This is a genomic window from Picosynechococcus sp. NKBG042902 (genome assembly GCF_963864045.1).
Lineage (GTDB): Bacteria > Cyanobacteriota > Cyanobacteriia > Cyanobacteriales > MRBY01 > MRBY01.
Genome location: NZ_CAWLTV010000065.1, coordinates 1 through 55,138 on the forward strand (window position 1 = coordinate 1; position 55,138 = coordinate 55,138).

Consider the following 55,138-nt stretch of genomic DNA (forward strand, 5'->3'; position numbering starts at 1 on the left):
AAATACCTTCCGAGCGTTTGAGCCGACCCAGGCAGAAGAAACCTACTCGATGGTGACCGCAAACCGTTTCTGGTCTCAGATTTTCGGGATTGCGTTTTCCAACAAGCGTTGGTTGCACTTCTTCATGTTATTTGTGCCTGTAACTGGCTTGTGGATGAGTTCTGTGGGAATTGTGGGTTTAGCATTGAACCTGCGTGCCTATGACTTTGTATCCCAGGAAATCCGCGCGGCGGAAGACCCCGAATTTGAAACGTTCTACACGAAGAATATTCTGTTGAACGAAGGTATGCGTGCATGGATGGCACCGCAAGACCAAATTCACGAACAATTTGTATTCCCTGAAGAAGTTCTACCCCGTGGTAACGCGCTCTAAGAACATTTTTCAAAGATTCAATTGTTTAGCCCTTACCCTCCAAGTTGGAGGGTTTTTTCTTGGAACTTTTACTTCGGAATTTTAAAGAGCGGGCTGCCATTTGCCATGGAAGCTGGGGGGAATAATTTCAGGAAATTTTAGGATACAGAGGGGTTCAGCCTCCAGGCGATCGCCACCGTAGATTCTGAGTTCACTCCGGTTAGCTGGGGCATTAAAGACAACAGTTAAGAGCCAGATTTCATCGGGATTCTGGGGATTTTGGACGGGGATGGGTTCGGAGGGGTAATGGTTGGCGCCCATATCTGCCATGGTGAAGGTTTCTGTACGGTGGTCAAAGGCGGCGATCGCATTAATGATCTCGTGACCAATATCTGATTCTCGGCGGTGGACACCCATAAAGGTTTTGGGCCAAGGCTGCCCGGTGTGGGATTCGAGGGTGATCGGAAATTCACAGGAGCGATCGCAAATTTCGTAGGCTTCGATGACCTTTGCTGTTTTCGGTGCCAGTCGGTAGCGCCAGAGGGTGCCCTTTGTATAGGTGTGAATTTTACCTTGGGGAATTTCCACAAACTGCTGGTTGCTGGCAAAATCCGGAAACCGCACCATTTCCAGCACAATTTCGCCATGATCATCAACATAGCCATTGGTAAAGTGCCACTGGAACCAAGCCTCCTGTTGGCAAAAGCTAATCGGTTGGAGGCTGTGGCGATCAATGATCACAATCGTCGTTCCCAGTTCTGGCCGCCACTGAAGGGCATCGCTAACGGTTTTTAGGCCCAATAGCGTCGGCACCAGCTGCAAGCGCACCGGCGGAATACAAAACACGAGGTAATCTCCGGCCAAGACAAAATCATGCACCAGCGGCAATCCCTTTAAGCCTGGTACAGAAAAATGAGTCTGCTGTGAAATTTCGCCCTGGGGGTGACAACGGTAAAGCTGGAATGTCGCCTTGGGGCCGAAGGTCACGCCAAAATTGTAAATTTCCCCGGTTTCAGGCTGGATTTTGTGGTGGGCCGAAAAGGTATCACTAGAGTGGGCAAAGCCAAGATCCATCTCTCCCAAGGTTTTAAGGGTCTGGGCATTGAGGCCATAGGGTTTCCCCCCTTCCCACAGGGCTAAAAGGCGATCGCCCAGGGGCAACACAGAAGTATTGGCTGAGTTTTTAGCAGGTTTCCCCCACCGCTGCCAAATTTTTCCTGGCGCGAGGGTGCCGTAGTTGGGATAGAGTAAGGTTTCTGCTGCTGCTTCCTGCTGAAAGTAGGGGGTTTCTACATAGCGATATTGGGCCTGGGCACCTGCTTCTGTAAAGTACACCCCTAGAATGCCACCATCGCCGTCAAACCAATGGCCCATGGCTTGCCCTCCCCGTGTCAAACGTCCGGGGCCATTGCGAAACAAGCTCCCCCGCAATCCTGGTGGAATTGCCCCCTCTAGAACGGGCAGAGATGTTAAATCAAACGGTCGGGCGGGGTTCGCAAAAAGTCGTGACCAAGCCGGCTGGGTCGATAGTTGTGGAGAATTTGGCGCAGCAACCATAGTCAGTTTTACCCTCAAGCAATGTTAACTATTGTAAATCGCCTTCTCCCCTTTCTTGGGGTTGCATCCTGGGGTTTGTGCATAAAATGAGGGAGATTTTAATCTTTTTTTGAAAAAATCTGAACCATGCAAACATCGAAATTTAATTTGGCGATCGCCCTTTCCCTGGCGGCGATCGCAACCTTCACCGGAGCCTGCCAAGACACCACTGCCCCCACCGATGGCAATGGCGAAACCAGTACAAATACTGGTGCTGAGGGCTTGAAGTTAGGCTCCCTGACGCCAACCACTGGCGACCTTTCCTCCATTGGGCAAAATATGCCGATCGCCGTAGAACTGGCCGTAGAAACAATTAACGCTTGCGGGGGCGTCAATGAGCAACCCGTTACCCTCATCCAAGAAGATTCCCAAACAGACCCCACCGCCGGAGGGGCAGCGATGACAAAGCTGGCGGAAGTCGATAGAGTCGCCGGGGTTGTGGGGGCCTTTGCCAGTAGTGTGTCTAGTGCCGCTGTTGATGTTGCGGTGCGGAACCAAGTGATGCTCGTTTCCCCCGGCAGTACCAGTCCTGTGTTTACAGAACGGGCCGCGAATGGCGATTTTGATGGCTATTGGGCTAGAACTGCGCCCCCCGACAGCTACCAAGCCCCTGCTTTGGCTGTTTTAGCGCAAAAACAAGGCTTTGAACGGGTTTCCACCGTGGTGATTAACAACGACTATGGCGTGGGCTTTGAGCAAGAATTTATCAAAGCCTTTGAAAACCTTGGGGGCACCATTGTCAACAAAGATAATCCGGTGCGCTATGACCCGAAAGCCGCCACCCTCGATAGTGAAGCGGCAGCCGCTTTTGCCGGGGAACCCGATGCCGTCCTTGGGGTGCTCTACGCAGAGACTGGTAGTTTATTGCTCAAAGCCGCCTATGAACAAGGCTTAAGCGAAGGGATCACTGTTCTATTAACCGATGGCGTCTACAGCGAAGACTTTACCCAACAGGTAGGTACGACCGCCGCTGGTCAGTCAATTATTGCGGGGGCTCTAGGGACGGTTCCCGGTGCGGATGGCCCAGCTTTAGAAGCTTTTACAGCTCTCTGGCGCGAAAAAACAGGTAAGGAGGTTACGGCCTATGTGCCCCATTCCTGGGATGCGGCGATCGCCATGATGTTGGCCGCCGAAGCAGCGGATGTAAATACTGGCGAAGGCATTAAAAATTACCTCCGGGAAGTTACCAGTGGGGACGGCCAAGAAGTGAGTGATCCCTGTGAGGCGATCGCCCTTGTCCGCGAAGGCCAAGCGATTAACTACCAAGGTGCCAGCGGGAACGTTGACTTTGATGAAAATGGTGACGTGGCTGGAAACTACGACGTTTGGACCGTTAATGAAGATGCCAGTCTCTCGGTGATTGATACCGTTAACCCCCTAGAAGCCCTCTAGGGTTGCCTGGGATACAACATAAAAAAGGGGGAGCATTTCCCCCAGTTCATCCCCATGAAAATCGAATGTTCGGGCTTTGATTAACAACCCAAAGAGTCAGCCGTGGCAATGCCCGTCACCGGATTAACCCCTGTGGCGGCGGCACAGAGCTTTTTCTGTTGTGGCCCATCTAACACGGCAAAACTGAAATCTGCGCCATCAATCTTGGCATTCTCAAAGGTAGATCGCAGGAGAATCGCCTCCACAAAAATCGCATCGGTCAAATCGGCCCCAGTAAACTTGGAGAGATAGGCGATGCCATTGGTAAAATCGGCCCCGTGGAGGTTGGTCGTTTCCAATAACGTGCTGTTAAAAACAGCCCCCCGGAGATCACTGCCGCTTAAATCTGCGTTGGTAAGGTTCACCTGGGAAAATTCAACCCCCTGGAGGTTTTGCCCCGCAAAATTGCTGCCGGCGAGATCTTCACTGTCGATCGCCGACCGGGATGTGGCCGCAGGACTGGCCCCGTAAGCCGGTGTCCCCCAACAAAGCCCGAAAATGACGAAACCTAAAACAACAATGCGCGCTAAAACCTTCATAACCCTCAACTCGCCTGACATTTAACAAAATTTTTCCAAAGGATATTCTAAAAGATTCTCGGAAAGGGAGGAAATCCGATAGAGTTTTTGGAAAACCTCTCTAGCACGTTTGCCTCGAATCTATGACAACTCCAAATTGGTCTGCTCTCCTCCAACAACTTATCAATGGCGAATCCCTAAGCCAAACCCAAGCCTCTCAACTCATGGAAGGTTGGCTACAAGAGGCGATTTCTCCAGCCCTATCTGGAGCTATACTTGCGGCCCTACAAACAAAGGGGGTTTCGGCTGATGAGCTGACGGGGATGGCCCAAGTGCTCAAAGCCCAATCCCGACAGCAACAGCTGTTAAACCATGGGCAACCGGTGATTGATACCTGCGGCACCGGGGGAGATGGTTCTTCTACCTTTAATATTTCGACTGCGGTGGCCTTCGTGACAGCAGCCGCTGGGGTAAAAGTTGCCAAACATGGTAATCGCTCAGCTTCGAGCAAAGTCGGCTCTGCGGATGTTTTAGAAGCCCTGGGGGTCAATCTTGGCGCTCCTACGGAAAAAGTCCATGGGGCCCTTGATGCGGTGGGCATTACGTTCCTGTTTGCCCCTGGCTGGCATCCGGCGATGAAAAGTGTGGCCCCGATCCGCCGCGAACTCAAGATTCGTACAGTGTTTAATCTGTTGGGGCCGTTGGTCAATCCCCTCCAGCCCACAGGCCAGATTATTGGTGTTTATGATTCACAGTTTATTGAACGGATGGCCCAAGCGCTCAATCAACTGGGAACCCCTAAGGCGATGGTGCTCCATGGTCGGGAAGGCTTAGATGAAGCGGGTCTTGGGGATAAAACGGATTTGGCCCTTGTAAATGATGGTGCAGTCACGACTAGCGTTTTAGATCCAGTTGCTCTGGGTTTAACGCCTGTTTCCTTGCAAGCGTTGAAGGGCGGCGATGTGCCTGTAAACCAGGAGATTTTAACGAATATTCTCCAGGGGAAAGGAACCCAGGCCCAACGGGATGCGGTGGCTTTGAATGCGGGGTTGGCGCTCCAGGTGGCGGAAGTGGTGCCCTGGGGGGATCATCTCGCGGGCGTTCAAAAAGCCCAGACGGTAATGGCTAGTGGGGCAGCTTGGGACAAACTCCAGACCTTAGTCAATTTCTTAAAATAATTTTTATGGCGATCGCCGCCCTGGAAAATCTAGCGCCAATGGTTGTGACTACCACAGTTAAATTTTCACCGGAAAACCATATACCAAGGATGAATCCCCTTTTTTTATGACTGCCCAAGCCGACATTTTGACCCGTGCTGTTCTTTTGAATTCGCAGCGGCGACCTACCCCAGAGGCCCTCACGGCACAGTTGCTTGGCCTGGAAAAAACAGCAAAACGGGAGAAGCGGACTTATCCTTTTGTTTCTCTCTTGGGTACCTGGCAGCTCACCTTTATTACGGGCACCAAAAAAGCCCAAAAACAAGCGGGAAAAGTGCTGGGTCAGGGACGCTATTTACCCCAGTGGGTCACGGTGGCGATCGCCTATGCTGCCCAGACGGAGCAAGACCCAACAACGAATTGGCAGCGGGGCAGCGTTACTAACAACGTTCACTTGGGGCCACTGCATTTATCCTTAACTGGCCCGGTGAAATTTCAGACCCAAAAACGCTTACTCGCCTTCGACTTTACGCAAATAACCGTAAGCTTGGGTGGGTTGAGGCTTTATCGAGGCCAAATCCGGGGCGGTGAAACGGCTAGGCAAGATTTCTACGAAACAACCATTGGAAAACAGGCCTTTTTCAGTTACTTTTACGTCTCCCCTGATGTGATTGCGGCCCGTGGTCGTGGTGGTGGTTTAGCCCTCTGGGTTAAAGCTGAAACGAGTTAGACAGTTACTTTTACAGCTAATTTAACGGCCCAACTTATTCGGAATTCCCTCGCAGCCCCCAGGAACCGTGGCCCGACTTTTTTCGCCGCACCAAGCACAGCAATAGTAACGTAGCTCTTCATTCATACGCTTTACGTTTGTAAAGTCAACATTTTCCACCACGGCCCCCGTATATTCGCCAGTGCGATAGTTGGGTAACTTTGCTTTAATGCGGGGACTCGCCGTTTCAAAGGGGCCATAAAAGAAAATTGTGCCTTTCACGTCCGCCAGCTGCAGATTTGCATCCACCAAAATGGCGCGAGAAAGATTTGCCCGGACTAGGTCGCAGTTTTGTAAGTTCGCCCTGACTAAATTGGCTTCACTGAGCTCTGTCCAGCGCAAATCCATGTTGGCGAGATTTGCTCCTGCCAGCATTACCCCTAAATCAATGACGCGGACGCCCCATTCTCGGTCTTCGGCATAGCTACCCGTACCATCGAGGATCGCACGCCCCAAACGACCATCCCGCTTCAGGGGGGTCAAAAATCGGGATTGGGAAAGAAATCGCAGAATTTTTGCTTTCCCACCAGCATCAACACTGCTCAAAATGGCGGCGGTTCTCCCTTCGGCGATCGCCCTTTCTTGGGGCCAGTCTTCTAAAAGTCCTTCTTCGTTCAGGGCGAGGTCAGAAATCCCTTGGAAATAGGTGTCAATGGTTTGCTGCTGGGTAATGCGGTTTTGTTGGATGGTCAAATCACGGGAGATCACGTATTGTTCCCAGGCGACATAGACGGCCAGCACAGCGATCATAATTTGGCCCAAAGCCCCTACCCAGTCCGCCCAGGAGCCAAATTCATCCCAGACAATCTGGTTGAGCCAATGGCTCACCAATCGATAGAAACCGAGAAATCTCAACAAACTGGCGATCGCCACCACAAAAGCCACTACGCCAATGAGGGTGCGACGTTCTTCGGGGGTCAAAAAAGTCCCTAGCCAATTTTTTAGGGAGGGCAAAATAATCCGTAATGAGAGCAAGAGAGTGACGAGGGTGCCGGATAATCCAAGCCAAAGCCAATGGCTTAATAACCCCAACATCGTCACGGCGATCGCCGTTGAAATGAGCCAAGGACTACCAGGATCAATTTTGCGCAGATAAAAGTGCCGTGCCGCCAAATCCGAACGGGGTGGTGGAATTTTTACCGGTTGAGATCCCGCCTGCTCCGAGGCCGTTGTTAATTCAGATTTGGGAGACTTTCCCTCAAGCTCAGTCCCCTCAGATGCTGGATTTGGTTTCCCTTGGCTCATAAACCCCTGAAAACAGAATTTTTAAGCAATTGTAGCGGATTCTTTCTCTAGCAATCCCTAGAAAAATTCCCCCTTTCGTGACAGAAAGAGGGAACACCATATCTCAAAAATAGAACCGAAATTTAGGCTTTAGAGATTATTCAAGACCACTTTAGCTGCGGCCAAGGTTTTTTCAATATCTTCATCGGTGTGGGCAAGGGAGGTAAAACCAGCCTCAAACTGAGAGGGGGCAAGATAAATTCCCTGTTCCAACATCCCACGGTGATAGCGGCTGAACTTGTGTAAGTCCGATTTCTTCGCATCTTCGTAATTACGGACAGGTTCTCCCGTGAAAAACATGCCGAACATACCACTGATGTTACCACCCGTGACTTCATGACCCGCTTCCCGGGCAATGCTCAACAAGCCATCAATTAACTTTTTCGTGATGGTTTCCAATTGCCCATACATGCCAGGACGTTGGAGTAACTCAAGGGTTTTAATACCCGCTGTCATCGCCAAGGGGTTCCCTGAGAGAGTGCCTGCCTGGTACATCGGCCCCGCCGGAGCCACCATGGACATAATGTCTTTGCGGCCACCATAGGCTCCCACAGGCAGCCCGCCACCAATCACTTTACCCAGGGTGGTGAGATCTGGGGTTACGCCAAATTTTTCTTGGGCACCACCATAGGAAATTCGGAAGCCTGTCATCACCTCATCAAAAACCAGTAAGGCGTCATGTTCCTTGGTAATTTCCCGCAATCCTTCGAGGAAACCGGCATCGGGAACCACAAACCCAGAATTACCGACCACAGGCTCTAGGATCACCCCGGCAATTTCACCGGGATTTTCTGCGAATAATTTTTTGACCGCTTCAAGGTCGTTATAAGGGGCAGTTAATGTGGCGGCAGTGGTGGTTTTGGGCACACCAGGAGAATCAGGTAAACCGAGGGTTGCCACCCCAGATCCGGCCTGCACCAGGAACATATCAGCATGGCCATGGTAGCAACCTTCAAATTTGATGATTTTTTCTCGCCCCGTGAAAGCTCGCATCAAACGTAACACCGACATGCAAGCTTCCGTACCGGAATTCACAAAGCGCACCATTTCAATGCTGGGAACTGCATTGATCACCATTTCAGCCAAGATATTTTCTTTGAGGCAAGGGGCACCAAAGCTTGTTCCTTTTTCGAGGGTTTCCCGGAGTGCTGCATTAACTTCATCATTGGCATGGCCGCAGATGGCTGGCCCCCAAGTGCCCACATAGTCAATGTACTCGTTGCCATCGACATCCCAAACGCGGGAGCCTTTGACGCGATCAAAAACAATGGGCTGTCCGCCAACGGATTTAAAGGCCCGCACCGGGGAGCTAACACCACCAGGCATCAGCTTTTGGGCGGCACTAAAAATCTCTTCGGATTTGGTTGTGTTTAAGGCTGTAGTCACCAAACGTTTCTCCTTGTCGCAAATTTTCTTAAAGCTTATTTTTGTTAAAATGAGTGGCCCTGATGGCTTTGTGGAAAGCATCCCAATGCAGGGAGCCATTATAACGGATTATCATTTTACGCAGTAACGGTCCCTAAAATGTTTTCCGCTGGAATTCTTGTCGCCTGTGGTTAGTGGGGATTTCCTAGTTTAGTTTATTGTCTTCAACTCCTGGAGTTTTACGCTTTTATGTCCGCGATCGCCGTTCACTTTATGCCCAATGATGTTACTGTCACCGCCACCGCAGGGGAACCGATGATCGAAGTAGCACGGCGGGCTGGGGTGGCGATCCCCACAGGCTGCTTGATGGGCTCATGCCATGCTTGCGAAGTGGAATTAGACGATGGTACAAATCTCTGTGCTTGCATTAGTGGCATCCCTGGCGATCGCCCTGAGATCACCATTCATCTCTTCAGTGATCCCGTTTGGTAAATTGCAGCAGTCTTAGAACAGACCTTCCAAAAAGCCTGTGTCGTAAGGGTTAGAGCTATTCTAATTCTCCCTTTAATCTGTCTGAAGCGTATCATTTTATACAGAATGTTAGTGGTAAACATTTTAAAAACCAGGGTGCCTTAGAATAACCGCAATCAGTCCTTAAACTTGCGTTGGGATTTGATTTTTTGAAAACATCTTTGCTCTGAATAAATGTCAGCAAGTCCTCAATGGTGAAAACCCCAAATCCCATCACCATGAAAACTTTAAGGCCCTTAGGTGCCAGACCGAGCTTGGTGCAGCTTCAGACCATAGATGATTTTTCGGCAACTTTCGTTGATGGCTTTTCAAAAGGTTACTTCTGCTACCATTAGCGAATTTTGCCTGTGTTATTCCATTGAGTGAATGCCTAAACAACATCTCAAACTAATGCCTAAGTCAACTTTTCAACAACGTGGATGGGCACGGGAAGACATGCGGTCTCCCCACACAACAGATAACAGTGTGGTGCTTCGTTTTGCCCGTCAGCTCTCCCGTCATTTCTCCCCTGCCTGGCTTGCCTGTATTCCCTTAGCGGCGATTATCACCGTCGTTTGGGGAACTGCAGCAATGGCACAATCCGACGCCGTCGATGCCGCAGGTCAAGTCCAAATTATCCTAGACACGATCTTCCTGTTGATTGCGTCCGTCCTTGTTATTTTCATGAATGCAGGGTTCGGAATGCTTGAAGCTGGTTTTTGTCGTCAAAAAAATGCGGTCAATATCCTCTCCAAAAACTTGATCGTCTTCGCCGTTGCCACCATTGCTTACTGGGCAGTTGGTTATGCCTTTATGTATGGCGATGGAAATACTTTTATCGGTCTGAAGGGCTTTTTCTTCAACGGTAGTAGTATTCCCTACAGTGGAGATGGTAGTGAATGGTACATCGAAGAAGTTATTGATGGTGAAACAGTTCAAATTCTTCAGTTCGTACCGGAAAGTGTCTCCTTCCTGTTCCAGGTTGCCTTCGCCGCCACCGCTGCCACCATCGTCTCTGGGGCTGTCGCTGAGAGGATTAAATTCGACGCTTTCTTGATTTTCAGCTTCCTTTTAGTGGCGATTTCCTATCCCATTACAGGTCACTGGCAGTGGGATGGCGAATGGCTGTCTGCACTCCCTTTCCTCGGTGTGGATGAAGAAGGGGCTGCTTTATTTGGTTTCCATGATTTTGCTGGTTCAACCATTGTTCACTCCGTTGGTGGTTGGGCTGCCCTTGTGGGTGCTGCAGTAGTCGGGCCTCGCCTCGGCAAATACCGTGATGGTCAAGTCCACGCCATTCCTGGTCACAACATGAGTATTGCGACCTTAGGCTGTCTAATTCTTTGGATTGGCTGGTTTGGTTTTAACCCCGGTTCTCAATTGGCAGCAGATGCTGCGGTGCCTTACATCGCAATCACTACAAACCTTTCGGCTGCAGCTGGGGGAATCACCGCAACCGCAACCTCTTGGATCAAAGATGGGAAGCCAGACCTGTCTATGATTATTAACGGTATTTTGGCTGGTCTCGTTGGGATTACAGCCGGTTGTGATGGCGTCAGTTTCTTTTCTGCTGTGATCATCGGGGCGATCGCCGGTGTACTCGTCGTCTTCTCTGTGGCCTTCTTCGATGCTATTAAAATCGATGACCCCGTTGGTGCGACCTCTGTACACCTCGTCTGCGGTATCTGGGGAACTCTTGCCGTTGGTCTGTTCAAGATGGATGATGGGGGTTTATTCACTGGCGGTGGCATCCAACAGCTGATTGCCCAAATCGTCGGTATCCTATCCATTGGTGGCTTTACCGTCGCCTTTAGCTTTATTGTTTGGTATGCCCTATCGGCAGTCCTTGGTGGAATTCGCGTCGAAAAAGACGAGGAACTCCGGGGTCTCGACATTGGTGAACACGGCATGGAAGCTTACAGTGGCTTTGTTAAAGAGTCCGATGTTATCTTCCGAGGGACTGCCACTGGTTCCGAAACCGAAGGATAAATCCTCCCAGGAAATCCTTAAAACAATCTAAAGAAATTTTTCCTAACCTTCCTTACCCAAGGGAGGTTTTTTATGTGAGTTCACATTTTGTTACGTTACCCAATCAATACTTAAGCCGCTCAAAAAGTCTGACCTAGAGAAGGAAAGTCCATGAGTATATCGACTCATTAATCCGGTCTTTCCGCTTGGTTTCCTGAGTTGATTTTCTGTGAAATTTTGGAAATTCAGAGATCTAACCTTAGGGGGAGTCCACTTAAAAACGGCTCTGCTCAACCCTGCAAATGCCCTACTCTTCTTCTGTCTAGCCCAAGCACTCCCTGAGAAAATTAGCGGCGATCGCCTATAAACATGAAGTTTTGTGACAGATCTTTTTACAAGATGTAATGTTTAAATGCCGGCAGACGTTGTATAACATTTACCTAAGATTAAGAGTCACTCGCAGTACTCCTTAGAAACCCCATAGGTTCCAAGGAACTAGCATGAACTTTATCTGGCAACTTTGAGAATCTGAGAAATTCAATGAATGTAAAGTTTCTTAAATGCCAAGGTGAAAAACAAGCAAAAATAGCTGACACTCTTAATTGGCTTTGGGGATTAAGTTTCCAACTCGAAAACAAAACCTTTTATCGACTCTAAGATTTTGTTTTCAGCAAGAGAGCCCCTCAGCACTTGCTTCACTCTTGTTAGTAAGCAAACCGCACAAAATAAATCCCACTCATCAAAATATAAGTAGGAGATAAAAACATGTTTGATATTTTTACCCGGGTTGTTTCTCAGGCTGATGCCCGAGGTGAGTTCATTTCTAGCGACAAGCTCGAAGCTCTCAAAAAAGTTGTTGCCGAAGGTACCAAGCGTTCTGATGCCGTAAGCCGCATGACCAACAATGCGTCTTCCATCGTTACCAACGCTGCTCGTCAACTCTTCGCTGACCAGCCCCAACTCATCGCTCCCGGTGGAAATGCTTACACCAACCGTCGCATGGCTGCTTGTCTTCGCGACATGGAAATCATCCTCCGTTATGTAACCTACGCAACCTTCACTGGTGATGCGTCTGTACTCAACGACCGCTGCCTCAATGGCCTCCGTGAAACCTACGTTGCGCTTGGTGTTCCCGGTGCTTCCGTTGCTGCTGGTGTACGTGCAATGGGTAAAGCTGCTGTAGCGATTGTTATGGATCCCGCTGGTGTAACTGCTGGTGACTGCAGCTCTCTCCAACAGGAAATCGAACTCTACTTCGAAACTGCTGCAAAAGCTGTTGAATAATCTTTTTTAATTCAACTCTGACATTTTTCGTTTTAAGTCTTACCCATATCGTAAGGCGCCCTTTTAAAGAAAATTATTGATAATCCATAGGGAGATAATCTGACAATGAAAACCCCTCTTACCGAAGCAGTAGCACTCGCTGATTCTCAAGGCCGTTTCCTCAGCAACACTGAGCTCCAGTACCTCTATGGTCGTCTTCGTCAAGGTGCTTTCGCCCTTGAAGCGGCTCAAACGTTGACTGCAAAAGCTGACACCCTCGTTAATGGTGCTGCTCAAGCGGTTTACAGCAAGTTCCCCTACACCACCAGCACTCCTGGCAACAACTTCGCTGCTGACCAGCGCGGTAAAGACAAGTGTGCTCGTGACATCGGTTACTACCTCCGCATGGTTACCTACTGCCTAGTTGCTGGTGGTACCGGCCCCATGGATGAGTACCTCATCGCTGGTGTTGACGAAATCAACCGTACTTTCGATCTTTCTCCCAGCTGGTATGTTGAAGCTCTCAAGCACATCAAAGCAAACCATGGTTTGACTGGCGATGCTGCTACTGAAACTAACAACTACATCGACTACGCAATTAACGCCCTCAGCTAATTTTGCTTAGTCTAGGCCCGGATGGGTAAGTGGTTTTCAGCTTAAGTGTTGGGTTCTACTTACTTCTCCGGGTCTTGCTCTATCTAAAAACATTGGTTTAACAAGGAGTATTAGGCAAATGCCAGTTACTGTCGCTGCCTCTCGCTTGGGAACCGCTGCGTTTGACCAATCACCCGTCGAACTGCGCGCTAACTATTCTCGAGATGATGCACAAACCGTCATCCGCGCCGTTTATCGCCAGGTTTTAGGCAATGACTATGTCATGTCTTCTGAGCGTTTAACAGCTGCGGAATCTTTGTTCACGAATGGGTTTATTTCCGTGCGGGATTTTGTCCGTGCCGTGGCCCAGTCTGAGCTATATAAAGAAAAGTTTTTATACAACAATTTCCAAACCCGTGTGATTGAACTGAACTTCAAGCACTTGTTGGGTCGGGCTCCCTACGATGAAGCGGAAGTGATTGAGCACCTCGATCGCTATCAAAATGAAGGGTTTGAAGCTGATATCAATTCTTACATTGATAGCGCTGAATATACGGAAAACTTCGGGGACAACATTGTGCCCTACATCCGTAGTTATGTTGTTCAAACTGGACATCGTACCGTTGGTTTTACCCGGATGTTTAGTCTGCAACGGGGTTATGCCAACAGCGATCGCGCTCAGATTGCGGGGAATGCTTCTCGCTTAGCCCAAGAGCTCGCTCGTAATACTACCTCTGCGGTGGTTGGGCCTTCTGGTGTTAACGAAGGTTGGGCTTTCCGGTCTGCGGCTGATGATTATCATCCTGGTCAATCCCTTGGTGGTTCCACTGGCTTGAGTGCAGATGACCAAGTTGTTCGGGTTGAAGTTGCTGCGTTGTCTACGCCCCGTTATCCTCGGATTCGCCGTAGCAGTCGCGTTTTCTTCGTACCGGTATCTCGTCTGTCTCAGAAGCTGCAAGAAATTCAGCGGATGGGCGGTAGAGTCGCCAGTATTTCACCTGCTGGCCAGTAAAGGTTAGAGGTCTCGTTTTCGCGTGATCTCTAAGTTGTTACCGGAGTGGGTAATTGATGAAAATCAGGGACAAAATTTGAGAGGGGGTCTAAGCTTCTCGATTTTGTGCCTGGTTTTGGCGACTTTACCTTAAGCGTTTATTGTACATAAATCTTTTACGGAGTTCCAAGAAAGAACCATGTTGAGTCAATTTGCGAATGGAACGGAAGCGGCTTCGCGTGTTTTTACCTACGAAGTGCAAGGGCTGCGCCAAACAGAAGAAACAGACAATCAAGAATACGCCTTTCGTCGCAGTGGTAGTGTTTTTATCAATGTGCCCTATGCTCGGATGAATCAAGAGATGCAACGGATTTTGCGTCTAGGCGGCAAGATTGTTTCGATTAAACCTTATACGGGTGCGACTGCTTCTGACGAGGAATAATTTTGTTGTTTCTTTCTGTCGCTGAATAAGCTTAATAACATTGTTGTTTTGAATATTTTTTCTAGACGGGGTAGCAGTGCTTTGGTTTTAGTGCTGTTGCTCCGACTTGTTGTGGGGGCTATTTCAAGGAGAATTTATGTCGGACTGGCAGATGGCTGAGGCCTGGACCCTAGAGGAGGCGATCGCCAACATCCAACAAACGGAAGATACAGGTAAACGCTATTATGCGGCTTGGTGGTTTGGCAAGTTCCGGGTGCAGGATGAGCGGGCCGTAAATGCGTTGCTAGCAGCGTTAAAAGATGAGACGGATCGGTCGCCGGATGGAGGTTATCCCCTACGTCGGAACGCAGCAAAGGCGTTGGGCAAGCTGGGCAATCCGGCAGCGGTGCAACCGTTAATTGAGAGTTTAGAAAGTCCTGATTATTATGTGCGGGAGTCGGCGGCCCAATCGTTGGAGATGTTGGGAGACCGGCAGGCAATTCCCGCGTTACAAGCGCTACTCGCAGGTGGCGTTGCGGCGGCAGTCAAGGCTGAGGGCAAACCCCATTTAGTGCAGCCCTATGAAGCGGTGATTGAGGCGTTAGGGACGATTGGTGCTACGACGGCGATCGCCGAGATTGAGCCATTTTTAGATCACGAATTCGCAAAAATCCGCTACGCAGCACTACGGGCCTTATATCAACTGACCCAAGAAGCCCATTACGCCGAACAGTTGATGGAAGCCCTGAACGGAAATCAGTTACAGTTGCGACGGTCTGCGCTGTTAGATTTGGGCGCTATCGGCTATGTTCCGGCGGGTCAGGCGATCGCCAAAGCCTATGCCGAAAATAGCTTAAAGTTAATTTCCCTCAAGGGCATTCTCGAATCCCATTTACAACGGACAGCCGCAACCCTCGATGCGGACGGTTTACAATTGCTCGAATTAATGGATAGTCTGCTCTAGGAACCTTTAAACCAAATCCCTACATTTTTTGCGATCGCTAATTTCTGAACCCATGACCGTCGACGTTTTAATTCGTGCCGTTAACAACCCCACCTCAGCCCAAGACCTGGTCAAAAATGTGGCGCAACTCGCCGCAACAAAAGATGAACAAGCCATTCCAACCCTAGTAGACGTGCTGAAATTTAATAATCCGGGGGCGGCTGTCGCGGCGGTCAATGGTTTGATCAATATTGGCGAGGCCGTTGTACCCTACCTGCTCGAAAATGTCGATGGCTATAACTACGGGGCGCGGGCATGGATGCTACGGATCTTTGCCGGGATTGGTGACCCCAGAGCCTTAGACCTGCTAATTGAGGCGGCGAATAAGGATTTTGCTTTTAGTGTGCGGCGCTCTGCGGCCAAAGGGTTAGGGAATATTCAATGGCATAAAGTGCCAGATTCTGAGCGAGAAGTGCAGCAGCAAAAGGTCTGTGACTGTCTATTCCTGGCCCTTGAAGACGGAGAATGGGTGGTTCGCTATGGGGCGATCGCCGGACTAGAGGGTTTGTCGCAAGCCATTCCAGAAGCTAAAAAAACCGTCATCAAAAACAAACTCACTGAATTTCTCACCACAGAACCAGAAGCCGCGATCCGTGCCCGAACTCAGAAGGCCATTCTGAGTCTTCTCTAAGCAAAAAAATCCCCCTGACCCAGGAGGATTTGTGGGAATGTCATTCTCCAAGCGAAACTACTTCACAAATTGGGGCATCATATCCGCCGCCGTGAAGATGCCTGTTAAACCTTGCTTTTGCAACCAAACCCCCGTTTTGAGATAACCGAAAGCGGGGCCACAAACATTGGCGGCCATGCTAGTTTCATCCCCAAGGGTAAACGTATGGGTCGCAATCTTGCCTTCAAAGGTACGGCCCGTCAATTGCACATTGGTGCTGAGGGGTTTTTTCGGATTGCGCGTATCTACCACACCGCCGACACTAACTTGATCACGGGAACAAATCCCGGCCAATTCCAGCATGAGATCATCGGCATGTTCCATATTTTCGAGGGAAATAATGCCATTGGTTTCATCCAACAGGGCTTCAACCTCTGCATCGCTCATGGCCCGCGCTTTGTCCACATCATAACCAGGCATGTGGGCAATATCTTCCCGGATGGTCGCCCGGTAAGCTTCCCAATTTGCAATGCCCACCCCGAAGGTGATTTTAACGCTGTGAACCTCTGCATAGCTTTGGGCCGCGATCGCCGCCGCCGCCGTCAACAAACCAGGCGTCGCGCCGCAACCCGTCATGTAGGTAATACCTGCATTTTTTACCTCGTCCTTGAGGGAGAGGATTTGTTCCATGGCACTGGTGCGCTTCAGGGCATCCACCAACACTCCTTGCCAACCAGAAGCAATAAATTGCCGGGTCACATCAGCCATAAACGTGTTGGGTAAATTCGGCAGAGCGAGGAAAAAACCATCCACTTGAGCATTAGCGATCAGATCGGCAATACTGGTTTGACTGAGGACGCCATATTCTGGCACATGACCCACAGAACCCTGCTGGTTGTAAGTGCTGATGCAGGCTTGGGTATCAAGGCCTTCAGGATTATAGATATAACCTTTATGGTCGGCAGCGGCGACGAGGCGCATTTCTGATTTTGGAGCTAGTAATCGGGCTGCAGCTTGACCGAGGCCCCCAAAGCCCAGGACACCCACGCGAATAATATTACTCATAGTGATTTTCGATAAACGTCAAAATTTTGTCTGTTAGTCCAGCATAGACTGTCTATTATCGGCAGAAATGGCCTTAAATCCCACGAATTTTCTTGAAGACTTCTTCCACGGCGGGTGGCAATTGGCGCATGATTTTGCCTTTTTCTCGGTCAACGCTAACCAGGGTCACTTGACCGGTGAAGTACAGTTCTTGCCCGTCTGGGGATTCAATGCGGTAGTCCCACTCCATGCGGACGCCTTTCATTTCTTGCATGCGGGTTTTGATAATCGCGGTCATCCCCATCTTCAGAAAACTATGGTAGCGGGTTGATAGGGCGATCACGGGTAGTTCACAACCCAGTTGAACCAGATCGGCGTAGTCGAGGCCAATGGATTGGAGACAGGCGATCCGGGCTTCCTCTAGCCATTTAATATAGGTGCCGTGCCAAACGACGCCAGCATAATCGGTGTGATGGGGATAAACCGTAATTGGATAGTCAAACCAGGGTTCACTGGTGGCATGTAAGGCCGGGGAACGGGCGATCGCCGTTGTGGGGAGTTCTTCTTGTTTAGGGGCAACCATAAAATATCAATCCTTCTTCCTAAGCACACAGCATCAAAAATTTTAAAGGGTCTGACCCCGTTGGAGACGTTTCATGTGGTTAAACAATCGCCAAGAATAGTCGCGGGAAAGGCCAGCGGTCATTGCCCCCCGCATCACAATATAAAAATACCAATCGTCTGGGGGAACTTCCTGGGGCGTTTTATTGACGACGACGTAGGTACGCACCGAGGGAAACCGCCGGCCCTGGCATTCAACGGTCACCTGGGTTTGGCGATAACCATTGGTGGGGACTTCCTCCCGCAGATCGAGCTTTTCACTGACTCGCCAGGGCAAATGGTAAAGAACGCCTTCCACATGACTACCTGCGTGGGGCACCACATCCAAAACACCACAGCTTTTGCGTTTGGGAGAAAGACGATTAAACGCCAGACGATAATTCTGTAAAATGCCCCGACCTACAACGAATTGGTGAGCATCCTCCTCGATGGTCCGGGCCAAATCGACGGGACACATACAAGACCCATAGGCGAAATAATAGAAAGCCCTGTCTGTGTGGGTGATGGTGCGGGGTTGGGACGCTGTGTGGGTTTGGAAAGGGGGCGCAGAAGGGTCAAAGGACATGGGCCGCTACCTCGAGGGAATAAAAGCCTGGGGTTTACGCTACAAGGATTTAGCCAGGAGGCCAAGCTAGGGGGCGATCGCCGAGGAGATGCAGATGGAGATGGAATACCGTTTGGCCCCCATCTTCACCGGTATTAATCACGACACGGTAGCCTTTATCGAGGTTTTCCTGGCGGGCAATCTTTTTAACGGTCAATAATAAATGACCCAAAAGCGCTTGATCTGTATCATCGGCCGCTGTCAGCATGGGAATTGGCTTTTTGGGAATCACCAAGATATGCACAGGGGCTTGGGGGTTGACATCACGGAAAGCCAGGGCTAGATCGTCCTCATAGACAATATCCGCCGGAATTTCTCGCCGAATAATTTTGCCAAAAATCGTATCGCTCATGGGCTATCGCCTTGTGAAAGTCTCTGGGGAGTTATTTTATCGGGTTGCTCGCCTGGGGCGCTTGAGTATTAAGTTCAGTGAAGCAAATCCCCGCTACCGCAAACAAACCGAAAAAGATATTAAGATTCTTGCTTAATGCAAAAAAGCACAGTAGGATATGGGCCTTAACCTTATCAGTTCCACTTTTTCGTTCACCATCGACCTAAATAGGGCCTCTAGGTTTGCCGGTGAAATTTGGTTCTTTTTATCCTAACCAATCTGGGGTTGCAAAAACAGAAACAGCACACCACAAGGGAAAAACACTCCCTATAATCGGGGAAACTTATAAAGGCTGGAGTATTGCTGAGCAGAGCATGGGTCACCTTTTTTTCACTGAGTTCCCATCTCCCTAGGCGAAATCTAACCCCTTGTAATCTCTACTACAGACTTATCAAAAATTCACCTTTAAGATAATGTTTGTTTGTCTCAAAGTCCTTTAGGATAATTTCAATTTTCCCCTCACCCCAGTCAACGCATATCCTCCTCTCCCTCACCGCTAAGTATTAGTGAAATTTCCATAAGTTATGGAGCGCAAAACCATATATGACGCCGATCACCTACTCAAAATTTATTCACTTCCTGCAAGAAGAACTGGCCATCCCTGGGGAATCTATTTCTGTGATGGAACGCCATCGGAGTAATACCTCTGCCCATCATCCTTTACCCATGGTGCTGTGGCAGTATGGCCTGGTGACCCTAGAGCAGTTAGACCGCATTTATGAATGGCTGGAGACAGCGTAAAAAGAATTCAAGCTGAATTGGATTGACCCAATCACAACGGATGATACGTGGTGCAGGTTCTCGCACGAGTGGGGCCTGCTTTTTAGTGAAAAAACCCTTGGGGAGATGCTGTTTCAATTTTGTAACGGCCCAGGGCAGCGGCGGTTAACTGTGGTTAAGCTAGGGGCAAATTGGGTTAAGAATTCCAAGGCCTATGCTTACTGCGCAATCGGCATCATCGCCACCCGTTGACCAAATGGCGATCGCCACCTTTAATTTGACGAAACAGTTTGACCGACAGGTGGCTGTGAGTGATGTGGAACTTCAGGTACAACCGGGGGAAGTGTACGGCTTGATTGGCCCTAATGGTGCCGGGAAAACCACATTAATTCGCATGCTGGCCACGGCAGAGGAACCCACCCTCGGCGAAATTTATATCCATGGCGATCGCCTCCTGCGGGACGACAGCAACCCTCACCTGAAGCAACGCCTCGGCTATCTCCCCGATGATTTCCCCCTCTACGATGACCTCAATGTTTGGGATTATCTAGACTACTTCGCGCGTCTTTATAATCTCCACCAACCCCGTCGTCGGCGTCGTTTAAGCGAAGTCCTAGAGCTGGTGCAACTTACCCACAAGCGAGACGATAAGATCGCCACCCTTTCCCGGGGGATGAAACAGCGCCTCAGCCTGGCCCGCACCATTATTCACGAACCGCTGTTATTGCTCCTGGATGAGCCGGTGTCGGGTTTAGATCCCATTGCGCGGATGCAGTTTCGTGAAATTATTAAGGTGCTCCAGGAAGCTGGCATGACCATCCTGATCTCCTCCCATGTCCTCAGTGATTTGGCAGAACTCTGTTCTTCTGTGGGCATTATGGAATTGGGTTATCTCGTCGAGAGTACCTCCCTAGAGGATTTGTATCAGCGGCTCTCCCGGCAATATTTAGTGGTTAGTACCCTGGATAACCTAGACGGACTCGTGGGGGAACTAAAGCAGCAGCCCCTGGTTCGGGGTTGGGAAAGCTGCGCCCCCAACCGTTTGCAAGTAGAATTTGCGGGAACTCCCGCAGAAAGCACGGCACTTTTAAAAGATCTCATCGCCGCGGGAATCCCAGTGTCTGAGTTTTATGGCAAAACGGAGGATCTAGAAAGCATTTTCCTGAAGCTGGGCCACCAACAAACAACCTAGTAGTGGTCGCTTAAATTTATGTTTGCCTACATTTTTTAATCGTTTATTGATCCCTATCTCCAAAACATCATGGTTTTTCATCAATGGCTAGACCGCATCGGTGACTGGAATCCTCAGCTTTTTCGGGAGCTAAAAGGCCGACTGTCTAAAAAAGCCCTCGGCTTAGTGGCGATCGCCTCTTTTTTCACGCAGGGAATATTTTATTTAAGTCTGAGAATCGCCCTCCCCAGTGCTGGGATTAGCACCACCAACCATTACTGCATTGGTCGCGCCCCGGCAGACTTTGATCCCAATAGCCATTTAATCCATAGCCAAAACTTTTGTGTGGCTGATGCGACGGGAAATCTAAACCTAAATTGGCCCCTGTGGTGGACTGATCTGTTTATTACCCTTAGTATGGTGGGATTTTTCGTGGCGCTGCTAGGGGGCGTTTATTTACTAATCCAAGATTTGGGCAAAGAGCAAAAGGCAGGCACATTAAACTTCGTCAAATTGAGTCCCCAGTCGGCCCAGGCGATCGCCATTGGCAAGATTTTAGGGGTTCCCAGTCTCATTTATGTCGGTCTGGCCTTGGTTTTCCCCTTACACTTTTGGGCCGGACTCAGGGGCGGCATTCCGTTGCCATTAATCCTGCTTTTCTACGGTGTGATCACAGCTAGTTACGGCTTTTTCTACAGTGGTGCGGCGCTGTATAGTTTGGTGAATCCAACCCAACCCGCCCTGAAAGCTTGGTTAGCGACGGGGGGACTTTTTTACTTGATGATGGGGAGCACGACGTTTCTCCTCCAGGAAAATAGCCACGTCGGCAATCTCATGGATGGCGTCAATTTGTTTAATCCGCTGCATATGTTGGTGTATTTGGGTCAAGCCAGTGCCGCTGCGGAACAACTGCTTACGTTTAATTACGATAGCCTCGCCGATGTTTCTTTTTTCGGGTTTATCTTTGGGAGAATGGGGCGATCGCCGCTCTGATTTATCTGTTGCTTTATGGAATGGGGATCTACTGGTTTCTCCAAGCGTTCCGCCGGAAATTTCATTATCTCAATGGCACCCTCCTTAGCAAGAAACAGAGTTATGGCTTAACGGCGTTGCTTACCATTTTTGGGCTTGGCTTTACGGTGCAATCTCCCCTGGGGGCGATCGCCAACCACAACGATTGGTTATTTAATTTTCTGCTGCTTTCCCTGGCCGGTAGTTGTTACTTATTTACGCTGATGGCGGTGCTTTCGCCGTCGTTCCAGTCCCTCCAAGATTGGAGCCGTTACCAAAAAGGAGAATGGCAAGATTGGTTCTTTGGGGAACGAAGTCCTGCCATTGGTGCAGTGATGATGAATGTTGCCATTGTCACCGGGGCGATCGCCTTGGCTGTGGCTGTGATTGTTGCTTCTCCCTACAAAATCTCCTTTGCGCTTGGGGTGGTGATGCAGGGCTTAATGGTTGTTCTGCTTTGTGTTGTGGCCCAGCGGGTACTCCTGAAAAAAGGCAAGCGGCAAGGCATCGGCGCCACGATTCTCGTCACTAGTGGGGTGATTTTGCCCTTCATTTTCCTCGGCATTAACGGCGTTAACCCAGAATTACAGGCGGCCCCTTGGTTCTGGACAATTATCCCGATGGTCGCCACTGAAAACGCCAGTTTAGCCAGCATTTTTCTCACCATTTTGGGCCAAATGGGGGCGATCGCCGTGCTGCATCGGGTTGTGGGTCGCCGGATTCAGCAGCTTAGCACCTCAGAGCTAAAGCAAACCCTGACCCCAGCAGGTTAATCCCTAAATTACCTGAAGTCTCGTCGGTCGAAAATGCTTCTCCCTTGCTAAGAACCATAATCCCAGGTATCAACCATGGATAGAATCCTCAACCCCCTCGGTGATTGGAATCCCCAACTTTTTCGGGAATTAAAAGGCCGCTTCACCCGTAAAAATGTGGCGATCGCCTTTGGTCTTGCTTGCTTTACCCAATTCTTCCTGTACCTTTTCTACCTGGGGGAATTGCCAAATGCCCTGGTTGATCAACCCTACAACCGTTACTGCACCGGCCCGGAAGATGACTACTGGCGGTTTACCTATCAATGTTTGAGGGATGGCAACGACTGGCTGATCAACTGGCAACTGTGGCATTTTGATGTGTTTGTGGCCCTGACCCTGATCGGCCTGGGGATTCTCTTAGTGGTTGGTACCCATTTAATTGGGGCCGATGTCGCGAAGGAAGAACAACGGGGCACCCTGGGTTTTGTGCGCCTCAGTCCCCAACCCGTCTCAAAAATTTTGCTCGGTAAACTGTTGGGAGTGCCTAGCCTGATTTATGTTGGTTTAGCTTTTGTCCTGCCCTGGCACCTGTGGCTCGGTTTTCAAGGTGGCATTGCTCTGGGTTGGCTAATGGTGCTTTATGGGGTGGCGATCGCCGCTAGTTTCACGGCCTTTACGGGGGCGGTTCTATGGAGTTTCGTAGGACGAGAACTCTTAGGGGGCTTTCACACCTGGCTCTACAGTGGTGGCCTCGGTCTCTATCTTTTTGGGATGACTGTAGCTTGCTTTGAGGATAATTTTCCCAGCTACACGCCTTTCGATTGGGTGCGAATCTTCTATCCGGGCAATGTCTTCTATTATCTCGTCGACCAGAATTCCCTCGCCCCGGAAACCATCGGTTACTTTTTGCCGCACAACTGGTTTCAGACCCAATGGTACGGCTCTTCCTTTTGGGTGATCGGTCTGGGTGGCCTTGGATTTATGGCGATCCATTATGTTCTCCTCGGGGTCTTGGCTTGGCAAGGGATTCGACGGCGTTTTTATGATCCCCAGGCCACGATTATCACCAAAGCCATGGGTTGTGGCGTCGCCATTAGCAGCACGATTTTCATGACGGGGTTTGTTGGGGCCGGCGATCGCCCCGAACGTCTTTTTGCCAATTTCCAAACCCTACAAGGCTTCTATTGGGTGGTAATGTTGGGGTTAATTCTTTTGTTGACACCGACCCGGCAGCGGGTACAGGATTGGGCGAGATTTCGGCATCAAAATACTTCTCACCGACGGTTTAAATGGTCTTTTTTCAGGGAGGATCGATCTCCGGCCCTAGGGGCGATCGCCTTGATGTTGCTCCTCACCACAGGCTATCAAATGGCCCTCGTCCTCCTATCCTCCATGCCCAGCCAAAAATTGTTGGTGATCACAGGTTTAGGGCTCCAGGGAAGTTGTCTTTTCCTTCTAGCAGTTTTAACCCAATGGATTTTTCTCCGCCGCCAAAAACGGGCCGTTTGGTTTGGCGTTGCCGTCATTGGGCCTAGTGTTGTCCCTTTTATTCTTTTTACGGTCTTCCATGGACGCTTTACCTTGCCCATTACCCTTGGTCTTTTTTCAGCGTTCCCCCTCGGTGCCGTTGCTCTAGCCGTGCCCAGTATGGTGATCTGGAGTGCGATCGCTCAGTGGGGCATGATTCTCGGCTGTCTTTGGGGATTGCAACAACAGATCCGACGCCTCGGACAATCTGACCTGAAAACTTTTCAGGTAACCCCTACCGAATAATCTAAAACATGTTATTCTTATATTCCTGTATGGGCACGTGGCTCAGTGGATAGAGCATCAGATTCCGGTTCTGAGGGTCGGGGGTTCGAATCCCTCCGTGCTCGTGAAAAAAAGAAAAAATGCCAGCGACTTGTCTTCCGTAAGGTACAGGTCGTTTTTCTTGAGACCCCCAGGTCTAAGGGAAATTGATATACTGAGGTTCAATCCGCTACTGTGCACCTTTTTTGCAATTTATATGGCTGAACCGATTCCGCCGATCACCTTACCACCGATTACTGATCCCGCCATTGAAGGACAATGGTTAGAAAAATCCCTGCAGCATTGGCTTGATACGGAGTTTTTACCGGAACCAGCCAACGAAAAAATTGCCAATCGCGCCCGGGAAATTTACGTGCGTCAACGTCTCGAAGGGGAAAATGACCTTGGTTCTCTCGTGATCGCCATCGTCACAGAAATGCGCTCCTTCAACTTTAAAGAATCGTTTTACGGCGAATTTGCGGTGGCCAATGCCGTGAGTGATTTGATCCTCGATAGCCTAGGCATTGACCGTTGCTGCGGTAATTAAAGCTTTGTTCGCGATCTAGGCTGGAATATCAAACAGCACCTGACTCATGTAGCGCTCGGCCCAGTCAGGGTTAAAAGCCTTTTCTAAAACACGGCGCGTTTTGTCATTGCGCTGCTGTTCTTGGCAATAGTGCCGTTGTCCCGCCAAATAAATGGCCTGCTCAGCCGGAGAAAGTTTTTCTAAACCCAAGGCCAACTGACAATGAATCGTTAGAAATTCCCGCACCCGTTCCAAAAACTGCTGTTCTTCGCTGGGATTGCTGGGACGAATAAAGAGGCAAAATTCCGAAAAAATTGCGCCCCATTCCGGGAGATCACGGGGCTGGGAAAAATTTAAGTTTCCTTGGTTTTGTTGTAGACGTGTTTGGTAAGTCGTAGACAAAGTTTTATCGGCGCTGGTCGGGGATAAATCGGCGATCGCCGCACTCACACCACGGGGATTACCGACTAAATCACAGCCAAACATTGGTAGAGCATATTCCGCGCGGGGAAACATCACACAATGGAGAATATCGAGGTTTGCCCCCACTTTGGCCATTTCCAGGTGCATTTTGCGGAAGTGCTGGCTCTGGTAGCAGGTATTTTCGATGGTGAGCCGTTCCCCTTCTAATTTCCCTTCGATGTAGCCGAGGCCCTCCGGCAGGGTAAAGGGTTCTAGATCTAAGTGTTGATGCCAGGTTTCGAGGATGACACCAGCGAGCTGTTCGATGAGGGGATAAAATTTTGGCTTGGTTGCAGGGGCAGTCATGGGCGAAAAAGAAATCTTAAAAAGTGGTTTAAAACAATGTTCTAAAGTCGCTTGGGTAACGCGAGCAGTGACCCAGACCCAGAATTTAGAACCAAAGATATACTGGAACCGCCGCAAATGCGGCACAATTGTCCCATAAATTAATGTTTGCGAGGGGTACGCCCATGTTCGGCTTAGGTTGGCCTGAAGTGTTGATTATTTTAGGGGTGGTGGTGTTGATCTTTGGCCCCAAAAAAATCCCGGAAGTGGGTAGTGCCCTAGGGAAAACCCTACGGGGCTTCAAAGAAGAAATGGAGACTCCGGAGACGGAAGAGGATTATCTTGACTCCGACCAACGTTAGGCTCAGTTATTTGGGGTTGGCGAAATTTTAAGTGCACCATGATTGAAGTTGAGCAGCTTGGCAAAACCTATGGCCAAACAGAGGCGATCGCCGATCTCAGTTTTCGGGTAGAAACAGGGGAAATTGTCGGTTTCTTGGGGCCAAACGGCGCAGGGAAAACCACGACCCTCCGCATTCTCAGTGCCTATCTACCCGCGACGACGGGAACCGCGAAAATTGCGGGCTACGATGTCCACACAGAATCCATGGCAGTGCGACGACATCTGGGCTATCTCCCGGAAAATCCGCCCCTCTATCCCAATATGACCGTGGCTGGCTATCTCAATTTTGTTGCACAGCTCAAGGGGGTCAGTGCTGGCGATCGCCCCCACAAAATCCAAGCGGCCCTCGCCCAGTGCCAATTACAAACCAAAGCCAACAACCACATCCGTAATCTGTCTAAGGGCTATCGGCAACGGGTCGGCATTGCCCAGGCGATCGTCCATGACCCCCCGGTGATCATTCTCGATGAACCCACCGTTGGTTTAGATCCCGCCCAGATGATCGAAGTGCGGCACCTAATTAAATCCTTAGGCGGCGATCGCACTATTTTGCTATCCACCCATCTCCTCTCAGAAGTCAGTCTCACCTGTGACCGGGTGGTGATGATTAACCAAGGCCACCTCGTCGCCACCGATACCCCCCACAATCTCCAGAATCATTTCCTCAATTACCACGGTTACGAACTAGAGACCGACGGCGAACTAGCGCAAATCCAACGTCTCCTTGATCCCTTACCTGGTGTCATTCATATCGAATCTTTAGCATCAATAAATCCCCGTCGTCCCCGCCTCCGGATCACCACTGCGGACAATCCCGAATGGGGTAAAGACATTGCCAGAATCCTTGTCAATGCAGGGGTCGGTCTCTATGAAATGCAGCGACTGCGCCCCAGCCTTGAGGACGTTTTTTTAGAATTATTAGACGCTGAGGCGAACGATCCGATGTCTGAACAACTCCATGCTGATGCTGAATAACATTGTGGCGATTTTTCGCCGGGAACTACAGAGCTACTTTACGGCTCCCCTCGCCTATATTTTTGCGACGTTGCTGTGGTTTTTGGGAGGATTTTTTTTCCTGACCCTCCTGATTGGCCCCCAGGGGATTGTCACCTTTGTCGCGACCCAAGAACAGATGGGCGTTGCCTTACCACCCATTGATGTGGCCACGGAATTTCTCCAGGCTTTTTGGGGCATCCTGGGCATTTTAGTGTTGTTTCTGTTGCCGTTGCTCTCTATGGGTCTCTATGCCGAAGAACGCAAACAGGGCACTTTGGAACTCTTAGCGACTTCCCCGGTGACAAACTGGGCAGTGGCAGTGGGCAAATTGTTGGGAGTCGTGACATTTTTTTCGGTACTGTTCCTGCCCATGGTGCTGTGGGAACTAATCGTCTTAGTGAATGCAGCCCCAGCTTTTCCCCTCAGTCTTTTTCTTTTAGCGCATTTGGGCTTGTTGCTCTTGGTGGCCGCTATTTTATCTTTGGGGATGTTCGTGTCGTCTCTCACAGACAGTTCCCTGATTGCGGCGGTCTTGACCTTTACCCTAGTGCTGATGTTATGGCTGTTAGATATGCTGGGCGATCGCCTGTCGGGGCCGTTGGGCAATGGCCTCAAACATCTCTCTTTACTGAAGCATTACAACAATTTCCTCGAGGGAATTTTCGATAGCAGTAGCCTGGTCTTACTCCTCAGCTATAGCATTCTGGGGGTTGTCCTCACGGCCCAATCCATTGAAGCTTTGCGCTGGGCACGGCGTTGATGGTTTCTTGATATTGTTAACAGAGCATCATGTTTCCACAGCAACGATTTTCACGATATTTCATTTGGTTAGGCTTGGCTCTGGTGGTTGCGGGCGCTGTCATCCTGGGGGCCACGGGAGAAGGCTTCGCCTATGGCTTGATTCTGGTTGGGTTATTGTTGTTGGGTTGGGGGGTCAGTCATTTTCCAGGTCTGGGAACGGGGCTGCAACGGTTCTGGCGCAAGCGATCTACCCAGATGGGGACGAATGGGGTTGTCGGGGCGATCGCCATTTTGCTCATTTTTTGTCTGACGAATTTTTTAGCTGTCCAGCTCCCCCTCCGCATTGACCTCACAGAAAACCAAATCCACACCCTCTCTAGCCAAACCCAAGGGGTGCTGCAAAATCTATCTCAACCTCTAACCCTGTGGCTCTTCCAAGAAACGGACGATGCGAATTTAAAGCCCTTTTTAGACAATTATCAACGGCTCAATCCTAATAATTTTCGCTACGTTTTTGTCGATCCAGACCGTAATCTTGACGCGGTACAGCGATTTCAGGTCGAGAGTCGCGGCGAAGTCCACCTTGAATATGGCGATAAAACCCAACTGCTGAAAGTGCTAGCTCAGGGGGAACCCCTCACAGAAAGCCAACTGACCAATAGCATTCTGCAAATCCAAGGCGATCGCCAACCCCACCTCTACGTCCTCCAAGGCCACGGCGAACCGCCCCTCGATCAAATTCCCGGAGGGCTAGGGCAAATGGCCCAACTTTTGGCCACCCAAGGTTATGCAGTCTCTCCGCTAAATTTCACCCAAACGCCTACGATTCCCCCAGATGCCGATCTGATTGCAGTCATTGGCCCCCAAACGCCATTTCTCCCAGGAGAAGTTGCCCTCTTGGAAACTGCCCTTGCGAATAACCAAAGTCTCCTCCTTCTGCTTGATCCCCAAACAGATCCCCAGTTAAATTCGCTTCTGGACAAGTGGGGCCTCAGCCTCGATCAACGGCTCATTCTCGACCAAGGGAACCGGGCAGACTTCCTCGGTTTAGGACAATCGACCCTCGTATTAAATCAATACGGTGACCATCCGATCACCACGGCCCTTGCTGGACAAAACTCTATCTATCAAGCAGTGCGCCCCATTTTCAGCGATACCACAGGGGCGATCGCCGCCACCGCAATCCTCCGTACCGATGACCAGACCTGGGCTGAAAGCCAACCCGAAATCCCGGATCCGACCTTTGACCCCCCAGGCGATCGCCCCGGCCCCCTGACCTTTGGCTGGGCCCTGGAAAAAATAGATTCCCAAGCTACAATGAAGGCAACTCGCCTTGTGGCAATTGGTAACACCACCTTTGTGACCAATGGTTGGCTAGAACAATACCTAAACAGCGACCTCTTGCTCAATACCGTGAATTGGCTGGACCAAACGGAAGAGGCGCCCCTCGCAATCCAACCAAGAACCCCCCAAGAGCGACGTCTAAATCTCCATCGTTGGCAAATTGCCACCCTTGCCTGGTTTGCCCCCATCCTATTTCCCCTTGGTGGTTTAGGCGGCGCAATCTTTTGCCTTTGGCGACGCCGTTAGAAAAATATGTGAGATGACCGATAAATTTACGTAAACTTTGAGAAAACAACATTAAAACATTATTAATTTTCGGGAATGATAGTCTAAATTACAGAAAGTGATATTATCGATTTGCATTCCCCCGTACAGACACCCACAATAGAGGAAAGAATTCATCATGGCGAACGCACCTGTATCCCCAGTGGTGCTCGTAATCTTAGATGGCTGGGGCTACCGTCAAGAAGCTAACGCAAATGCCATTGCGGCTGCCAATACACCAAATGTCGATGCCTTTTTCGCTACATACTCTTCGACATTAATCCATACATCCGGAAAAAGGGTGGGGCTGCCCGATGGCCAAATGGGGAATTCTGAAGTCGGTCACTTAAATCTTGGGGCAGGACGTGTCGTCCCCCAGGAACTGGTGCGTATTTCCGATGCCATTGAAGACGGTTCCTTCCTCCGCAATGACGTCCTCGTTAAAGTTTGTCGAGAAACCCGCCAAGCCGGAAAAAAATTACACCTTATCGGTCTTTGCTCAGATGGTGGTGTCCACTCCCATCTCAATCATCTCCTCGGTTTGTTAGACCTAGCCAAGGTTAACGGCATTGCCGATGTCCATATCCATGCCATTACCGACGGGCGCGACACCAACACCACCGAAGGGATTAATTACCTCCAACAAATCCAAGCGCACATCGATAAATTTGGGGTCGGCTCGATCTCGACGATCAGTGGCCGCTACTTTGCTATGGATCGCGATCGCCGCTGGGATCGCGTCAAGCAAGCCTATGACGTAATGACCCAAAACGGTAATCTCGACCAACGTTCTTTTGCCGAGATTCTCCAAAGCCACTACGACAACGGTGTGACCGATGAATTTATCCCGCCTGTACGCCTTAAGGAAGGTGCCATTGAACCAGGCGATGGGGTGATTTTCTACAATTTCCGACCCGACCGTGCCCGCCAACTCTCCTATGCCCTAGTAGACAAAAATTTCCAAGGGTTTGAGCGGGAATTGATTCCGGATCTCAATTTTGTCACCTTTACTCAATACGACGCCAACCTGCCTGTACAGGTCGCTTTTGCACCCCAAAACCTGACGAAAATCCTTGGGGAAGTGATTGCGGACAATGGCCTGAAGCAATTCCGCACCGCAGAAACAGAAAAATATCCCCATGTTACTTACTTCTTCAATGGTGGCTTAGAGGTTGCCTTCGAAGGAGAAGACCGAGAGTTAATTTCTAGCCCCCAGGTGGCGACCTACGACCAAAAGCCGGAAATGTCCGCTAAGGCAGTGACGGATGCGGCCTGCCAAGCCATCGAAAAAGGTATTTATAGTCTGGTGGTGATTAATTATGCCAATCCGGACATGGTCGGCCATACTGGAAAACTCGAAGCGGCGGTACAGGCCATTGAGACCGTTGATCATTGTTTAGGTCGTTTGGTGGCAACCATCGGCAAAATGGGCGGCACGACATTAATCACCGCTGATCATGGCAATGCAGAATATATGGCCGATCAAAATGGGAAGTCTTGGACAGCGCACACAACTAACCCTGTGCCCTTTATCTTGATTGAAGGGGAACGCCGTAAGATAGTTGGCCATGGTGCTGATGTGGTGTTGCGGGAAAATGGCTGTTTAGCAGATGTCGCCCCGACGATCCTCGATATTCTTGGCATTGACAAACCACAGGAAATGACGGGTCAGTCTCTCATTGCTCCGGCCCCCTATGCCGTGACCCGACGTCGATAAATCGGTTATCCTAAAGTTTCCCCGCTGAAATCAAACATTTATTCGTTCGTCATTGATCTATGTTGGAATCTATTTTGCAAATTGTGTGGATGGTCTCCGCTGTTGGCCTTATTCTGCTGGTCTTACTCCATAGCCCCAAGGGAGACGGTTTAGGGGGCATTGGCGGTCAGGCGCAGATGTTTACCAGTACAAAAAGTGCCGAAACAGCTCTCAACCGTGCCACTTGGATTTTGTGCATTACCTTTATGAGCTTGACAGTCATCCTGAGTGCGGGTTGGTTAACACCAGTCGTTGGTCAATAGGATTCTTTTGGCTAGGTTGGACGATATTTTTCGTGCTTGGCGGCGTCACCTTTGGGGGTGGCGTTTTTGGTTTGGTCTCCTTGGGGGCCTGGCGATCGCCTTAGGGATTCAGTGGAGCAGCTATGGTTTAAGCTCAGACTTACTCACGCGGTTACCCCAAGCCCAAATTCATCCTTTGCCAGAAGTGCTCCAAGGGACGCCAGACCCGATAACTGCGGCAGATTACTTTGAGGCCGTCACCCCTTCCCCCCTGGGTCATTTGATTTGGTCGGAGTTTCCAGTGAAGGTTTATGTGGCTCCCCTTGATCCGGCAGCCAGTCCAGCGGCCCAACAACGTCAACAGCAATGGCAACGGGCTACTTTTGCGGCGATCGCCCAGTGGCAAGCATACATACCGTTGTTAACTGTAGAAACAATAGAGACTGCGGATATCATCATTCAGCGCCAAGCTCCCCCAGTTCAAAGGGAGACCGACCCAGAAACAGGCGAAATTCGTTATTCCTTGGGCCGCAATGCCGAAACTCGCTACGAATTTTACATCGATGACCGAAATATCCTCCGCCACCGCATGACCATCCTGCTGAATGATCACCAAGGGGCGATCGCCACCCAAAACACCGCCTGCCATGAATTGGGCCACGCCCTTGGTATCTGGGGTCATAGTCCCAATGCTGCAGATGCGCTTTTCCCAAGACAAATGGGCACCCAAGCAAGGATCTCTGCCGCTGATATCAATACCCTCCGCAAAATCTATCAACAACCAACCCGCTTAGGTTGGCCAATGCCCCCTTTTGCCAATAAAAAACTCGCTGATCCCCACAGCCTTAAAGAAGGTCAATAATTTTCTTTTGTGAAGTATTATGAAGGCTTTTTCTGACTTTACAGTGGGCAGATGCCTATCCTATAGTTAAAGGCTAGAGAAAATTTTGAGGCAATCTACATGGCAAAAAAGAAACGTAAGACCACTGGCAAAAATGCTGTTACCCTATCCCTTACGTCCCAAGCCATCGATCGCCTTGCAGAAATGGCTCAAAAATCTGGCTTTTCCCGGTCTGCCTTTGTTGAGAATCTAATGGCGGGTACTGTCTCAATCACGGCACCGGAAGCAGAAAAGAATCTTTTGGTATCCGTTGAAAACGAGGCCGAAGACACCGCAAAAGTACAAGTAGATTTGGCTGAAACCACTGCCGCTAATACCAAACCAACGGCCCCTGATCCCGATGCAGAATTAGCAGAAAAAGTGGCTTCTCAAGCGAAGATCATTGCCGATCTAGAAGCTAAATTAGCAGAGGCTTCTCCTCCCCTTAAACGGCCAGTGGCTCGTCCCAATACTGCCGAAAAATCAGCCCCGGCGGTCACCGATCAGTCTCCAAAAATTGCGACCCTCGAAAAGCAAATTGCTGATCAAAAAAATCAGATTCAAGACTTAACAAAACAGTTAAATGAATCAGCAAAAAATCTTGGGGCGACTAACGAAAAAATAAAGCATTACAACAAGAACTTGACCAAGTCACGACCCAGTTTGAAACAATTCAAGGGGAAAACAAAACCCTTGTTCAAACCCTTGAATCTCAGAGAGCAGAGATTGCTCAACTCCAGCAACAGGGGGTAGCGGCACAACAAGCCCAAACTGAACAAACCCAACTCCAGGAACGCCTTACGGCTCTGCAACAAGAAACAGCAACACTGCAACAGCAACTCCAGGCAGCCAGTACCGCTGAGGCAACGTTACAAAGCCAAATGACCCAGCAACGCCAGGCGATCGCTCAACTCGAACAGGCGCTACAGTCTAGTCGAGCACAAATAGCCGCCCAAGCTGACCAAGCCCAGGCGATCGCCAGTCTGAAACAGGCCCATGCAGATTTGCAGCAACAATACAAATTGCAAGGCGATCGCCTCCGCGCCTTAGAAGCCCAGACTCACCAAGCGACAGGCGTTGCCAGCATCGGCGAATTCTATCTCAACCGTTGGCGTAAATACTAAAAGGCGAATTTTTGTCCTTAGATGATCTCAAAATTTCAGTTCCCAGTGGATTCAATAATCTGCTGGGAACCTTTTTGGATGTTTGGGGGGGGGCTGATAATTGTTTCAAACTGAATGGAGCAAAACCACTCAATTTTAATCCTGGGAAATAATCTTGATTTTCCAAGTCAAAGCGGATGATCGGACTCGAACCGACGACATTCAGCTTGGGAAGCTGACGTTCTACCACTGAACTACACCCGCGTAATTCGATTTAATAGTATATCCTGAACTTTTTCCCGGTAGCAAGCTTTTGACCATGGCGGCGCGAATGGCCTGGGTTTGACCAAAGATGCTGTACATCATTGCTTCGCGATAAAGACGTTGGGCCGGACTGGTGAGTAAATTTCCTGCTCCCCCGGACCAAGTAAGGGCAATTTGGGCGAAGGTTTGGGCCATTTGGATCACGCTTAGACGCAACGCTAATTGGGTTTGGAAACTTTCTGTTTGGGGTTCCTCAATGGCACGAAACAACTGATCATGAAGTACTTGCCAATGATCTTCTAGGGCCGCTAAATCATCAAATTCAGCCGTTGCCAACCAATCGAGCACCCCCCGCGCGCAACCGAGGGCGAAAAAACCATGGTGTAGAATCTGTTGGCGATCGCCTTTGTGAATCGTGCCGGGGGGCTGGATTACCAGAACATCTGTGGCAGGAACTAACCAATTTTGGAGTTTGACTGTCACCGTTTGGCTCACTCCCATGGCGGCGAGGGGGAGGGGTTGACTACAAAAAATTCCTCCCTGCTCCGACTGTTGTGATGTTTCAAGGGGAATCAGGCCATACCATTCTGAACCGTCGGGTAATGTGGCTCCGGCGATCACCTGCTGAAAAAAACCATAGCCCGTCACCCAAGGAATCGTCCCCGTTAAGCAATAACGATCACCCTGGGGAATTGCCTGTACTGCCGGTTCACCCCGCCGCCGGAGATGGGAAAAGCCCACACCAATTCGCACATCCCCCCTGGCCATTTGGGGTAATAACCGCTGCTGCTCAGAGTTGCCAAATCGGGCAATGCGACTGGCCGCACTCTGATGTTGGGTTTGCAGAAAAGCTAAAGCGCCCGAAGCCGCCGCCATCGCTACCGTAGCTTGGTAATATTCCACCGTGCTCAGCCCAGAACCCCCTAAATTTTCGGGCACCCGGAGCGCCAGGAGGTGGCGATCGCCTAGACCATCAAGGGCTCGACCGAGAGCCAGGGGATCTTGATCCAGCTTTTCCGCCTGGGGCGCAATCGAGAAACGGAGATATTCAGCTAAATTTTCCCAGGCAAACTGACCCATTGATCAAAAATAATTTAACCCTACTTTTTTACAGAGTCCCTGACCATTAGCATCCTCAATTTTGCGGTTGCCCTAATTCCCAAAGGAAACTAGAAGATGGCGGTACAATAACTAAAAATCTTAACCTAACACCCTTAACTTCCCCGTCAATCTACTCACCCAACCACCTATTTCCCAGGTTCCTATGGCACTCATCATTAGTACCGTCAACATGAAAGGGGGCGTTGGTAAAACCACCCTCACCGTCAACCTTGCCGCCTGCCTTGCCCGCCACCACAAAAAACGCGTACTTGTTGTTGATCTCGACTCCCAGATTAGTGCCACCCTCAGTTTGATGCCCCCCCAGGATTTTGCCCGGATCCGCAAAGGCCGCCGTACCATTAGCCATCTCATCGAAATGGCCATCAAGCCGACCCTCAAACAAAGCCTGGACATCAACGACATCATTTGCCCTTACATTGCCAACGTCCAGGGCCTAGACCTCCTTCCCGGTGACATTGAGCTTTATGACGAATATCTCGTCTCGGAGATGCTGCACCAAAAAGCCCATAAAGATCCCAGCCTAGACTTTCAAGCCATCTGGAACAATTTTGAGCTGGTCTTAATTCGTAAGATCCTGGCCCCGATAATGGATAAATATGATTTCATCATTATGGACTGTGCCCCCGGCTATAACCTGGTAACCCGGAGTGGTTTGGCCGCCAGCGACTTTTATATTTTGCCTGCCCGCCCCGAACCTTTGTCTGTGGTGGGAATTCAACTACTGCAACGACGAATCCGTGCCCTGCGAGATAGCCATCAGGATACTGACCCTAGAAATATTGATCCGATTAAATTAGATCTATTGGGCATCGTTTTTATTCTCTCTGGTGGGAGCCTGCTCAATCGCTACTATAACCAAGTGATGAAACGGGTTAGTGATGACTTTACCAGTGCGCAAATTTTTAAGTATAAAATCCCCATGGATGTGAATGTCGCTAAGGCCCTGGATACATTTCAGCCGGTCGTGGTTTCGATGCCAAATACGGCTGGGGCGAAGGCATTTATGAAACTCACAGAAGAATTTCTAGCCAAACTCAAAGAAGCGGGTGGCCTCGCAGAGCAGCGTCCTTCTCGAATTAACCTCGCAGACATTGAATAGACCTGGGCAAGCTCCCATTTTTTGGGGTATGGTCTTTAGCGGATGGTATGTATTCCTACAAAGTTTGAATTGCTATGACAGATCTGGCTGTGCTTAAAACAAAAATTGACGCGATCAAAGGTAAACGGACGGTATTACTTAAGCTGCTTGAAAATCCGAATATTGGCACTCTGCGGCTCGATGTTAACCAAGCCCTCGAAGAATTAGATGAATTGATTGCGGAGTTGGATCAAACCCTGTAGGCCATGATCGCTAGGCACCTTTACGGATGAAATATTGGTACGAAACGATCGCCGTTAGCCAGAGAATCTTGCTGGAGTTGTGGCGACGGCGACGGAGCTTAATTTTTTGGATTTTATTTCCGGTATCTCTCCTGTTCCTCAATGGATTTATTTTGGCGGAGCGGGCAGGTTTGAGCTTGGCTGAAGCCATGGAATTTGCCGCCCCCTCAACGCTGGTAGGGGCAGCCCTATTTTTTAGCTGCTTGGGGGGGAGTATTGCAACGGTGGTTTCGGAACGGGAACAACATACCCTCAAGCGTTTATTTATTTCTCCGTTGAGTGGGACGGCCTATTTTTTAGGAATTTTCCTGGCCCATTGTTTGATTGGGATTGGTCAGGCATTACTGGTTTTTGCGATCGCCATTTTTGTGGGGGCGACCTTCACGGGGTCGGTGCTGGTGGGCATTGGGATTATTTTCCTAAGCATCATCGCCTATGTGGGGGTTGGCTTTATTCTGGGAACTCAACTGGCGAAACGCACCGAGGATGTGAACGCTTTAGTCGCGACCTTCGGCGTGCCGTTATTGATCCTTGGCGGCGCTTTTTTACCGACTTCCCTCTTCCCGGAGGCTTTGCTCAATGCAGCCCAATACAATCCGATTTTTCACATGAATGAAGCTTTGGTGGGTCTTTGGGCTGAAGGGGAAACCATCGGGGTGATCGCCAATCATCTGTGGTTTTTGGGCATCTTTGCCCTGGCGATGATTGGGGGCGGCTGGCTGTCCTACCGGCGGATGATCCAAGTGGAACGGCAACTATAGACTTTAAGAAATTGTTTCAGTGACCGCTTGAACCCATTGGGACAAATTTACGACGGGAATCCCCTGCTGTGTGGCGCTAGATCGCTCAGGGACGGTGTTATAACCCCAGTCCGCGAGAAACAGTTGCAAGGTACTTAATTCAGGTTGCTGTTGGACTTTTTCTAAGGTTTTGAGGCGATCTTCAATAAATAAAAAAGTCTCTACCTCTGGAGAAAGCAATTGTTTTAAGGTGACGGTTTTGGACTGTTTTTGCTCTTTGCCAAAAATCTGGGCCGCCGGGAAATCAACGTTTTGGTGCTGGAGTAACTGTCGCGTAAACCGGGCTTCCTTCGTCGTGATGATATAGGGCGTTACGTCATTTTGCTGCAATAGGTTTTGCAGTAAAGTCACCATTCCCGGATAAAAATGATGTCGCCCCAGCCATTGATCTAACTGGGTTTGCAGTTGGCGATCGCGCACCTGATCAAGGGCTTCCATTAACTGGGCAGCACTGAGATTTTCCTGCTGGAGAATTCGTTGAACAGTAGCTGACCATGCTTGCCAAAGTTGAACTGTGGGAATGTCCTGCCGCAGCGCCCGCAAAAGGATAATCATTTCCCAACCTGTTTCGATCAGAGGCCGTAGATCATTGAAACTCGCCTGTAAGGTTGCTGTTGGGGTTATGGGTTCGTCCGGCCAAATTCTTTGGTAGCCAAGCCAAGCGGAATGAAAATATTCCGGCAGCCCGTCACAGATCACCCCATCGAAGTCAAAGGCGATAATTGTTTTTGCTGCCATTAGTCAGGGATTTGGGCTTTCATGCGTTCGAGGGTCAGATTCATCTGGTCAAACATTTGTTGGGGGGTCATGCCAAACTGACCAAGCTGGGTTTTCATCTGCTCAACGGCCATTTGGGCCATAAAGTCATCGGAGAGTTCAAAGCGTTTCATGAAAATTTTGTAGCGATCCATGACGCTTTCCATCTGGTCGATGTACATTTTTTTGCCTTCTCGGTCGAACTTACCAAAGTCACTGCCGAGTTGGACTAAGTTTTGGTAGTCTTCAAATAAAGTTTTGGCTTCCTGCTGGACAATTTCTGAATCAAAAAATCCCATCATTACTCCTATGCACTGCTGCGGCTTGGATAAGTTGCTCTACCATAGGGGGTGAGTGTCTTCCTTAAATTTTAGTGGAGGCATTTCCCGTCGCAAAGTATGGTTTTCCACATCTAAATGCCATGAAACAGGCGATCGCCAAATTTTTGACCCAGCCCAAAGACCGAAAAGTTGCTGTCGGTCTCGCCCTCCTTGGTTCGGTAACGCCCCTCTCCGGCGTCCACAAATTTTATGTCGGGCAACCAGTCTGGGGCGTTGTGTATATTCTCCTCTGGTCAACGCCGATCCCCCAAATTGCCTGTGCCATCGAAGCGGTCTGGTACCTACTGCAAGATTTTGACTCGTTCCAAGCCCGGTTTGGTTTAACGAAAGCTCCAGCGTCTGACCAGGCGATCGCCGCTGTCCAACAAACTGCTGCCATTGCCGAAGCGCTCCGGGAACTCGAAAAACTCCGGGTGGAAGGTTTGATCACCGAATATGAATTTGAGCAAAAACGTCGCCAGCTACTGAATTAAGCACTGGTCTGATCTTGGGCGATCGCCTGTTGTTTAATCAAGCGTTGCACCGCCATCAATGCTCGGTTTAGTTCTACATTTTGGCGTTGGGGATTTTCCAGATAAGCCCTTTGCTCCTGCTCGATCATCAACACATCCTGTTCCACAAGGCCATCAAGTAACCCCTTTGCCGCATTGAAACAGAGATCCTTTACCCAACGGCGGAACGGCACAGGTAGCTTATGGAGTCGCCAAAAGGCATTAAGGGAAGTGAAATGCAATAGATAAGCACGGGTGCGGCTGCTGTGGGTCGGACAAAACAAGCACATAATCTTAAAATCATTCCCCAAAGTCGCGCTCCAGTTGGGGTAAACATAGCTCACATCCAACGGTTCTGGGTGGAGTTTGCGTAGGGCCGGAAAAAACAATTGGGAAATCGACCAAATCTTATCAATTTTGTAATAGCTCTGGGCTTCGTAGTGGGCATCCACCCGCTGCTCAGTCACCTGGATATCCTCTAACTTTGCCGAGGCCCACGCTTGGTAATTGTCATGGAGGTGACCGTGGTACATATCCATCAAGTTTTCAATGAGATAGGAAAAATGTCCCTCACAGTCAATCGTTGTGACGCTGACGATGTAGTTTAAATGCTCCCATTCTGGAATCGGCAACGGTTGAATGGCTTCGTCGGTTAAACGTTCGGGATCCCCCGGAAAAACCCAAATAAAACCATCCTGTTCCCGCACGGGGAGGGTGCGAATCTTACAAGCAGGCCGTTTTTGATTTTCCGCGAGATAGGGCACATGGGCACAGGTTCCAGACGCATCAAACTGCCAACCATGGTAGGCACATTCCAAGTTATCCCCAACCACTTGACCAGAACTGAGTTTCACTTGCCGGTGGGGACAGCGGTCTTCGAGGGCTTGGACTTGACCGGCTTGATCTCGGTAGAGCACAAAATCTTCATTCCAGAGGGTAAAACCCAAGGGCTGATCCGTTAACTCGGCACTGCGAGCCGCCACATACCAATGGTTTTTGTTGATGCCACAGGCGCGCACATCAAGCTTTTGGGGGGTCACAGAATTCGAACTAGCAACGGCTTGGGGGTGGCGATTGTGCATGGGGAAGGGGCGTACTAGAGGATATTTTAATTCTCAAATTTAAACAAAAATCCTGACAAAATTCATCTTTCCTCACAAATTTGCAATTCTTATTTTTCCCGCAAAAATTCCCCCAATGATTCCCCATGGTTTCCCCAATCTATTTCATTTTTTCCACAACTTTCCCCAGGTTTTCCACAGCTCAAAACGATTTTCTTGGGGCTTGGCATTGGTCTGGGGAATTCTCTTTTTGAACCCAAGATCCACACTGCAAGGGCGCACAAATGTAAAGAACCGTAAACAAAATGCGCCTGAAACCCTTGATTTTTCGTGGATGACTAAAAGGCGATCGCCTTGGCGTAACATTTTGCAATATTGACAAACCCACCCCTCCATAGACAACAATAGGGCGACGACAGACGAAACCGAACAAAACGCCAAGACCCTTTTTTAGCAGTTCCGAAATCCGTTCCTTCGTCCCTCGCTAGTTTGATTTTTCCGTCCCGCAGATTCCGACAGAGCTAAAGTTAATGATGAACCCCACCGTGAGCATTTTGGCCGAAATTCCCGAAGCCCTACACCAATCCCTAACCGACTACCTAGAAACCCATCCCAATTGGGATCAAGACCGGGTTTTTGCGGCGGCATTGTCCCAGTTTCTGCTCCAAACCGGGGAAGGACAAACCCCACGGGAAGCAGAAAATTACCGTACCTGCGCCAGAGTATACTTAGAAACGCTCTTTGAGCAGTCGAAGTCCTACTAAGTATTTTGTGAGGTTATGGGTCAAGACAAACCACTCGTCATTCCCCAGTTGATTGTGGGACTGGGAAATCCAGAACCAAAGTACGATCACACACGCCATAACATTGGTTTTGAATTTGTCGATCGCCTCGCCGCAGATTGGGGTGCGACCCTCCAAGACAATCGAAAATTTCAAGGGGTTTGGGCGGAGGTGCGCCGCAACGGCCAAAAACTCGGTTTGCTCAAACCCACCACCTATATGAACCGTTCTGGGCAGTCTTTACGGGCTGTGATTGATTGGTACAAAATTCCCCCGGAATCGGTACTGGTGGTCTATGACGATATGGATCTCCCCCTAGGGCGACTGCGGTTGCGTCTGCAAGGATCAGCAGGGGGTCACAACGGGATCAAATCCATTATTTCCCACCTCGGCACCCAGAAATTTCCCCGCTTACGCATTGGCATCGGCAAAACCCAACTCAAAGGAGACCGACCGACTATTTCCCACGTGCTTGGGAAGTTTGCGCCAGCAGAAAAGCCCGTTTTAAATGATGTCCTAGGGCTTGCGGAAGAAGCATTGGCCCTGAGTCTCCGGGAAGGGGTGGAGAAGGCCATGAGCCTCTATAATGCCCGCAGTGTTGAATCGAGTCAGTCATAAGGGTCTTGCAGGAATTTTGAAAGGAAAGTTATCGCGGCTCAAGCCCTATTTGCGTTGGTTTATTGTTGGCCTGACGCTCTTTTTTTGTTGGCAACCCTCCGGAACCATTGGCGAGAGGTGGCCCAAATTCGTCTGGATCGTCGGGGGTGGCTCTTGGTGGGGGCAAGTGTCTTAGTAACAACAGCATCCCATGTGTGGTCGGCGTTGGTGTGGGGACGGATTCTCGCTATTTTTCGGGTACCCCTTGGTTATGGGGAGGCGATCGCCTTATATCTGCGGACGAATATGGCGAAGTATTTGCCGGGGAATATTTGGCATTTCTATGGGCGAATGACCCGGATTGTGGCGGTGGGGAGTCCCTGGGGCGTAGCGAGTTTAGCGGTGCTATTGGAACCCCTTCTATTGGCAGCGGCGGCGGCGATCGCCATGGTCTTGGGGTTGGGGTTTAGCCTCGCGCAACTGGAGCAATTGCCGCTTTTAAAACTATTGGTGCCCCTGGGCTTGATTGGTGTCCTCGGTGGCATTCATCCATACTTTTTCAATCCTGTCATCCAAAAAGTTTCCCAAGGGAAAACCCAGGATCATGACCCGGTACAGTTGAACATTTATCCCTGGCAACCCCTCCTGGGAGAATTAGTTTTCATCGGCTTACGAGGGACAGGATTTCTCTTAACGTGGTGGGCGATCGCCCCCCTGAGTGCCTCCCAGATTCCCCAACTGCTGGGGGTCTTTAGTGGGGCCTGGTTGGCCGGATTTATTATTCCTGGGGCACCGGGCGGATTGGGGGTATTTGAAGTGGTTGCCCTCGCCCTTTTAGAAACCGTCGGAAATACAAATGTCGGTGTTGGCAGCCTGTTAACCATTGTGGCCTTGATGCGGGGGGTCAGTATTCTGGCAGAAATTTTACCCCTGGGAATTTGGGGTTGGCGATCGCCCGTCCAAAAGTTGCCCCCAAAGCTTTGATATAGTGAGACCTCAAAGTCTGCGCAATACTTTTTGATTGTTATGGAACCTTTACCCTTGCCTTCCCACATCCACTACGAAACGATCCTACAAATTTTGGAGCGCAAAGCCCAACGGGTCGCCGCCAAAGATCCCATGACCCAGACCCAAATCCAACAATTGATCCTCACCCTGCGCAAGGCTTTTTCTCAACAAAAGCAACTAGAGCGCAGTTGTGACCAGCTCCGCGTCCCCTACGAGTACCATTGGTCTCTCAGCAATCAAACGCCAGACCACAGCCCAGAAGCATAGAATTTCAACGCTCCATCGTTTTTTGCGCAGCGAAAGGCACTGTCCACAGCACATTTTTTGGGCAAGCCAGGTTGGCATTTTCCCGCTGGGCCTGGAGGACTCCCCTTTATAATGGATTTTGAACAAAAAATTCATAGCATAAACAGTTTTTTGATTTCGGTAGACCGAATTCGTTAGGCCAAAGTACCGGATCAGGAGCAAAGGTGGGTTAGGTTGCAAGTAGATTTAAATCAAGTTTTTCCGTTTCAGTTAGATCAATTTCAAAAACAGGCGATCGCCGCCCTCGATGCCGACAGATCCGTGGTGGTCTGTGCGCCGACTGGCTCCGGTAAAACTGTCATTGGTGAATATGCGATCCACCGGGCCCTCGCCATGGGTCAACGGGTTTTTTATACCACTCCCCTGAAGGCGCTCTCTAACCAGAAATTCCGGGATTTTGGCGAAACCTTCGGCGAAAAACAAGTGGGTTTGATCACGGGCGATATCATCATCAATGCCCAGGCGACCATCGTCGTCATGACCACGGAAATTTTCCGAAATATGCTCTACGAAACCCCCATTGGTCAGGTGGGCACGTCCCTGGAAAATGTTTCAACGGTCGTCTTGGATGAGTGCCACTACATTAGCGATCGCGGTCGCGGCACTGTCTGGGAAGAATCAATTATTTATTGTCCCTCAGAAATTCAGATTGTTGGCCTGTCGGCGACCATCGGCAACCCAGAAATTTTTACCGCCTGGATTAACAAAACCCGCCAAGCGGCCCATGAAGACCACCCCAACAGCAAAGAACACCGCTGCGAATTAGTCGATTCTGACCACCGCCCCGTGCCCCTGGAGTTTCTTTACAGCAATAAAAAAGGCTTGTACCCGCTCCTGGATCAGGGGGGGGAAAAGATGAATACGCGCTTGCGATCGCGCACCAATGCCCCCCAGGGCAAACGCAAAAAACGCCAACGGGAAGATTGTCCTAGTTTATTTGCCATTGTGCGCCAACTCCGCCAGAAGGATCTCCTGCCCGCAATCTACATTATCTTTAGTCGGCGGGGCTGCGATCGCTCGGTGACCCAACTCAACGACATCACCCTCGTTTCCCCAGAAGAAGCCAAACTCTTGGAAGCGACCCTGCTGCACTTTTTCTTAGATAACCAAGGGAAGCTCCAGGAAAAGCTCCTCAATCAATGTGATGACACCCCAGAATTTAAAGCCCTGGTGCTGGATTTCATCGCCAAAAATCCCTTTTCTACCGAAAAGCTAGTGGACTATCTCCAGGAAAATCTCCCCCTGCGCGAACAGCTTTGGCAATACCTCGCCCAACAGTCAAAATTTGCCCGTCCCGAACAGGTAGAACCTCTACTGCGGGGCATCGCCGCTCACCATGCGGGGATTCTGCCAGCCTGGAAAGAACTGGTCGAAAAGCTATTTGAAATGGGCCTCGTGAAATTGGTGTTTGCGACGGCGACTTTGGCCGCAGGGATCAATATGCCCGCCCGCACCACGGTAATTTCTGCCCTCTCGAAACGTACCGATGAAGGACACCGGATGCTGACACCTTCGGAATTTTTGCAGATGGCGGGTCGCGCGGGTCGTCGGGGCATGGATAAAGTGGGCTATGTGGTCACTGTGGAAACGCCCTTTGAAGGGGCAAAAGAAGCCTCCCGCCTTGCCCTCTCTAGTGCAGAACCCTTGCGCAGTTGGTTTACGCCTTCCTACGGTATGGTGCTTAATCTGTTACAGAAACATAGCCTGGAGGAATCTAAAGAACTCTTATCCCGGAGTTTTGCGGAATATCAGGTACAACAACAACTCAGCCCGGAACAGGAGGCGATCGCCGAACTGACCACGGAAATTGCTCGCCTCGATATTGACCTCGCGGCCTTTGATGAACGGCAGTTTGAACGCTACAGCAAACTCAAGGAACGGCTCAAGGAAGAAGAACGGCTATTGGGGATTCTCCGGGAGCAGGCGGAACTCGAAAACCGTAAACTGTTGGCCCCTTTGTTGGATCAGCTCCCCCTCGGCTCCATTTTGCACCTCAAAGGGAAAAACCTGCGGGTCAAAGAAGCGGTTCCCGCCGTCCTTGTAGAACAAACTGAGGAACAGCAGTTTCTGTGTTTGGGCACCGATAAACGTTGGTACCTAATTAAAGAAACGGACGTGGTTGCCCTTAATGAAGGTCTTTTTCCCGCCGATCAACTGGCGCAAATTCCGTTACCCATTGATCAAAATCTCACCCTTGGGAAAAATGGCAAAATTGATGCTGAAGCTTTTCCCCTCGTGGCGGCGATCGCCGATTACCTTCTGCCCCTCACCGAAGCCCCTGAAGTAGAAGCCCAAAAACAACGCTTTGCCGCTGTCCAGGCCAAATTTGCCGCTTCTCCCCTGAGCCAGCAGGACAAACCCGGCAAACTCCTCAAACGTCACCAGCGACGCAAAGACCTCCGCAAAGAATTAAACCGTCGCCAAACCCTCTACCGTCAACACGCCAACAAACGCTCCTATTACTGGCAAGATTTCCTGAACCTGATTGAAGTCTTGCAAGAATTTCGCGCCCTCGACGGCTATACGCCAACGGTTTTGGGGCGTACTGCGGCAACAATTCGTGGGGAAAACGAACTATGGTTGGCGCTGTGTCTGCTTTCGGGCCAATTAGACCACCTCGCGCCGGAACATTTGGCCGCCGCTATCTGTGCGATCATCAGCGAACCACCCCGGGGTGATAGCTGGACGGATTATTCTCAACCCAATACCGTTTTAGAAGTGCTGGGCATCCGCAAAAAAGACCAAGGCCATAACCCCGTTAGCCTGTGGGAATTGCGTCGGCAACTGTACCAAGTGCAAAAGCATTGTGGTGTGACCATGCCCGTTTGGCTTGAAAGTAAATTTATCGGCCTAGTGGAGCAGTGGGCCTTGGGGGTCGAGTGGACTGAACTCTGTGAAAATACCAGCCTCGATGAAGGGGACATTGTGCGGATGTTGCGGCGCACGGTCGATGTTCTCTGGCAAATCCCCCAAATTCCGGAGATTAAACCTGTTCTCATGCGCACCGCCAAAGAGGCGATCTCCAAAATGAAACGCTTCCCCGTTTAGGTTCACCCTTGCGGAAGCCAATCATCTGTGAGTAATTGCCCCAAAGAGGAAGGCAAGAATTTTCCCATTTCTACAAAACGTCTAAAGGGTTGTTATGGTTACGATTCGTCCGTTTCAAACTCAGGATATTCCGGCGATCGCCCAACTGTTCCACGACACTGTCCATACCATCAATGCCCAGGACTATTCCCCGGCCCAACTGCGAGCCTGGGCACCCGATGACCTGTATTTCCGCGATTGGGAAACCCGTTGTCACGCTTGCTTTACTTACATTGCCGAAGAGGATAAACAAATCCTTGGGTTTGCGGAACTTTCGCCAGCGGGTCACATTGGCTGTTTCTATTGCCACAAAGACCACCAACGGCGGGGCATTGGTCGCCAACTCTATCAGGCACTCCTCGCCCAAGCAGACCAGTTACAACTCATCACCCTAACCGTCGAAGCCAGTATTACCGCGAAACCTTTTTTTGTAGCCTTGGGGTTTCGGCTTCTCCAAGAGCAACAGGTTCAACGCCACCAACAAACATTAACGAACTACCGGATGGTCAAGCAGCTTCGTTAAAATTTTCCACAAAAAAACCCCTAGGAAATAGGGGAAATGGTTTGGCGATCGCCATTGTTTCGCCACTTTTTAGAATTAGTCGAGGTAGCCGATCAAAGTCGCCATATCATCGGTTTCATTGGGGGCCACGGGGCGATTCCCCATAATGACGATGGTGTCGCTGACCTGGAGGTGACTGGCCATAATCGGGCGATTCCCGGAAACGGTCATCGTGCTAGAAATATCCATCGTGCCCGCAGTCACAGGGCGATCTGCACCAGAAGAGCGAAAGGTACTGGTGACCTTGAGGTGGCTGGGTTCAATGGGGCGATTATTGGGGAGGCCTAATTTGGCAGGCTCTTTTACAGAGAGAGCAACCACCTCGTCTTTTTTCGCCGTACTACGGGAACGGGTGGGACTTTTAGTTGTGCTATCGTTCGTGGAAGTCGAATTTTCGGTGGTCATGGGATTTCTCCTTGAGGTATCTGAGCCAACACCTACTGAATCAAAATTTTGAGTAGGATTATGTTTTAAGAATTTTTTCGTTACTTTACTTCAATTATCCCAAATGATGGGACAAAGATTCCTTGCTGATCTTAGACACACTTTGTCATAAATTCGCAACATTGTTTCTAAAGTATCTCATTAATTTAAGTTATGTCTAACGGGAGTAATGTTTTGTTTCGTCTCCATGCCCCTTTTGAACCTACTGGTGATCAACCCCAGGCGATCGCCAAATTGGTGCAATCCTTGGAATCCCAAGCGAAATATCAGACCCTCTTGGGGGCGACGGGCACAGGCAAAACCTTTACGATGGCGGCGGTAATCGCCCAGATGCAGAAACCCACCCTCGTTTTGGCGCACAATAAAACCCTCGCAGCCCAGCTTTGTAACGAGTTACGGCAATTTTTCCCCTACAACGCCGTGGAATATTTCATCAGTTATTACGACTACTATCAACCGGAAGCCTACATTCCCGTCACCGATACTTATATTGAAAAAACCGCTTCGATCAATGACGAAATTGATATGTTGCGCCACTCCGCCACGCGATCGCTGTTTGAACGCAAGGATGTGATTGTGGTGGCTTCCATTAGTTGCATTTACGGGTTAGGGATTCCGAGTGAATATTTAAAGGCGGCTATTTCTTTAAAAGTGGGGGAAGAATTGGATCAGCGGGCGGTACTGCGGCAACTTGTGACCGTGCAATATAACCGCAATGATACGGATTTAAGTCGTGGCAATTTTCGGGTGAAGGGCGACATTTTAGAAATTGTCCCTGCCTATGAGGATCGGGTAATTCGCGTCGAATTTTTTGGGGATGAAATTGATGCGATTCGTCTCCTTGATCCCGTCACGGGTGAAATTTTACAAAGCCTCGATCAGGTTAATATTTATCCTGCCCGCCACTTTGTTACACCCCAAGAACAGTTGGCGATCGCCTGCGAACAAATCAAAGCCGAATTAGATAGTCAACTCACAGTTTTAGAAGCAGAAAATAAACTCCTCGAAGCCCAGCGTTTAAAGCAGCGAACGAGTTATGATCTCGAACTTTTACAGGAAGTTGGTTATTGTAATGGAGTCGAAAATTATTCCCGTTTCTTAGCCGGACGGGAAGCCGGATCACCCCCCGAATGTTTAATTGATTATTTCCCTGAAGATTGGCTTTTAGTGGTTGATGAATCCCATGTCACTGTGCCGCAAATTCGGGGGATGTACAACGGTGATCAAGCCCGTAAAAAAGTCTTAATTGACCATGGGTTTCGGTTACCCAGTGCCGCCGATAATCGTCCTTTAAAGTCTGAAGAATTTTGGCAAAAAGTCAATCAATGTGTCTTTGTCTCCGCGACCCCCGGTAATTGGGAAATCGAGCAATCAGAAGCGCGGGTTATTGAACAAGTCATTCGTCCCACGGGCGTTGTCGATCCAGAAATTGATGTGCGCCCCACCGACGGACAAGTGGATGATCTATTAGGGGAAATTCGTCAGCGGGAAAAATTAAAAGAACGGGTTTTAATTACCACTTTAACGAAACGAATGGCGGAGGATTTAACGGATTATTTCAGTGACCAGGGGGTAGCCGTGCAATATCTTCATTCTGAGATTAAATCCATCGAACGCATCGAAATTTTACAGGCGCTCCGCAAAGGGGAATTTGATGTTTTAATTGGGGTCAATTTACTCCGAGAAGGTTTAGATTTACCGGAGGTTTCCCTCGTCGCGATCATGGATGCCGATAAGGAAGGGTTCCTACGGGCAGAACGGTCTTTAATCCAAACCATTGGTCGGGCTGCCCGCCACGTGCGGGGTCAAGCCATCCTCTACGCTGATAATCTCACCGATAGTATGGCAAAGGCGATCGCCGAAACGGAACGCCGTCGCGCTATCCAAATCGCCTACAACAAAAAACACAACATCACCCCCCAACCGATCAAAAAGCGGGACGAAAATGCAATTTTATCTTTTCTCGATATTTCCCGCCGCTTAAATACCCAGCAATTACAGCAAGTTGTTGAACACATGGAGGAAGTTCCCCTCGAAAAAATTCCCGATGTGATTAAGCAGCTAGAAGAGCAAATGAAAGAAGCCGCCAAAAATCTCGAATTTGAACAGGCCGCTCTACTCCGCGATCAAATTAAAAAACTCCGCCATCAACTTTTAGGGAGTCACGATAACTAGCAAACAAAAAAGCTGGAGAGAATTTCTCCAGCCCTGAGGATGCAATATTATGCAATCAAAAAATGGTTTACTCGTCTTCTTCTAGACCAAAGACGCGGGCGACAATTTTCTGGACTTTGTAACCAGAATCAATTGATTCGAGGGGATCTTTCCGCAGACGGTGCCGTAGGCAAAGGGTAACCACACGACGAATATCATCCACGGTCACTTCGGTGCGGCCTTCATAGGCGGCGAGGGCTTTAGCGGCACGGTTGGTGACGATGTCACCCCGGAGACCATCCACATCCGCTTCGGAACAAACTTCGGAGATTTTCACCTTTAGTTCTCGATCAATGGTGACCTGGGGTAACAGTTCCTGGGCCCGGACGAGGCGTTCCTGTTCTGCTTTTTGCTCGGCGTCGTATTGTTGCAGAAATTCTGTAGGATTTTGGTCGAAGGCCGAACGTCGTTCGACGATTTCAACGCGCTGTTCGGGATTGCGTTCGGTGCGGATCTCAGCGTGCATTCCGAAACGGTCGAGAAGTTGGGGCCGCAGTTCTCCTTCTTCGGGGTTGCCGGAACCAACGAGGACGAAACTGGCAGGGTGACGAATAGAAATCCCTTCCCGTTCAACGGTATTCCAACCGCCAGCGGCAGAGTCGAGGAGGACATCTACCAGGTGATCATCGAGGAGGTTAACTTCATCCACATAGAGGACACCCCGGTTTGCTTTTGCCAACAGGCCCGGTTCAAAGGCTTTTACCCCTTCGGAGAGGGCTTTTTCGATGTCGATGGTGCCACAAACCCGGTCTTCTGTTGCGCCGAGGGGCAGGTCAATCATCGGCACTTTTTTGCGGGCAATTTCGAGGGTTTCATTATTCTCAAGTTTTTGCCGCACTTCATCGCCCATCAGTTCGGGGTTTTTGGGGTCGCTGTTAAAGGGATCGTTAGCAACCACTTCGATTTCGGGCAGGAGATCGGCTAAAGCGCGGATGGTGGTGGATTTTCCGGTGCCGCGATCGCCCATGATCATCACGCCGCCGATCTTGGGGTCGATGATGTTGAGTTTGAGGGCCAGTTTCATTTCATCTTGGCCGATTACCGCCGTAAAGGGGAACACCACACGACGTTTTACTTTTTCTTGGGGAGGAGCTTCAGCCGTTACTGTCATATCAATAGAAACTTTTGTAAGGGAACGTAATTTTTTATCTTAAAAATTCACAATTTATGATTGCTGATCACCCATCGTAACAGGTGCTGGGACGATAATGTAACCGGAGTGGCGATCGCCAAGGGTTTGGTTTTTCGCCTGGCCCCAGTACCACCAGTAGGCGCCCACATAGGCACAAACTAAGGCATCGATGCGGTCTTCGATTTCCTTGAGATCACTACCTTTGGCTGTTGGGATCGGTTGAACGAGATCGTCCCAGCGGTGATTTAGGCTTAATTGCGGGGTAAGAATCGTCAATACCGTTTCAATTAGACTCACCAAACGTAATAATTCCTGGCGGCGATCGCCTAGCTTGCCTTTTTTGTATTTGATAATTCGCTCTAGCTGAAATAGACGCACCATCGCCGGGTGGGGAAACACCTCAATCTGGTAACGGCCCGGTTTTCGAGCGTCAATTTCTGGGGCATGGCCAAAGCCTAAGGCTTCAAGATCCAAGCCCAATTGGGTGGTGCGAGGCGCAAAGGGGCGGTTTAAATTCGCCGGATAACAGCCTGCGTGGTATTTCCCAAAATATTTGTGGGTGAGGCGATCCGGGAGGCGTGTTCCCGTTTCATTGGGGATAATTGTCGGCGCATCAACGGCAACGAGGCCCATTGTTTCTTTCGGGAGCAGTTGATCAACCCAAGTGACAATTTCGGCGGGATCAAGAAGCAGATCAAACTGGGCGATCGCCAAATGCTGATCTTGTCTTTCTAGACAACACAAACCACTGGCACCAGACGTCCAACCAAAATCAACCCCCAGAAATTTCACTTAATTACCCACATCAAGACCTTCGGGGAGAATTGTCCCATCAAAAATCGCGTTGTGGAAATTTACTTGATCCACCGTTGCATCCAGCAGTACGGCCCGGGTCAGATTCGCACTGGTGAAATTTGACCAATAAAGCTTACTACGGAAAAGTTGCGCCTCACTCAGATCTGCTCCCCGCATGGTTGTCCAGGCCATTTGCACCTTCCGGAGTACCGCCTGGCGCAGTTTAACGTTGGTAAAGTTGGCGCTATTAAGTTTCGCTTGGCTAAAGTCTGCGTGGTCGGCGATCGCCCCGGTGGCATTGACCCCGTGCATAATTGCGTGGGAAAGGTTGGCTCCCTTTAAATTCGCGCCGATCAAAATGGTGCTGGTGAGGTTCGCGTTGGCAAGGTTGGCCCCTTCTAGGTTGGCCTGGGTTAAGTTCGCCCGCCCAATAAAGGCATCCGTTAAGGTCGCATTGGTCAGGTTAGCTTCCCGCAAAATCGCTTCGTTGAGGGTGGCACAACTGAGATCCGCTGAGACCAGTTGAGCATTGGTTAAATTGGCTGCCCGGAGTCCCCCATAGGTGAGTTGGGCGGTGGTTAAATTCGCGTCGGTCAGGTCACAGGAAATTAAATTCGCTTCACTGAGATTGGCTTGGAGGCTGCTATTAGTAAGATCTGCCTCCCGAAAATTTGCCTGCTTAAGGGATGCCCCCGTGAACACAATCCGGGACAAATGACTTTCCCGCAGATTGATCCCATCAAAGTTGCCGCCCCCCAAAAACGCCCCTTCAAGGTCTACTTCCCGGAAATCCCGTTCTCCGGCCGCATAGCGTTCTAATAATTCTCCCGCATCCATTCGTTTCAAAATGGTATTCCTCCTGAGACTGTGACTGGGCCAAGGCTGTGACCCAAGACATGGCGAATATGAACTTTATGAGTTTTATGAATCTTTAGTCTGCTTTATCGCATTGTAGAGTTAGTGGTCTGGGGATTGGCGATCGCCGCAATGAAACGATAATCGTCAGATAAAATTTTCCCCAATAAAAATCCCACAGACGATCCGGAGTTGTAATCAAGCATCGATCTATGGGTAACGTAATGGCAAGGGACTGGGCCAGTCACCGTCGGTTTTATTCGAAGGTTTCTGTGGGGGTGATGAGCGAACTTTCCTCCGGAGTCCCATTAACAGCAGAGGTTTCGGCTTGTTTTTTCTGACGCCAATATTCCTGTAGTCGGGAGCGATAATCGGCAGCCGCGTTGTTAATGTTGGAGTTTGTGCTCTCGCGGAATTGTTCTGGATCCTTATTGCCTAAGCGCATCATGTGGATCAAATCGTAGGGATTGAAGCCATCTGTGTTGCCATAGAGGGAAGAATTTTCGCTTTGTTGATAGTTCCCTTCGAGATCGCTGGCAGTTTGGGCTTGGCTCGGCGCGAAGGGCACACTGGCGATCGCGACACTAAAACCACAGATGAGAGTTAGTAGAGCAGGTTTTTTCATGGGCTTATCGGCAATGGAGTTGCGCATAGATCGTCTTTGATGACCATTGTGCCGCAAAAAAGTTTCAGGCGTGAGGGTAATTACCCTCGGTTTATGGTGAAATTTTGGCTTTGGCGCACCGACAAAAAACGTCCCCCCACGGGAGACGCCTCGGTGGTCTAATTGGGCAGTTAGAAAAATGTGTCCTAGGATGCAGGACGCAGTTCATCCCCAAAAAACCAAGTGGCGGTTTTATCATCAAAGGTCACGATCGCCCCAATGCCGCTACCGTCGGTGACGCGAAAGTCTGTGATGGTGCCTACTTTACCGAGTTTATCGGCGAGATCTTTACCAACACGATCCCGCAAACGGTAGATTTGTACTTTTTGCCCGATTTCCATGCCAATTATTGCTGTACTAATAAGGGTTTAGTTGAATTAAATCATTCATCAGTGTATCGGAAACTGGTCGAAAAAATGAATTTTAACTGGATTTGCCAATCGTCACGGCTAGTACGGTGGAGTTGGATTTGTTCGATAAATTCCCGCAGGTAAAAGCGTCGCTCGGCTTCGGATAGGTCATACCAAAAAGATTCGAGGGTGATGGTTTTGGCGATCGCCCCCAGGTTAGCGGGGGGAAGTTGGTTTAATTGGGTTTGCAGTTGGCTAATTTCGCTACGCAGCACATAGCGGCGTTGGGCAGCCGTTTCTGGGTCAAAAATGCCCTGGGCCGTGAGATCCGGGAGGGCGGCAATGAGGCTTTCTTTTTGTTGAATCTCCTGTTGAATCTGGCCCTGTTGCTGATCTAGGGAGGGGCCTTGGTATTGCTGGGCGATCGCGGGGAACTCCTGGCAAATGCTTTGTACGGTAGCCCGGAAAATTTTGTCGTAGGCGATCGCCCGGCATTTGGGCTTGCGGGGGCAGGCCAGGGGACGTAGGTATAGATAGGTTTTGGAATGATTACGCCGACTGACACGGCTGATGGTGAGGGCACTGCCACAGGTTTGACATTGCACCAGCCCGGCCAAACAGCGGGGGGCACTGGCACTGCGGGGGGCGAGGGGACGATTGCGGCGCAGGAGGCGATCAATTTGGGCGGCTTCGTTGTCGGTGAGGATTGCGGCGTGGGTTTTGGGAATGGTTGTCCCGTCGCAGTAATGGAGCTGACCCCGGTAGACGGGATTGCTTAACCAGTTGCGCCCGGTGGATACGGCAATTTTTTTCCCAAAGCGCTGTTCTAGGTGACGCACGGCCCCCCGCAGGGAACCGAAGAGAAGAAAATGTTCACAAAAATCTTTGACCACGGGGGCGGTACTGCGGTCGATGAGGTAACGATCTTGGCCCCGTTTATAACCGTAGGGGGCTTTACCTGGGGGTGGCAGAAATTGGCGGCGGTTTTTGGCGTGGCCCCGTTGAATTTTTTGTTGTCTGAGGCGATCGCCAATGGTTTGAAAGAGTTGACCCAAGGCTTTTTGATCCAGCGGTTGATCGCTTTGGTAGTTTTGTTCGGTGGCGATAATTCCCACACCATAATTTTCGATGTGCTGGAGGCGATCGCCAATCTCGCTGAGGTTATCCCCCAATTCATCGAGGCGACGTAGTAGTAAATAATCAGGGCGATCGCCGGCGTCGAGATCCGTGAGTAACTGGGTGAGCTGTTGCCGTTGCCCCCAATCGCTATAAATGCGATCGACCTCGACCCCCCATAGTTCTGGTTCTGGGGCGGCATCCAGGAGTGGGTCACTGTAGCTGTAGAAAAAAATTGTCATCCGCCTTGAACCCTCCCTCGGTTTAGCTTTCCTCTGGGTTGGCGGATTGGCTGTGGCGAATTAAATCTTCGGGGCTGAGTTGATCGACAAAGGCGCGAAAGGCTTGCCGTTCTTCTTCATCGGCATCTCGGTCTACGGGAATTGAAGCCTCAGAAATCACTTCCTCCACAACCCAGATCGGACTTTCAGTGCGTAGGGCAATGGCGATCGCATCACTGGGGCGACAGTCAATTTCTTGGGTTTCTTCCCCCTGGGAGGTACAAAGCACCGCATAGAAAGTGTGTTCTTCTAGGGCATGGATAATGATTTTATCGAGGGTGAGATCCCAAGCTTCCAATAGATCCGCAAAGAGATCATGGGTGAGGGGCCGTGGCGGTGTTTTTTGCTCCAAGACATTCATAATTGAGCGGGCCTGATCCTGGGCAATGTAGATCGGTAAGGCACGCCGTTCCGAGGCATCCTTCAGGAGAATGATCGGGCTCCGAGTAATGGCATCAAGGGCAATGCCAGCAACGTGCATTTCAATCATGGATCTGGGCCTCGGGGTAGGGATGGCAACGGGAGCAATATTTGATTCCCTTACTAACTAGTATCCTACAGCTTCGATATTCTGGGGGGATGTTGGGCCTGATTTTCGGTCAATTCCCGCTACAATCGAATGGCCCTTTTACTGCGATCGCATCACGCCCTGTGTTTACTGGATTGATTCAAGCCCTTGGTACCGTTAAAGCCCTTGGTGGCGATCGCTTTGCCATCGATATCCAGGGCCATGGGGCCAGTCAAGTGATGCAGGATCTGGCCCTCGGCGATAGTGTGGCTGTAGATGGCGTTTGTCTGACTGTCGAAACCATTGCCGAACAGGGATTTGTTGCCACGGCCTCCCCCGAAACCCTGAAGCGCACAATCCTCGGCGATGCCGTTTCCCGTTCCCATTGGGTCAATATTGAAACGTCCCTGCGGGTGGGCAGTAAGATCGGTGGTCATTTTGTGTCGGGCCATGTGGATACCATTGGCGCTTTAGAAAAAGTTGTTGAAACCGCCCGTGCTTGGGAACTGTGGTTTACGGCGATCGCCGATTACCAAGCGACTTGGGACATGAATATTTCCCCTTGTCTGGTGTCCAAGGGAAGCATCGCGGTCAATGGCATTAGTCTAACGGTGGCCGAATGCGATCGCCTGGGCCAGTGGTTCAAAGTAGCCGTGATTCCCCATACCTATGCCGAAACGAATTTGGCCTACCTCAAGCCGGGCAGTTGGGTGAACCTAGAGGGGGATATCCTCGCGAAATATGTCCAGCGATTTGTCAGTTACCAACGGGAGCAAAAAGCCCCGGACATTGGCCTCGACTTCCTCCAGGAACATGGCTATTTATAACGACTGAATTGTCAGTTTTTTCTGGTGGGGCGTAACCTGGGTTTCTTCGCCCACAACGCTCGGTAATTGTGCCTCGGCTGCTTGGGTACGGGGCCGCATCCGAATTAGATAGTAGCCTTGTTCTCCCAGGGGATCACAGGTCATATTTTCGGTGATTTTTTGCCAACGCAGGGGAAAACTAGCGCGGTTGTAGAAAGTAAGATAAAAATCAAATGTCTGCAGCCAAGGTGATTGGATGATAATTTCTAAACGTTCTGCTGCGTCTAAAGCGCCGTAGAAAAATTGAGTATCAGTAGCGCCAACGGGCAGAAATTCTCCTTTGACAAAAGCTGCGGGTAAGACATCCCGAAATTTAAATAGCGTAAAAATGTAGTAGTGGAGCAGACGAAAATAAGGGTTTGTTTTCTGGGCTAGGGTTTGATAAAAATCATTATTTTGGGGCGACACAACCAAGGT

61 protein-coding genes, 2 tRNA genes and 1 pseudogene (1 of these 64 cut by a window edge) are annotated in these 55,138 nt (G+C 50.0%); 41 read left to right on the forward strand and 23 right to left on the reverse strand.

The genetic code is table 11. The features are described from left to right. Positions 1-373: pseudogene (locus tag AACR41_RS05975) on the forward strand (photosystem II D2 protein (photosystem q(a) protein)); the annotation flags it as partial. 81 nt (positions 374-454) lie between these two features. Here AACR41_RS05975 and AACR41_RS05980 read toward each other — a convergent pair. Further along, positions 455-1,909 carry a carotenoid oxygenase family protein gene (locus AACR41_RS05980; protein WP_030007287.1) on the reverse strand — a complete coding sequence of 485 codons (1,455 nt, stop codon included), beginning with the start codon at positions 1,907-1,909 and terminating at the stop codon, positions 455-457. 126 nt (positions 1,910-2,035) lie between these two features. Here AACR41_RS05980 and AACR41_RS05985 point away from each other — a divergent pair, with 126 nt between their 5' ends. After that, positions 2,036-3,340, forward strand: a complete 1,305-nt coding sequence (locus AACR41_RS05985; protein ID WP_030007288.1) for an ABC transporter substrate-binding protein — start codon at positions 2,036-2,038, stop codon at positions 3,338-3,340. An 80-nt stretch (positions 3,341-3,420) separates the two neighbouring features. Here AACR41_RS05985 and AACR41_RS05990 read toward each other — a convergent pair whose 3' ends face one another. Beyond that, positions 3,421-3,918, reverse strand: coding sequence for a pentapeptide repeat-containing protein (locus tag AACR41_RS05990; RefSeq protein ID WP_030007289.1), 498 nt, complete (start codon positions 3,916-3,918; stop codon positions 3,421-3,423). A gap of 122 nt (positions 3,919-4,040) precedes the next feature. Between AACR41_RS05990 and trpD the strand changes: the two genes are divergently transcribed. Together trpD and AACR41_RS06000 are read left to right on the forward strand one after the other, a co-directional pair. After that, complete coding sequence (trpD, locus tag AACR41_RS05995; protein WP_030007290.1) at positions 4,041-5,075, forward strand: anthranilate phosphoribosyltransferase; 1,035 nt, start codon at positions 4,041-4,043, stop codon at positions 5,073-5,075. 106 nt (positions 5,076-5,181) lie between these two features. Next, complete coding sequence (locus AACR41_RS06000; RefSeq protein ID WP_030007291.1) at positions 5,182-5,784, forward strand: hypothetical protein; 603 nt, start codon at positions 5,182-5,184, stop codon at positions 5,782-5,784. 21 nt (positions 5,785-5,805) lie between these two features. On the opposite strand, the gene AACR41_RS06005 is transcribed toward AACR41_RS06000, so the two are convergent. Both AACR41_RS06005 and hemL read right to left on the reverse strand, forming a co-directional pair. Then, positions 5,806-7,068, reverse strand: a complete 1,263-nt coding sequence (locus AACR41_RS06005; protein WP_030007292.1) for a pentapeptide repeat-containing protein — start codon at positions 7,066-7,068, stop codon at positions 5,806-5,808. A gap of 129 nt (positions 7,069-7,197) precedes the next feature. Beyond that, a complete protein-coding gene (gene hemL / locus AACR41_RS06010) occupies positions 7,198-8,496 on the reverse strand; it encodes a glutamate-1-semialdehyde 2,1-aminomutase (protein WP_030007293.1) in 1,299 nt (432 codons plus the stop codon). Between the two features lie 225 nt (positions 8,497-8,721). Here hemL and AACR41_RS06015 point away from each other — a divergent pair, with 225 nt between their 5' ends. From AACR41_RS06015 to AACR41_RS06050, 8 genes are all read left to right on the forward strand, one after another. Then, positions 8,722-8,964, forward strand: coding sequence for a 2Fe-2S iron-sulfur cluster-binding protein (locus tag AACR41_RS06015; protein ID WP_012307806.1), 243 nt, complete (start codon positions 8,722-8,724; stop codon positions 8,962-8,964). Between the two features lie 474 nt (positions 8,965-9,438). Further along, complete coding sequence (locus tag AACR41_RS06020; protein WP_045442089.1) at positions 9,439-10,971, forward strand: ammonium transporter; 1,533 nt, start codon at positions 9,439-9,441, stop codon at positions 10,969-10,971. 744 nt (positions 10,972-11,715) lie between these two features. Further along, complete coding sequence (locus AACR41_RS06025; RefSeq protein ID WP_030007295.1) at positions 11,716-12,234, forward strand: phycocyanin subunit beta; 519 nt, start codon at positions 11,716-11,718, stop codon at positions 12,232-12,234. Positions 12,235-12,339: 105 nt separating this feature from the next. Beyond that, positions 12,340-12,828 (forward strand): phycocyanin subunit alpha, encoded by a 489-nt coding sequence (gene cpcA, locus AACR41_RS06030; protein WP_012307809.1) that lies wholly within the window; start codon positions 12,340-12,342, stop codon positions 12,826-12,828. A gap of 118 nt (positions 12,829-12,946) precedes the next feature. After that, positions 12,947-13,819: a phycobilisome linker polypeptide gene (locus tag AACR41_RS06035; protein ID WP_012307810.1), complete on the forward strand. Its 873-nt coding sequence runs from the start codon at positions 12,947-12,949 to the stop codon at positions 13,817-13,819. A gap of 178 nt (positions 13,820-13,997) precedes the next feature. After that, a complete protein-coding gene (locus AACR41_RS06040) occupies positions 13,998-14,240 on the forward strand; it encodes a phycobilisome linker polypeptide (RefSeq protein ID WP_012307811.1) in 243 nt (80 codons plus the stop codon). A 136-nt stretch (positions 14,241-14,376) separates the two neighbouring features. Continuing rightward, on the forward strand, positions 14,377-15,183 hold the full coding sequence (locus tag AACR41_RS06045) for a HEAT repeat domain-containing protein (protein WP_030007296.1): 807 nt from the start codon (positions 14,377-14,379) through the stop codon (positions 15,181-15,183). Between the two features lie 52 nt (positions 15,184-15,235). Beyond that, positions 15,236-15,853, forward strand: a complete 618-nt coding sequence (locus AACR41_RS06050) for a HEAT repeat domain-containing protein (protein WP_030007297.1) — start codon at positions 15,236-15,238, stop codon at positions 15,851-15,853. 57 nt (positions 15,854-15,910) lie between these two features. On the opposite strand, the gene bioU is transcribed toward AACR41_RS06050, so the two are convergent. From bioU to AACR41_RS06070, 4 genes are all read right to left on the reverse strand, one after another. Continuing rightward, positions 15,911-16,897: a (S)-8-amino-7-oxononanoate synthase BioU gene (bioU, locus tag AACR41_RS06055; protein ID WP_030007298.1), complete on the reverse strand. Its 987-nt coding sequence runs from the start codon at positions 16,895-16,897 to the stop codon at positions 15,911-15,913. Positions 16,898-16,970: 73 nt separating this feature from the next. After that, the gene (locus AACR41_RS06060; RefSeq protein WP_012307817.1) at positions 16,971-17,459 is read right to left on the reverse strand and encodes an acyl-CoA thioesterase; all 489 of its coding nucleotides are present in this window, start codon (positions 17,457-17,459) and stop codon (positions 16,971-16,973) included. Between the two features lie 42 nt (positions 17,460-17,501). Further along, positions 17,502-18,062, reverse strand: coding sequence for a gamma-glutamylcyclotransferase (locus AACR41_RS06065; RefSeq protein ID WP_030007299.1), 561 nt, complete (start codon positions 18,060-18,062; stop codon positions 17,502-17,504). Positions 18,063-18,111: 49 nt separating this feature from the next. Next, a complete protein-coding gene (locus tag AACR41_RS06070; RefSeq protein ID WP_012307820.1) occupies positions 18,112-18,453 on the reverse strand; it encodes a histidine triad nucleotide-binding protein in 342 nt (113 codons plus the stop codon). On the opposite strand from AACR41_RS06070, the gene AACR41_RS06075 reads away from it, so the two are divergent. The 8 genes from AACR41_RS06075 (at position 18,452) to AACR41_RS06110 (ending at position 24,484) form a co-directional block, all read left to right on the forward strand. After that, positions 18,452-18,589 carry a hypothetical protein gene (locus AACR41_RS06075; protein WP_157072221.1) on the forward strand — a complete coding sequence of 46 codons (138 nt, stop codon included), beginning with the start codon at positions 18,452-18,454 and terminating at the stop codon, positions 18,587-18,589. The genes AACR41_RS06070 and AACR41_RS06075 overlap by 2 nt on opposite strands. A gap of 446 nt (positions 18,590-19,035) precedes the next feature. After that, positions 19,036-19,233, forward strand: coding sequence for a DUF2949 domain-containing protein (locus tag AACR41_RS06080; protein ID WP_012307821.1), 198 nt, complete (start codon positions 19,036-19,038; stop codon positions 19,231-19,233). Positions 19,234-19,426: 193 nt separating this feature from the next. Beyond that, positions 19,427-20,404, forward strand: coding sequence for an ABC transporter ATP-binding protein (locus AACR41_RS06085; protein WP_030007300.1), 978 nt, complete (start codon positions 19,427-19,429; stop codon positions 20,402-20,404). Between the two features lie 69 nt (positions 20,405-20,473). Further along, a complete protein-coding gene (locus tag AACR41_RS06090; RefSeq protein WP_030007301.1) occupies positions 20,474-21,376 on the forward strand; it encodes a hypothetical protein in 903 nt (300 codons plus the stop codon). A 20-nt stretch (positions 21,377-21,396) separates the two neighbouring features. Next, positions 21,397-22,167 (forward strand): hypothetical protein, encoded by a 771-nt coding sequence (locus tag AACR41_RS06095; RefSeq protein WP_030007302.1) that lies wholly within the window; start codon positions 21,397-21,399, stop codon positions 22,165-22,167. A 75-nt stretch (positions 22,168-22,242) separates the two neighbouring features. Beyond that, positions 22,243-23,919, forward strand: coding sequence for a hypothetical protein (locus tag AACR41_RS06100; RefSeq protein ID WP_030007303.1), 1,677 nt, complete (start codon positions 22,243-22,245; stop codon positions 23,917-23,919). A gap of 31 nt (positions 23,920-23,950) precedes the next feature. Then, a tRNA-Arg gene (locus AACR41_RS06105) sits at positions 23,951-24,023 on the forward strand. Between the two features lie 131 nt (positions 24,024-24,154). Then, positions 24,155-24,484 carry a hypothetical protein gene (locus AACR41_RS06110; protein ID WP_012307825.1) on the forward strand — a complete coding sequence of 110 codons (330 nt, stop codon included), beginning with the start codon at positions 24,155-24,157 and terminating at the stop codon, positions 24,482-24,484. A 15-nt stretch (positions 24,485-24,499) separates the two neighbouring features. Here the strand turns inward: AACR41_RS06110 and AACR41_RS06115 are convergent, their stop codons facing one another. Continuing rightward, entirely contained in the window at positions 24,500-25,231 is a 732-nt protein-coding gene (locus AACR41_RS06115) for a phycocyanobilin:ferredoxin oxidoreductase (protein ID WP_030007304.1), read from the reverse strand. A gap of 164 nt (positions 25,232-25,395) precedes the next feature. Here AACR41_RS06115 and tatA point away from each other — a divergent pair, with 164 nt between their 5' ends. The 9 genes from tatA (at position 25,396) to AACR41_RS06160 (ending at position 32,960) form a co-directional block, all read left to right on the forward strand. Further along, positions 25,396-25,572, forward strand: coding sequence for a twin-arginine translocase TatA/TatE family subunit (gene tatA, locus AACR41_RS06120; RefSeq protein WP_041443593.1), 177 nt, complete (start codon positions 25,396-25,398; stop codon positions 25,570-25,572). Positions 25,573-25,610: 38 nt separating this feature from the next. Further along, positions 25,611-26,588: an ABC transporter ATP-binding protein gene (locus AACR41_RS06125; RefSeq protein WP_030007306.1), complete on the forward strand. Its 978-nt coding sequence runs from the start codon at positions 25,611-25,613 to the stop codon at positions 26,586-26,588. Continuing rightward, positions 26,575-27,369 (forward strand): ABC transporter permease, encoded by a 795-nt coding sequence (locus tag AACR41_RS06130; protein ID WP_445260566.1) that lies wholly within the window; start codon positions 26,575-26,577, stop codon positions 27,367-27,369. Before AACR41_RS06125 ends, AACR41_RS06130 begins: the two co-directional genes overlap by 14 nt. 29 nt (positions 27,370-27,398) lie before the next feature. Continuing rightward, positions 27,399-28,940, forward strand: coding sequence for a GldG family protein (locus AACR41_RS06135; RefSeq protein WP_030007308.1), 1,542 nt, complete (start codon positions 27,399-27,401; stop codon positions 28,938-28,940). A gap of 157 nt (positions 28,941-29,097) precedes the next feature. Next, positions 29,098-30,675, forward strand: coding sequence for a 2,3-bisphosphoglycerate-independent phosphoglycerate mutase (gene gpmI / locus AACR41_RS06140; protein WP_030007309.1), 1,578 nt, complete (start codon positions 29,098-29,100; stop codon positions 30,673-30,675). 59 nt (positions 30,676-30,734) lie between these two features. Beyond that, complete coding sequence (secG, locus tag AACR41_RS06145) at positions 30,735-30,977, forward strand: preprotein translocase subunit SecG (protein WP_012307832.1); 243 nt, start codon at positions 30,735-30,737, stop codon at positions 30,975-30,977. A 16-nt stretch (positions 30,978-30,993) separates the two neighbouring features. Then, complete coding sequence (locus tag AACR41_RS06150) at positions 30,994-31,818, forward strand: matrixin family metalloprotease (protein WP_030007310.1); 825 nt, start codon at positions 30,994-30,996, stop codon at positions 31,816-31,818. Between the two features lie 99 nt (positions 31,819-31,917). Beyond that, positions 31,918-32,589: a hypothetical protein gene (locus AACR41_RS06155; RefSeq protein ID WP_030007311.1), complete on the forward strand. Its 672-nt coding sequence runs from the start codon at positions 31,918-31,920 to the stop codon at positions 32,587-32,589. Between the two features lie 128 nt (positions 32,590-32,717). After that, positions 32,718-32,960: a hypothetical protein gene (locus AACR41_RS06160; protein WP_030007312.1), complete on the forward strand. Its 243-nt coding sequence runs from the start codon at positions 32,718-32,720 to the stop codon at positions 32,958-32,960. Positions 32,961-33,131: 171 nt separating this feature from the next. On the opposite strand, the gene AACR41_RS06165 is transcribed toward AACR41_RS06160, so the two are convergent. Both AACR41_RS06165 and AACR41_RS06170 read right to left on the reverse strand, forming a co-directional pair. Beyond that, positions 33,132-33,203, reverse strand: a tRNA-Gly gene (locus AACR41_RS06165). Then, on the reverse strand, positions 33,183-34,283 hold the full coding sequence (locus AACR41_RS06170) for an acyl-CoA dehydrogenase family protein (protein ID WP_030007313.1): 1,101 nt from the start codon (positions 34,281-34,283) through the stop codon (positions 33,183-33,185). The genes AACR41_RS06165 and AACR41_RS06170 overlap by 21 nt, the downstream gene beginning before the upstream one ends. A gap of 184 nt (positions 34,284-34,467) precedes the next feature. Between AACR41_RS06170 and AACR41_RS06175 the strand changes: the two genes are divergently transcribed. The 3 genes from AACR41_RS06175 to AACR41_RS06185 all read left to right on the forward strand — a co-directional run bounded on the left by AACR41_RS06175 (position 34,468) and on the right by AACR41_RS06185 (position 36,466). Continuing rightward, positions 34,468-35,424, forward strand: coding sequence for a ParA family protein (locus tag AACR41_RS06175; RefSeq protein WP_030007314.1), 957 nt, complete (start codon positions 34,468-34,470; stop codon positions 35,422-35,424). Positions 35,425-35,498: 74 nt separating this feature from the next. Continuing rightward, positions 35,499-35,666, forward strand: coding sequence for a hypothetical protein (locus tag AACR41_RS06180; RefSeq protein WP_012307838.1), 168 nt, complete (start codon positions 35,499-35,501; stop codon positions 35,664-35,666). A 26-nt stretch (positions 35,667-35,692) separates the two neighbouring features. After that, complete coding sequence (locus AACR41_RS06185; RefSeq protein WP_030007315.1) at positions 35,693-36,466, forward strand: ABC transporter permease; 774 nt, start codon at positions 35,693-35,695, stop codon at positions 36,464-36,466. 3 nt (positions 36,467-36,469) lie between these two features. On the opposite strand, the gene AACR41_RS06190 is transcribed toward AACR41_RS06185, so the two are convergent. Then, positions 36,470-37,243, reverse strand: coding sequence for an HAD family hydrolase (locus AACR41_RS06190; protein WP_030007316.1), 774 nt, complete (start codon positions 37,241-37,243; stop codon positions 36,470-36,472). Beyond that, positions 37,243-37,560, reverse strand: a complete 318-nt coding sequence (locus AACR41_RS06195) for a DUF1825 family protein (protein ID WP_012307841.1) — start codon at positions 37,558-37,560, stop codon at positions 37,243-37,245. Before AACR41_RS06195 ends, AACR41_RS06190 begins: the two co-directional genes overlap by 1 nt. A 122-nt stretch (positions 37,561-37,682) precedes the next feature. Here AACR41_RS06195 and AACR41_RS06200 point away from each other — a divergent pair, with 122 nt between their 5' ends. Next, on the forward strand, positions 37,683-38,075 hold the full coding sequence (locus tag AACR41_RS06200) for an SHOCT domain-containing protein (RefSeq protein ID WP_030007317.1): 393 nt from the start codon (positions 37,683-37,685) through the stop codon (positions 38,073-38,075). Here AACR41_RS06200 and AACR41_RS06205 read toward each other — a convergent pair. Continuing rightward, positions 38,072-39,175, reverse strand: coding sequence for an aromatic ring-hydroxylating dioxygenase subunit alpha (locus AACR41_RS06205; protein WP_012307843.1), 1,104 nt, complete (start codon positions 39,173-39,175; stop codon positions 38,072-38,074). The genes AACR41_RS06200 and AACR41_RS06205 overlap by 4 nt on opposite strands. A gap of 512 nt (positions 39,176-39,687) precedes the next feature. Between AACR41_RS06205 and AACR41_RS06210 the strand changes: the two genes are divergently transcribed. The 6 genes from AACR41_RS06210 (at position 39,688) to AACR41_RS06235 (ending at position 45,457) form a co-directional block, all read left to right on the forward strand. Continuing rightward, positions 39,688-39,918: a DUF2811 domain-containing protein gene (locus AACR41_RS06210; protein ID WP_030007319.1), complete on the forward strand. Its 231-nt coding sequence runs from the start codon at positions 39,688-39,690 to the stop codon at positions 39,916-39,918. A 15-nt stretch (positions 39,919-39,933) separates the two neighbouring features. Further along, the gene (gene pth, locus AACR41_RS06215) at positions 39,934-40,554 is read left to right on the forward strand and encodes an aminoacyl-tRNA hydrolase (protein WP_030007320.1); all 621 of its coding nucleotides are present in this window, start codon (positions 39,934-39,936) and stop codon (positions 40,552-40,554) included. Between the two features lie 54 nt (positions 40,555-40,608). Then, positions 40,609-41,517 (forward strand): hypothetical protein, encoded by a 909-nt coding sequence (locus AACR41_RS06220; RefSeq protein WP_339367628.1) that lies wholly within the window; start codon positions 40,609-40,611, stop codon positions 41,515-41,517. Positions 41,518-41,559: 42 nt separating this feature from the next. After that, positions 41,560-41,808 carry a DUF5340 domain-containing protein gene (locus AACR41_RS06225; RefSeq protein WP_030007321.1) on the forward strand — a complete coding sequence of 83 codons (249 nt, stop codon included), beginning with the start codon at positions 41,560-41,562 and terminating at the stop codon, positions 41,806-41,808. 213 nt (positions 41,809-42,021) lie between these two features. Next, complete coding sequence (locus AACR41_RS06230; RefSeq protein ID WP_030007322.1) at positions 42,022-44,895, forward strand: DEAD/DEAH box helicase; 2,874 nt, start codon at positions 42,022-42,024, stop codon at positions 44,893-44,895. Positions 44,896-44,989: 94 nt separating this feature from the next. Further along, positions 44,990-45,457 carry a GNAT family N-acetyltransferase gene (locus AACR41_RS06235; RefSeq protein WP_030007323.1) on the forward strand — a complete coding sequence of 156 codons (468 nt, stop codon included), beginning with the start codon at positions 44,990-44,992 and terminating at the stop codon, positions 45,455-45,457. Positions 45,458-45,532: 75 nt separating this feature from the next. Here AACR41_RS06235 and AACR41_RS06240 read toward each other — a convergent pair whose 3' ends face one another. After that, a complete protein-coding gene (locus tag AACR41_RS06240) occupies positions 45,533-45,901 on the reverse strand; it encodes a hypothetical protein (protein ID WP_030007324.1) in 369 nt (122 codons plus the stop codon). A gap of 192 nt (positions 45,902-46,093) precedes the next feature. Between AACR41_RS06240 and uvrB the strand changes: the two genes are divergently transcribed. Then, complete coding sequence (gene uvrB, locus AACR41_RS06245) at positions 46,094-48,115, forward strand: excinuclease ABC subunit UvrB (protein WP_030007325.1); 2,022 nt, start codon at positions 46,094-46,096, stop codon at positions 48,113-48,115. Between the two features lie 67 nt (positions 48,116-48,182). Here the strand turns inward: uvrB and bchI are convergent, their stop codons facing one another. From bchI to AACR41_RS06280, 7 genes are all read right to left on the reverse strand, one after another. Beyond that, entirely contained in the window at positions 48,183-49,265 is a 1,083-nt protein-coding gene (gene bchI, locus AACR41_RS06250) for a magnesium chelatase ATPase subunit I (RefSeq protein WP_030007326.1), read from the reverse strand. A 54-nt stretch (positions 49,266-49,319) separates the two neighbouring features. Then, positions 49,320-50,078, reverse strand: coding sequence for a DUF429 domain-containing protein (locus AACR41_RS06255; protein WP_030007327.1), 759 nt, complete (start codon positions 50,076-50,078; stop codon positions 49,320-49,322). Continuing rightward, complete coding sequence (locus AACR41_RS06260) at positions 50,079-50,918, reverse strand: pentapeptide repeat-containing protein (protein WP_030007328.1); 840 nt, start codon at positions 50,916-50,918, stop codon at positions 50,079-50,081. A 274-nt stretch (positions 50,919-51,192) separates the two neighbouring features. Continuing rightward, complete coding sequence (locus tag AACR41_RS06265) at positions 51,193-51,588, reverse strand: hypothetical protein (protein WP_030007329.1); 396 nt, start codon at positions 51,586-51,588, stop codon at positions 51,193-51,195. Positions 51,589-51,746: 158 nt separating this feature from the next. After that, positions 51,747-51,941: a cytochrome b6f subunit PetP gene (gene petP, locus AACR41_RS06270; RefSeq protein WP_012307858.1), complete on the reverse strand. Its 195-nt coding sequence runs from the start codon at positions 51,939-51,941 to the stop codon at positions 51,747-51,749. Positions 51,942-51,982: 41 nt separating this feature from the next. Then, positions 51,983-53,308, reverse strand: a complete 1,326-nt coding sequence (locus AACR41_RS06275; protein WP_030007330.1) for a recombinase family protein — start codon at positions 53,306-53,308, stop codon at positions 51,983-51,985. Between the two features lie 22 nt (positions 53,309-53,330). Beyond that, positions 53,331-53,837, reverse strand: coding sequence for a bifunctional nuclease family protein (locus tag AACR41_RS06280; RefSeq protein WP_030007331.1), 507 nt, complete (start codon positions 53,835-53,837; stop codon positions 53,331-53,333). A gap of 161 nt (positions 53,838-53,998) precedes the next feature. On the opposite strand from AACR41_RS06280, the gene ribE reads away from it, so the two are divergent. Further along, entirely contained in the window at positions 53,999-54,682 is a 684-nt protein-coding gene (gene ribE, locus AACR41_RS06285) for a riboflavin synthase (RefSeq protein ID WP_030007332.1), read from the forward strand. On the opposite strand, the gene AACR41_RS06290 is transcribed toward ribE, so the two are convergent. After that, a protein-coding gene (locus AACR41_RS06290) for a DUF6208 family protein (RefSeq protein WP_030007333.1) crosses the window boundary here: on the reverse strand, positions 54,677-55,138 show its 3' portion. 492 nt of this gene lie beyond the right edge of the window; the window shows 462 of its 954 coding nt (coding positions 493-954); the start codon falls outside the window, past its right edge; the stop codon is at positions 54,677-54,679. The genes ribE and AACR41_RS06290 overlap by 6 nt on opposite strands.

Bases quoted from the DNA above. Each gene is read 5' to 3' on its own strand.
- AACR41_RS06060 (WP_012307817.1), bottom strand. From the start codon at position 17,459: ATGGTTGCCCCTAAACAAGAAGAACTCCCCACAACGGCGATCGCCCGT.
- AACR41_RS06180 (WP_012307838.1), top strand. From the start codon at position 35,499: ATGACAGATCTGGCTGTGCTTAAAACAAAAATTGACGCGATCAAAGGT.
- AACR41_RS06190 (WP_030007316.1), bottom strand. From the start codon at position 37,243: ATGGCAGCAAAAACAATTATCGCCTTTGACTTCGATGGGGTGATCTGT.
- AACR41_RS05985 (WP_030007288.1), top strand. From the start codon at position 2,036: ATGCAAACATCGAAATTTAATTTGGCGATCGCCCTTTCCCTGGCGGCG.
- uvrB (WP_030007325.1), top strand. From the start codon at position 46,094: ATGTCTAACGGGAGTAATGTTTTGTTTCGTCTCCATGCCCCTTTTGAA.
- AACR41_RS05980 (WP_030007287.1), bottom strand. From the start codon at position 1,909: ATGGTTGCTGCGCCAAATTCTCCACAACTATCGACCCAGCCGGCTTGG.
- AACR41_RS06090 (WP_030007301.1), top strand. From the start codon at position 20,474: ATGGTTTTTCATCAATGGCTAGACCGCATCGGTGACTGGAATCCTCAG.
- AACR41_RS06275 (WP_030007330.1), bottom strand. From the start codon at position 53,308: ATGACAATTTTTTTCTACAGCTACAGTGACCCACTCCTGGATGCCGCC.
- AACR41_RS06175 (WP_030007314.1), top strand. From the start codon at position 34,468: ATGGCACTCATCATTAGTACCGTCAACATGAAAGGGGGCGTTGGTAAA.
- trpD (WP_030007290.1), top strand. From the start codon at position 4,041: ATGACAACTCCAAATTGGTCTGCTCTCCTCCAACAACTTATCAATGGC.
- AACR41_RS06110 (WP_012307825.1), top strand. From the start codon at position 24,155: ATGGCTGAACCGATTCCGCCGATCACCTTACCACCGATTACTGATCCC.
- AACR41_RS06170 (WP_030007313.1), bottom strand. From the start codon at position 34,283: ATGGGTCAGTTTGCCTGGGAAAATTTAGCTGAATATCTCCGTTTCTCG.
- tatA (WP_041443593.1), top strand. From the start codon at position 25,396: ATGTTCGGCTTAGGTTGGCCTGAAGTGTTGATTATTTTAGGGGTGGTG.
- petP (WP_012307858.1), bottom strand. From the start codon at position 51,941: ATGGAAATCGGGCAAAAAGTACAAATCTACCGTTTGCGGGATCGTGTT.
- AACR41_RS06025 (WP_030007295.1), top strand. From the start codon at position 11,716: ATGTTTGATATTTTTACCCGGGTTGTTTCTCAGGCTGATGCCCGAGGT.
- AACR41_RS06135 (WP_030007308.1), top strand. From the start codon at position 27,399: ATGTTTCCACAGCAACGATTTTCACGATATTTCATTTGGTTAGGCTTG.
- AACR41_RS06020 (WP_045442089.1), top strand. From the start codon at position 9,439: ATGCGGTCTCCCCACACAACAGATAACAGTGTGGTGCTTCGTTTTGCC.
- AACR41_RS06005 (WP_030007292.1), bottom strand. From the start codon at position 7,068: ATGAGCCAAGGGAAACCAAATCCAGCATCTGAGGGGACTGAGCTTGAG.
- AACR41_RS06115 (WP_030007304.1), bottom strand. From the start codon at position 25,231: ATGACTGCCCCTGCAACCAAGCCAAAATTTTATCCCCTCATCGAACAG.
- AACR41_RS06015 (WP_012307806.1), top strand. From the start codon at position 8,722: ATGTCCGCGATCGCCGTTCACTTTATGCCCAATGATGTTACTGTCACC.
- gpmI (WP_030007309.1), top strand. From the start codon at position 29,098: ATGGCGAACGCACCTGTATCCCCAGTGGTGCTCGTAATCTTAGATGGC.
- AACR41_RS06195 (WP_012307841.1), bottom strand. From the start codon at position 37,560: ATGGGATTTTTTGATTCAGAAATTGTCCAGCAGGAAGCCAAAACTTTA.
- AACR41_RS06280 (WP_030007331.1), bottom strand. From the start codon at position 53,837: ATGATTGAAATGCACGTTGCTGGCATTGCCCTTGATGCCATTACTCGG.
- AACR41_RS06200 (WP_030007317.1), top strand. From the start codon at position 37,683: ATGAAACAGGCGATCGCCAAATTTTTGACCCAGCCCAAAGACCGAAAA.
- AACR41_RS06240 (WP_030007324.1), bottom strand. From the start codon at position 45,901: ATGACCACCGAAAATTCGACTTCCACGAACGATAGCACAACTAAAAGT.
- AACR41_RS06260 (WP_030007328.1), bottom strand. From the start codon at position 50,918: ATGGATGCGGGAGAATTATTAGAACGCTATGCGGCCGGAGAACGGGAT.
- AACR41_RS06000 (WP_030007291.1), top strand. From the start codon at position 5,182: ATGACTGCCCAAGCCGACATTTTGACCCGTGCTGTTCTTTTGAATTCG.
- AACR41_RS05990 (WP_030007289.1), bottom strand. From the start codon at position 3,918: ATGAAGGTTTTAGCGCGCATTGTTGTTTTAGGTTTCGTCATTTTCGGG.
- bioU (WP_030007298.1), bottom strand. From the start codon at position 16,897: ATGAGTAATATTATTCGCGTGGGTGTCCTGGGCTTTGGGGGCCTCGGT.
- pth (WP_030007320.1), top strand. From the start codon at position 39,934: ATGGGTCAAGACAAACCACTCGTCATTCCCCAGTTGATTGTGGGACTG.
- AACR41_RS06050 (WP_030007297.1), top strand. From the start codon at position 15,236: ATGACCGTCGACGTTTTAATTCGTGCCGTTAACAACCCCACCTCAGCC.
- AACR41_RS06045 (WP_030007296.1), top strand. From the start codon at position 14,377: ATGTCGGACTGGCAGATGGCTGAGGCCTGGACCCTAGAGGAGGCGATC.
- AACR41_RS06095 (WP_030007302.1), top strand. From the start codon at position 21,397: ATGGGGATCTACTGGTTTCTCCAAGCGTTCCGCCGGAAATTTCATTAT.
- cpcA (WP_012307809.1), top strand. From the start codon at position 12,340: ATGAAAACCCCTCTTACCGAAGCAGTAGCACTCGCTGATTCTCAAGGC.
- AACR41_RS06235 (WP_030007323.1), top strand. From the start codon at position 44,990: ATGGTTACGATTCGTCCGTTTCAAACTCAGGATATTCCGGCGATCGCC.
- AACR41_RS06265 (WP_030007329.1), bottom strand. From the start codon at position 51,588: ATGCGCAACTCCATTGCCGATAAGCCCATGAAAAAACCTGCTCTACTA.
- AACR41_RS06065 (WP_030007299.1), bottom strand. From the start codon at position 18,062: ATGTCCTTTGACCCTTCTGCGCCCCCTTTCCAAACCCACACAGCGTCC.
- AACR41_RS06075 (WP_157072221.1), top strand. From the start codon at position 18,452: ATGGGCTATCGCCTTGTGAAAGTCTCTGGGGAGTTATTTTATCGGGTT.
- bchI (WP_030007326.1), bottom strand. From the start codon at position 49,265: ATGACAGTAACGGCTGAAGCTCCTCCCCAAGAAAAAGTAAAACGTCGT.
- AACR41_RS06125 (WP_030007306.1), top strand. From the start codon at position 25,611: ATGATTGAAGTTGAGCAGCTTGGCAAAACCTATGGCCAAACAGAGGCG.
- AACR41_RS06100 (WP_030007303.1), top strand. From the start codon at position 22,243: ATGGATAGAATCCTCAACCCCCTCGGTGATTGGAATCCCCAACTTTTT.
- AACR41_RS06185 (WP_030007315.1), top strand. From the start codon at position 35,693: ATGAAATATTGGTACGAAACGATCGCCGTTAGCCAGAGAATCTTGCTG.
- AACR41_RS06210 (WP_030007319.1), top strand. From the start codon at position 39,688: ATGAACCCCACCGTGAGCATTTTGGCCGAAATTCCCGAAGCCCTACAC.
- AACR41_RS06155 (WP_030007311.1), top strand. From the start codon at position 31,918: ATGGCAAAAAAGAAACGTAAGACCACTGGCAAAAATGCTGTTACCCTA.
- AACR41_RS06080 (WP_012307821.1), top strand. From the start codon at position 19,036: ATGACGCCGATCACCTACTCAAAATTTATTCACTTCCTGCAAGAAGAA.
- AACR41_RS06160 (WP_030007312.1), top strand. From the start codon at position 32,718: ATGACCCAGCAACGCCAGGCGATCGCTCAACTCGAACAGGCGCTACAG.
- AACR41_RS06070 (WP_012307820.1), bottom strand. From the start codon at position 18,453: ATGAGCGATACGATTTTTGGCAAAATTATTCGGCGAGAAATTCCGGCG.
- AACR41_RS06040 (WP_012307811.1), top strand. From the start codon at position 13,998: ATGTTGAGTCAATTTGCGAATGGAACGGAAGCGGCTTCGCGTGTTTTT.
- AACR41_RS06035 (WP_012307810.1), top strand. From the start codon at position 12,947: ATGCCAGTTACTGTCGCTGCCTCTCGCTTGGGAACCGCTGCGTTTGAC.
- AACR41_RS06085 (WP_030007300.1), top strand. From the start codon at position 19,427: ATGCTTACTGCGCAATCGGCATCATCGCCACCCGTTGACCAAATGGCG.
- secG (WP_012307832.1), top strand. From the start codon at position 30,735: ATGTTGGAATCTATTTTGCAAATTGTGTGGATGGTCTCCGCTGTTGGC.
- AACR41_RS06205 (WP_012307843.1), bottom strand. From the start codon at position 39,175: ATGCACAATCGCCACCCCCAAGCCGTTGCTAGTTCGAATTCTGTGACC.
- AACR41_RS06225 (WP_030007321.1), top strand. From the start codon at position 41,560: ATGGAACCTTTACCCTTGCCTTCCCACATCCACTACGAAACGATCCTA.